The sequence below is a fragment of the Rhodococcus gannanensis genome (assembly GCF_042681175.1).
Classification (GTDB): Bacteria; Actinomycetota; Actinomycetes; order Mycobacteriales; family Mycobacteriaceae; genus Rhodococcus_G; species Rhodococcus_G gannanensis.
Map to the genome: position 1 here is coordinate 118,256 of NZ_JBHUFB010000022.1, position 56,098 is coordinate 174,353.

General features: G+C 68.4%; 58 protein-coding genes (1 of these 58 only partly in view). 37 read left to right on the plus strand and 21 right to left on the minus strand.

Features of this window, described 5'->3' with window-relative positions; translation table 11 throughout:
- A partial coding sequence (locus tag ACFSJG_RS25925; protein WP_378488125.1) for an NAD(P)H-dependent flavin oxidoreductase occupies positions 1-1,071 on the minus strand: 1,071 nt, incomplete at its 3' end.
- On the minus strand, positions 1,071-2,732 hold the full coding sequence (locus ACFSJG_RS25930; RefSeq protein WP_378488126.1) for an acyl-CoA synthetase: 1,662 nt from the start codon (positions 2,730-2,732) through the stop codon (positions 1,071-1,073). The genes ACFSJG_RS25930 and ACFSJG_RS25925, both read right to left, overlap by 1 nt.
- A gap of 80 nt (positions 2,733-2,812) precedes the next feature.
- Here ACFSJG_RS25930 and ACFSJG_RS25935 point away from each other — a divergent pair, with 80 nt between their 5' ends.
- Both ACFSJG_RS25935 and ACFSJG_RS25940 read left to right on the plus strand, forming a co-directional pair.
- Positions 2,813-3,637: a crotonase/enoyl-CoA hydratase family protein gene (locus tag ACFSJG_RS25935; RefSeq protein WP_378488127.1), complete on the plus strand. Its 825-nt coding sequence runs from the start codon at positions 2,813-2,815 to the stop codon at positions 3,635-3,637.
- A gap of 98 nt (positions 3,638-3,735) precedes the next feature.
- Positions 3,736-4,188 carry a PPOX class F420-dependent oxidoreductase gene (locus tag ACFSJG_RS25940; protein ID WP_378488128.1) on the plus strand — a complete coding sequence of 151 codons (453 nt, stop codon included), beginning with the start codon at positions 3,736-3,738 and terminating at the stop codon, positions 4,186-4,188.
- Positions 4,189-4,204: 16 nt separating this feature from the next.
- Here the strand turns inward: ACFSJG_RS25940 and ACFSJG_RS25945 are convergent, their stop codons facing one another.
- Complete coding sequence (locus ACFSJG_RS25945; protein ID WP_378488129.1) at positions 4,205-4,852, minus strand: superoxide dismutase family protein; 648 nt, start codon at positions 4,850-4,852, stop codon at positions 4,205-4,207.
- A 65-nt stretch (positions 4,853-4,917) separates the two neighbouring features.
- The gene (locus ACFSJG_RS25950; protein ID WP_378488351.1) at positions 4,918-5,958 is read right to left on the minus strand and encodes an LLM class F420-dependent oxidoreductase; all 1,041 of its coding nucleotides are present in this window, start codon (positions 5,956-5,958) and stop codon (positions 4,918-4,920) included.
- Between the two features lie 63 nt (positions 5,959-6,021).
- On the opposite strand from ACFSJG_RS25950, the gene ACFSJG_RS25955 reads away from it, so the two are divergent.
- Genes ACFSJG_RS25955 through ACFSJG_RS25975 form a run of 5 tightly spaced genes read left to right on the plus strand, consistent with a single transcriptional unit; the run spans position 6,022 to position 10,583 of the window.
- The gene (locus ACFSJG_RS25955) at positions 6,022-6,993 is read left to right on the plus strand and encodes a Zn-ribbon domain-containing OB-fold protein (protein WP_378488130.1); all 972 of its coding nucleotides are present in this window, start codon (positions 6,022-6,024) and stop codon (positions 6,991-6,993) included.
- A gap of 15 nt (positions 6,994-7,008) precedes the next feature.
- Positions 7,009-8,076, plus strand: coding sequence for a thiolase domain-containing protein (locus ACFSJG_RS25960; RefSeq protein WP_378488131.1), 1,068 nt, complete (start codon positions 7,009-7,011; stop codon positions 8,074-8,076).
- Positions 8,076-9,251 carry a thiolase domain-containing protein gene (locus ACFSJG_RS25965; protein WP_378488132.1) on the plus strand — a complete coding sequence of 392 codons (1,176 nt, stop codon included), beginning with the start codon at positions 8,076-8,078 and terminating at the stop codon, positions 9,249-9,251. Before ACFSJG_RS25960 ends, ACFSJG_RS25965 begins: the two co-directional genes overlap by 1 nt.
- A 14-nt stretch (positions 9,252-9,265) precedes the next feature.
- Positions 9,266-10,129: a TIGR03619 family F420-dependent LLM class oxidoreductase gene (locus ACFSJG_RS25970; protein ID WP_378488133.1), complete on the plus strand. Its 864-nt coding sequence runs from the start codon at positions 9,266-9,268 to the stop codon at positions 10,127-10,129.
- A 7-nt stretch (positions 10,130-10,136) separates the two neighbouring features.
- Entirely contained in the window at positions 10,137-10,583 is a 447-nt protein-coding gene (locus tag ACFSJG_RS25975; protein ID WP_378488134.1) for a nuclear transport factor 2 family protein, read from the plus strand.
- A 186-nt stretch (positions 10,584-10,769) separates the two neighbouring features.
- Here ACFSJG_RS25975 and ACFSJG_RS25980 read toward each other — a convergent pair whose 3' ends face one another.
- Positions 10,770-12,032 carry a cytochrome P450 gene (locus ACFSJG_RS25980; protein ID WP_378488135.1) on the minus strand — a complete coding sequence of 421 codons (1,263 nt, stop codon included), beginning with the start codon at positions 12,030-12,032 and terminating at the stop codon, positions 10,770-10,772.
- Between the two features lie 163 nt (positions 12,033-12,195).
- On the opposite strand from ACFSJG_RS25980, the gene ACFSJG_RS25985 reads away from it, so the two are divergent.
- The 3 genes from ACFSJG_RS25985 (at position 12,196) to ACFSJG_RS25995 (ending at position 14,618) form a co-directional block, all read left to right on the plus strand.
- Positions 12,196-13,359: a steroid 3-ketoacyl-CoA thiolase gene (locus tag ACFSJG_RS25985; RefSeq protein ID WP_378488136.1), complete on the plus strand. Its 1,164-nt coding sequence runs from the start codon at positions 12,196-12,198 to the stop codon at positions 13,357-13,359.
- A 7-nt stretch (positions 13,360-13,366) separates the two neighbouring features.
- Complete coding sequence (locus tag ACFSJG_RS25990; RefSeq protein WP_378488137.1) at positions 13,367-13,831, plus strand: nitroreductase family deazaflavin-dependent oxidoreductase; 465 nt, start codon at positions 13,367-13,369, stop codon at positions 13,829-13,831.
- A 109-nt stretch (positions 13,832-13,940) separates the two neighbouring features.
- Positions 13,941-14,618: a GNAT family N-acetyltransferase gene (locus tag ACFSJG_RS25995; RefSeq protein ID WP_378488138.1), complete on the plus strand. Its 678-nt coding sequence runs from the start codon at positions 13,941-13,943 to the stop codon at positions 14,616-14,618.
- Positions 14,619-14,678: 60 nt separating this feature from the next.
- On the opposite strand, the gene ACFSJG_RS26000 is transcribed toward ACFSJG_RS25995, so the two are convergent.
- On the minus strand, positions 14,679-15,593 hold the full coding sequence (locus tag ACFSJG_RS26000; protein ID WP_378488139.1) for an SDR family oxidoreductase: 915 nt from the start codon (positions 15,591-15,593) through the stop codon (positions 14,679-14,681).
- A gap of 25 nt (positions 15,594-15,618) precedes the next feature.
- Positions 15,619-16,395: an SDR family oxidoreductase gene (locus ACFSJG_RS26005; RefSeq protein ID WP_378488140.1), complete on the minus strand. Its 777-nt coding sequence runs from the start codon at positions 16,393-16,395 to the stop codon at positions 15,619-15,621.
- Positions 16,396-16,576: 181 nt separating this feature from the next.
- Between ACFSJG_RS26005 and echA20 the strand changes: the two genes are divergently transcribed.
- Genes echA20 through ACFSJG_RS26025 form a run of 4 tightly spaced genes read left to right on the plus strand, consistent with a single transcriptional unit; the run spans position 16,577 to position 20,053 of the window.
- Positions 16,577-17,338, plus strand: a complete 762-nt coding sequence (gene echA20 / locus ACFSJG_RS26010; RefSeq protein WP_378488141.1) for a (7aS)-7a-methyl-1,5-dioxo-2,3,5,6,7,7a-hexahydro-1H-indene-carboxyl-CoA hydrolase — start codon at positions 16,577-16,579, stop codon at positions 17,336-17,338.
- A 14-nt stretch (positions 17,339-17,352) separates the two neighbouring features.
- The gene (locus ACFSJG_RS26015; protein WP_378488142.1) at positions 17,353-18,234 is read left to right on the plus strand and encodes a CoA transferase subunit A; all 882 of its coding nucleotides are present in this window, start codon (positions 17,353-17,355) and stop codon (positions 18,232-18,234) included.
- Positions 18,231-18,989 carry a CoA-transferase subunit beta gene (locus ACFSJG_RS26020; protein ID WP_378488143.1) on the plus strand — a complete coding sequence of 253 codons (759 nt, stop codon included), beginning with the start codon at positions 18,231-18,233 and terminating at the stop codon, positions 18,987-18,989. Before ACFSJG_RS26015 ends, ACFSJG_RS26020 begins: the two co-directional genes overlap by 4 nt.
- Positions 18,986-20,053: an NAD(P)H-dependent flavin oxidoreductase gene (locus ACFSJG_RS26025; RefSeq protein WP_378488144.1), complete on the plus strand. Its 1,068-nt coding sequence runs from the start codon at positions 18,986-18,988 to the stop codon at positions 20,051-20,053. The genes ACFSJG_RS26020 and ACFSJG_RS26025 overlap by 4 nt, the downstream gene beginning before the upstream one ends.
- A 169-nt stretch (positions 20,054-20,222) precedes the next feature.
- On the opposite strand, the gene ACFSJG_RS26030 is transcribed toward ACFSJG_RS26025, so the two are convergent.
- Complete coding sequence (locus tag ACFSJG_RS26030) at positions 20,223-20,513, minus strand: DUF2277 domain-containing protein (RefSeq protein WP_378488145.1); 291 nt, start codon at positions 20,511-20,513, stop codon at positions 20,223-20,225.
- Positions 20,514-20,599: 86 nt separating this feature from the next.
- Between ACFSJG_RS26030 and ACFSJG_RS26035 the strand changes: the two genes are divergently transcribed.
- Together ACFSJG_RS26035 and ACFSJG_RS26040 are read left to right on the plus strand one after the other, a co-directional pair.
- Positions 20,600-21,985, plus strand: a complete 1,386-nt coding sequence (locus tag ACFSJG_RS26035; RefSeq protein WP_378488146.1) for a cytochrome P450 — start codon at positions 20,600-20,602, stop codon at positions 21,983-21,985.
- Positions 21,986-22,060: 75 nt separating this feature from the next.
- Complete coding sequence (locus ACFSJG_RS26040) at positions 22,061-22,678, plus strand: TetR/AcrR family transcriptional regulator (protein ID WP_378488147.1); 618 nt, start codon at positions 22,061-22,063, stop codon at positions 22,676-22,678.
- Between the two features lie 64 nt (positions 22,679-22,742).
- On the opposite strand, the gene ACFSJG_RS26045 is transcribed toward ACFSJG_RS26040, so the two are convergent.
- Positions 22,743-23,897: an acetyl-CoA C-acetyltransferase gene (locus tag ACFSJG_RS26045; RefSeq protein ID WP_378488148.1), complete on the minus strand. Its 1,155-nt coding sequence runs from the start codon at positions 23,895-23,897 to the stop codon at positions 22,743-22,745.
- A gap of 16 nt (positions 23,898-23,913) precedes the next feature.
- Positions 23,914-24,537, minus strand: a complete 624-nt coding sequence (locus tag ACFSJG_RS26050) for a TetR/AcrR family transcriptional regulator (protein WP_378488149.1) — start codon at positions 24,535-24,537, stop codon at positions 23,914-23,916.
- A 40-nt stretch (positions 24,538-24,577) separates the two neighbouring features.
- Here ACFSJG_RS26050 and ACFSJG_RS26055 point away from each other — a divergent pair, with 40 nt between their 5' ends.
- On the plus strand, positions 24,578-25,339 hold the full coding sequence (locus ACFSJG_RS26055) for an SDR family NAD(P)-dependent oxidoreductase (RefSeq protein WP_378488150.1): 762 nt from the start codon (positions 24,578-24,580) through the stop codon (positions 25,337-25,339).
- Positions 25,340-25,427: 88 nt separating this feature from the next.
- Here ACFSJG_RS26055 and ACFSJG_RS26060 read toward each other — a convergent pair whose 3' ends face one another.
- Both ACFSJG_RS26060 and ACFSJG_RS26065 read right to left on the minus strand, forming a co-directional pair.
- Positions 25,428-26,237, minus strand: a complete 810-nt coding sequence (locus ACFSJG_RS26060) for an SDR family oxidoreductase (protein WP_378488151.1) — start codon at positions 26,235-26,237, stop codon at positions 25,428-25,430.
- Positions 26,234-27,439, minus strand: a complete 1,206-nt coding sequence (locus ACFSJG_RS26065) for an acyl-CoA dehydrogenase family protein (protein WP_378488152.1) — start codon at positions 27,437-27,439, stop codon at positions 26,234-26,236. The genes ACFSJG_RS26060 and ACFSJG_RS26065 overlap by 4 nt, the downstream gene beginning before the upstream one ends.
- 45 nt (positions 27,440-27,484) lie before the next feature.
- On the opposite strand from ACFSJG_RS26065, the gene ACFSJG_RS26070 reads away from it, so the two are divergent.
- The 13 genes from ACFSJG_RS26070 to ACFSJG_RS26130 all read left to right on the plus strand — a co-directional run bounded on the left by ACFSJG_RS26070 (position 27,485) and on the right by ACFSJG_RS26130 (position 41,643).
- Entirely contained in the window at positions 27,485-29,038 is a 1,554-nt protein-coding gene (locus ACFSJG_RS26070) for a FadD3 family acyl-CoA ligase (protein WP_378488153.1), read from the plus strand.
- A complete protein-coding gene (locus ACFSJG_RS26075) occupies positions 29,035-29,961 on the plus strand; it encodes an enoyl-CoA hydratase (RefSeq protein ID WP_378488154.1) in 927 nt (308 codons plus the stop codon). Before ACFSJG_RS26070 ends, ACFSJG_RS26075 begins: the two co-directional genes overlap by 4 nt.
- Positions 29,961-31,124 (plus strand): acyl-CoA dehydrogenase family protein, encoded by a 1,164-nt coding sequence (locus ACFSJG_RS26080; protein ID WP_378488155.1) that lies wholly within the window; start codon positions 29,961-29,963, stop codon positions 31,122-31,124. The genes ACFSJG_RS26075 and ACFSJG_RS26080 overlap by 1 nt, the downstream gene beginning before the upstream one ends.
- Positions 31,121-32,077, plus strand: coding sequence for an acyl-CoA dehydrogenase family protein (locus tag ACFSJG_RS26085; protein WP_378488156.1), 957 nt, complete (start codon positions 31,121-31,123; stop codon positions 32,075-32,077). Before ACFSJG_RS26080 ends, ACFSJG_RS26085 begins: the two co-directional genes overlap by 4 nt.
- Complete coding sequence (locus tag ACFSJG_RS26090; protein ID WP_378488157.1) at positions 32,074-33,186, plus strand: acyl-CoA dehydrogenase family protein; 1,113 nt, start codon at positions 32,074-32,076, stop codon at positions 33,184-33,186. The genes ACFSJG_RS26085 and ACFSJG_RS26090 overlap by 4 nt, the downstream gene beginning before the upstream one ends.
- Positions 33,187-33,306: 120 nt before the next feature.
- Positions 33,307-34,047: an SDR family NAD(P)-dependent oxidoreductase gene (locus tag ACFSJG_RS26095; protein ID WP_378488158.1), complete on the plus strand. Its 741-nt coding sequence runs from the start codon at positions 33,307-33,309 to the stop codon at positions 34,045-34,047.
- On the plus strand, positions 33,989-34,960 hold the full coding sequence (locus ACFSJG_RS26100; protein WP_378488159.1) for an IclR family transcriptional regulator: 972 nt from the start codon (positions 33,989-33,991) through the stop codon (positions 34,958-34,960). The genes ACFSJG_RS26095 and ACFSJG_RS26100 overlap by 59 nt, the downstream gene beginning before the upstream one ends.
- A 160-nt stretch (positions 34,961-35,120) precedes the next feature.
- A complete protein-coding gene (locus ACFSJG_RS26105; RefSeq protein ID WP_378488160.1) occupies positions 35,121-36,842 on the plus strand; it encodes a thiamine pyrophosphate-binding protein in 1,722 nt (573 codons plus the stop codon).
- A 1-nt stretch (position 36,843) separates the two neighbouring features.
- Positions 36,844-37,713, plus strand: a complete 870-nt coding sequence (locus ACFSJG_RS26110) for an alpha/beta fold hydrolase (RefSeq protein ID WP_378488161.1) — start codon at positions 36,844-36,846, stop codon at positions 37,711-37,713.
- Positions 37,710-39,494, plus strand: coding sequence for a class I adenylate-forming enzyme family protein (locus ACFSJG_RS26115; protein ID WP_378488162.1), 1,785 nt, complete (start codon positions 37,710-37,712; stop codon positions 39,492-39,494). Before ACFSJG_RS26110 ends, ACFSJG_RS26115 begins: the two co-directional genes overlap by 4 nt.
- On the plus strand, positions 39,491-40,519 hold the full coding sequence (locus ACFSJG_RS26120) for a zinc-dependent alcohol dehydrogenase (protein ID WP_378488163.1): 1,029 nt from the start codon (positions 39,491-39,493) through the stop codon (positions 40,517-40,519). Before ACFSJG_RS26115 ends, ACFSJG_RS26120 begins: the two co-directional genes overlap by 4 nt.
- 101 nt (positions 40,520-40,620) lie before the next feature.
- Positions 40,621-41,106 carry a nuclear transport factor 2 family protein gene (locus tag ACFSJG_RS26125; RefSeq protein ID WP_378488164.1) on the plus strand — a complete coding sequence of 162 codons (486 nt, stop codon included), beginning with the start codon at positions 40,621-40,623 and terminating at the stop codon, positions 41,104-41,106.
- 42 nt (positions 41,107-41,148) lie between these two features.
- Entirely contained in the window at positions 41,149-41,643 is a 495-nt protein-coding gene (locus ACFSJG_RS26130) for an OsmC family protein (protein WP_378488165.1), read from the plus strand.
- A gap of 38 nt (positions 41,644-41,681) precedes the next feature.
- Here ACFSJG_RS26130 and ACFSJG_RS26135 read toward each other — a convergent pair whose 3' ends face one another.
- On the minus strand, positions 41,682-42,014 hold the full coding sequence (locus ACFSJG_RS26135; RefSeq protein ID WP_378488166.1) for a winged helix-turn-helix transcriptional regulator: 333 nt from the start codon (positions 42,012-42,014) through the stop codon (positions 41,682-41,684).
- Positions 42,015-42,169: 155 nt separating this feature from the next.
- Here ACFSJG_RS26135 and ACFSJG_RS26140 point away from each other — a divergent pair, with 155 nt between their 5' ends.
- Positions 42,170-42,517, plus strand: a complete 348-nt coding sequence (locus tag ACFSJG_RS26140; RefSeq protein WP_378488167.1) for a DoxX family protein — start codon at positions 42,170-42,172, stop codon at positions 42,515-42,517.
- 16 nt (positions 42,518-42,533) lie between these two features.
- Here the strand turns inward: ACFSJG_RS26140 and ACFSJG_RS26145 are convergent, their stop codons facing one another.
- The gene (locus ACFSJG_RS26145; RefSeq protein ID WP_378488168.1) at positions 42,534-42,800 is read right to left on the minus strand and encodes a hypothetical protein; all 267 of its coding nucleotides are present in this window, start codon (positions 42,798-42,800) and stop codon (positions 42,534-42,536) included.
- A gap of 70 nt (positions 42,801-42,870) precedes the next feature.
- The gene (locus tag ACFSJG_RS26150) at positions 42,871-44,043 is read right to left on the minus strand and encodes a cytochrome P450 (RefSeq protein WP_378488169.1); all 1,173 of its coding nucleotides are present in this window, start codon (positions 44,041-44,043) and stop codon (positions 42,871-42,873) included.
- Between the two features lie 164 nt (positions 44,044-44,207).
- Here ACFSJG_RS26150 and ACFSJG_RS26155 point away from each other — a divergent pair, with 164 nt between their 5' ends.
- Together ACFSJG_RS26155 and ACFSJG_RS26160 are read left to right on the plus strand one after the other, a co-directional pair.
- Positions 44,208-45,065, plus strand: a complete 858-nt coding sequence (locus ACFSJG_RS26155) for an SDR family oxidoreductase (RefSeq protein ID WP_378488170.1) — start codon at positions 44,208-44,210, stop codon at positions 45,063-45,065.
- Entirely contained in the window at positions 45,062-45,790 is a 729-nt protein-coding gene (locus tag ACFSJG_RS26160; RefSeq protein WP_378488171.1) for an acetoacetate decarboxylase family protein, read from the plus strand. Before ACFSJG_RS26155 ends, ACFSJG_RS26160 begins: the two co-directional genes overlap by 4 nt.
- A 3-nt stretch (positions 45,791-45,793) precedes the next feature.
- On the opposite strand, the gene ACFSJG_RS26165 is transcribed toward ACFSJG_RS26160, so the two are convergent.
- Positions 45,794-46,234: an SRPBCC family protein gene (locus ACFSJG_RS26165; protein WP_378488172.1), complete on the minus strand. Its 441-nt coding sequence runs from the start codon at positions 46,232-46,234 to the stop codon at positions 45,794-45,796.
- Positions 46,235-46,540: 306 nt separating this feature from the next.
- On the opposite strand from ACFSJG_RS26165, the gene ACFSJG_RS26170 reads away from it, so the two are divergent.
- Entirely contained in the window at positions 46,541-48,574 is a 2,034-nt protein-coding gene (locus ACFSJG_RS26170; protein WP_378488173.1) for a neutral/alkaline ceramidase, read from the plus strand.
- Positions 48,575-48,634: 60 nt separating this feature from the next.
- On the opposite strand, the gene ACFSJG_RS26175 is transcribed toward ACFSJG_RS26170, so the two are convergent.
- Positions 48,635-49,510: an SDR family NAD(P)-dependent oxidoreductase gene (locus ACFSJG_RS26175; RefSeq protein ID WP_378488174.1), complete on the minus strand. Its 876-nt coding sequence runs from the start codon at positions 49,508-49,510 to the stop codon at positions 48,635-48,637.
- A 168-nt stretch (positions 49,511-49,678) separates the two neighbouring features.
- Here ACFSJG_RS26175 and ACFSJG_RS26180 point away from each other — a divergent pair, with 168 nt between their 5' ends.
- The gene (locus tag ACFSJG_RS26180; protein WP_378488175.1) at positions 49,679-50,713 is read left to right on the plus strand and encodes a 2Fe-2S iron-sulfur cluster-binding protein; all 1,035 of its coding nucleotides are present in this window, start codon (positions 49,679-49,681) and stop codon (positions 50,711-50,713) included.
- Between the two features lie 109 nt (positions 50,714-50,822).
- On the opposite strand, the gene hsaB is transcribed toward ACFSJG_RS26180, so the two are convergent.
- Genes hsaB through hsaA form a run of 4 tightly spaced genes read right to left on the minus strand, consistent with a single transcriptional unit; the run spans position 50,823 to position 54,354 of the window.
- On the minus strand, positions 50,823-51,398 hold the full coding sequence (gene hsaB / locus ACFSJG_RS26185) for a 3-hydroxy-9,10-secoandrosta-1,3,5(10)-triene-9,17-dione monooxygenase reductase subunit (protein ID WP_378488176.1): 576 nt from the start codon (positions 51,396-51,398) through the stop codon (positions 50,823-50,825).
- 23 nt (positions 51,399-51,421) lie between these two features.
- Complete coding sequence (hsaC, locus tag ACFSJG_RS26190) at positions 51,422-52,321, minus strand: iron-dependent extradiol dioxygenase HsaC (protein ID WP_378488177.1); 900 nt, start codon at positions 52,319-52,321, stop codon at positions 51,422-51,424.
- A gap of 1 nt (position 52,322) precedes the next feature.
- Positions 52,323-53,198 (minus strand): 4,5:9,10-diseco-3-hydroxy-5,9,17-trioxoandrosta-1(10),2-diene-4-oate hydrolase, encoded by an 876-nt coding sequence (gene hsaD, locus ACFSJG_RS26195; protein ID WP_378488178.1) that lies wholly within the window; start codon positions 53,196-53,198, stop codon positions 52,323-52,325.
- A 7-nt stretch (positions 53,199-53,205) separates the two neighbouring features.
- On the minus strand, positions 53,206-54,354 hold the full coding sequence (gene hsaA, locus ACFSJG_RS26200; RefSeq protein ID WP_378488352.1) for a 3-hydroxy-9,10-secoandrosta-1,3,5(10)-triene-9,17-dione monooxygenase oxygenase subunit: 1,149 nt from the start codon (positions 54,352-54,354) through the stop codon (positions 53,206-53,208).
- A 279-nt stretch (positions 54,355-54,633) separates the two neighbouring features.
- On the opposite strand from hsaA, the gene ACFSJG_RS26205 reads away from it, so the two are divergent.
- Positions 54,634-55,818, plus strand: a complete 1,185-nt coding sequence (locus tag ACFSJG_RS26205; RefSeq protein ID WP_378488179.1) for a Rieske 2Fe-2S domain-containing protein — start codon at positions 54,634-54,636, stop codon at positions 55,816-55,818.
- A gap of 1 nt (position 55,819) precedes the next feature.
- Positions 55,820-56,098, plus strand: partial view of a hypothetical protein gene (locus ACFSJG_RS26210; RefSeq protein WP_378488180.1) — the 5' portion only. Its footprint extends 45 nt past the window's final position; 279 of the gene's 324 nt are visible here — the first part of the coding sequence; it begins with the start codon at positions 55,820-55,822; its stop codon lies beyond the right edge, outside the window.

Below are 56,098 nucleotides of genomic sequence, written 5' to 3' on the forward strand. Positions count from 1 at the left end.
CGCGACGAGGTCGGCCATCGAGTCCGCGACTGGGCGGATCTCGTTCATCCGTCCGACGATCTGGCCGGCCGGCATCGCCACCACCTCGGGATTCTCGGCGGCGACGATCCGCTGGTGCGCCTCCGCGACGAGGATGTTCTGCAGCGGCATCGGCAGCGCATCCGGAGCACCGGGCTTCGACCACGCCTCTGTCCACTTCGTCTTCAGCAGACGCGCGGGCTTGCCCGAGTAGATCCGCGAGCGGACAGTGTCGCTCGACGTCGCCGCGAGGAGCGCCCGCTGCGTCGCCGACGTGCCCTTCTCGGCGCTGCCGAGACGGTACTCGGCGGCGGTCAGCCAGTACGACCCCATCCACACACCCTGTGCACCGAGCGCCATCGCGGCCGCGACCTGACGTCCACTGCCGATGCCGCCGGCAGCGAGCACCGACGCGGAATCGCCTACGGCATCGACGATCTCGGGAACGAGAACCATCGAGGCGATCTCGCCGGTGTGGCCGCCCGCCTCGTAGCCCTGGGCGATGACGATGTCGACACCGTTCTCGACGTGGCTCAACGCGTGCGGGACGGCCCCGGCGAGTGCCGCGACCGGGACGCCGTGCTGATGTGCCTCGTCGATGACGTCCTTCGGCGGGGAGCCGAGGGCGTTCGCGATCAGGGCCGGGCGGTGCTTGAACGCGACGTCGAGCTGCGCCCGGGCGACCGAGTGCAGCCAGCCGAGGACGCCGGTGTTGTGCTCGACGTCGTCGGACAGCGGCGGCACCCCCAGCTCGTCGAGGGTTCGGTTCACGAACGCCCGATGCTCGGCGGGGATCAGCTTGTCGAGGTCGACGGCGCTGCCCTCGGTGGGGATCTTCGCCGGCATCACCACGTCGACACCGTACGGCTTGCCGTCGGTGTTCTCGTCCATCCAGTTCAGGACGGCGTCGAGTTCCTCGGCGTCGTTGAACCGGACGCACCCCAGCACGCCGAGGCCGCCGGCCCGTGAGACGGCCGCCGCGACATGCTCCGACGGGGTGAACGCGAAGATCGGGTACCGAATGCCGAACTTCTCGGCAAGATCGTTGTGCATCAGGACTTTCCGTTGCCGTTCGAGTAGTGACCGTCGGCGTCGCGCTCTTCGGTCTGCTGCTTCGCCCACTTGTAGTCGGGCTTGCCCGCCGGAGACCGCTTGATCTCGTCGACGAACCAGACGCTGCGCGGCACCTTGTAGCCGGCGACCTCGCCGCGGGCCACGGTCACGATGTCGTCGATGCTGGGGCGAGCGCCGTTCCGGGTGGAGACGACCGCTGCGACCCGCTGACCGAAGCGCTCGTCCGGGACGCCGACGACGAGGACGTCGAACACGTCAGGGTGCATCTTGATGGCACCCTCGACCTCTTCGGGGTAGATCTTCTCGCCGCCGCTGTTGATGGACACCGAGCCACGGCCCAGCATCGTGACCGTGCCGTCCGCCTCGACGGTGGCGTAGTCGCCGGGGATCGAGTAGCGAACGCCGTTGTACGTCTTGAACGTTGCGGCGGTCTTGACCTCGTCCTTGTAGTAGCCGAGCGGGATGTGTCCGTGGCGGGCGAGGACGCCGACCTTGCCGGAGCCGGGCTCGATCTCGTTGCCGTCGTCGTCCAGGACGACCGTGGCGGCGTCGATCTTCACGCGCGGGCCACCGGTGTGGGTCTCACCCTTGGTGACGGTGCTCAGGCCACCGAAGCCGGTCTCGGACGAGCCGATCGAGTCGGTGATGTAGCGGTTCGGCAGCAGGTCCAGGAACTCGTCCTTGAGCGCGGGCGAGAACAGGGCCGCACTCGAGGCCATGACGTACAGGCTGGCGAGGTCGTAGGGCTCACCCGTCTCCGGGTTGCCGGCGCGCAGGGCGTCGAGCATCGGCCGGGCCATCGCGTCACCGGTGATGAAGATGAGGTTGACCTTGTGCCGGTCGATGACCTGCCACACCGTGTGGGCGTCGAACTCGGGGTTCATCACGAGGGTTCCGCCGCCGAAGAGGCTGTGGAACACCGCGGACTGGGAGCCACCGTGGATCATCGGCGGGATCGGGAACCGCACCATCGCAGGGCTCTCGGCACCGACCTTCGCGAGCTGCCACTCGTCCTCGACGCGTTCGCCGGTGACGAAGTTGACGCCGCCGCCGAGCACGCGCCACCAGTCCTCGTGACGCCACATGACGCCCTTCGGCATGCCGGTGGTGCCGCCGGTGTAGATCATGAATATGTCGTCGGGGCTGCGCTCACCGAAGTCGCGGTCGGGCGAGCCCTTGGCCAGCGCCGCCTCGTACTCGATCCACTCCACGCCGTCCGTCGACGGGTACTCGAGATCGGTGCCGTCCTCGACCACGACGACCGTCTTCACGAGCGGCGTGTTCGGCAGCACCGCGGCCACCCGGTCGACGTAGCGACGCTCGACGAGGAGCGCGGCCATGTCCGAGTTCTCGAAGATGTACTGCAACTCGTTCTCGACGTAGCGGTAGTTGACGTTCACCATCACCGCGCGCGCCTTGACGATCGCGACCATGGTCTCGATCGCCTCGATGGTGTTGCGCGAGTAGATACCCACCTTGTCGTCCGGCTGGAGCCCACGATCCTGCAGGTAGTGGGCGAGTCGGTTGGCCCGCTCCTCCAACTGCGCGAAGGTGATCTCGCGGGTGCTGTCCACCAGCGCCACACGCTCGGGGTTCAGGTCGATGGAGTGCTCGACAAAGTCTGCGATATGTAGGGCCACGTCGATCAAAGTAGAACGTGTTACCGTTTCTGGCAAGAGCCAGTTTGAGATCCAGTTCACACTGCAACCGGGAGCAACAAGTGTCCTCCACCACAGCCGAAATTTCAGACGTTTCGGACAAGTCCGCGCACTGCCTCGTCGAGAAGCGCGGCCACGTCCTCATCATCACGATGAACCGCCCGGAGGCCCGCAACGCCCTCTCCAGCGAGATGATGGCGATCATGGTCGACGCCTGGGACCAGGTCGACAACGATCCCGACATCCGGGTGGCGATCCTGACGGGCGCCGGCGGCACGTTCTGCGCGGGCATGGACCTGAAGGCGATGAACAAGAACGCCCCCGGCGACGCGTTCTCCGCAGGCAGCCTCGACCCGACCAACCTCCCCGCCCTGCTCAAGGGCCGCCGCCTCAAGAAGCCGCTGATCGCGGCGGTCGAGGGCGCGGCGATCGCCGGCGGCACCGAGATCCTGCAGGGCACCGACATCCGCGTCGCCGCGGAGAACGCCCGCTTCGGCGTCTCCGAGGCCAAACTGGGCCTGTTCCCGCTCGGCGGCTCCGCGGTCCGGCTCGTCCGGCAGATCCCCTACACCGTCGCCGCCGACATCCTGCTCACCGGTCGCACCGTGCCGGCGCCCGAGGCCAAGGAACTCGGCCTCATCGGCTACGTCGTCCCCGAGGGCGAGGCACTGACCAAGGCCCTCGAGATCGCCGAGCGGATCGCCGCCAACGGTCCGGTCGCCGTCCAGGCCATCCTCGAGACCATCCGCGTCACCGAGGGCATGCACGAGGAAGAGGCGTTCAAGCTCGAGGCGAAGATCGGCGCCGAGGTGTTCAAGAGCGACGACGCCAAGGAAGGCCCCCGCTCGTTCGCCGAGAAGCGCCAGCCGAAGTTCCAGGGCAAGTAGCCCTCGACGAGTTCGCCCGTGTGCCCTGCCGTCCTCGTGACGGCAGGGCACGCGTGTGTCGGTGGAACAATCCCCACCGGAACGAGGTTGTGGCGCACATGAACCCCGACGCCGACGCCCGCCTGCTCGACATCCTCGCCGCGCACACGCGGGGAGTCCTGACGACCGTCAAGCGCGACGGCCGCCCCCAGCTGTCGAATGTCCTCTATGCCTGGGATCCCGCCACCCGGGTCGCGCGGGTGTCGGTCACCGCCGATCGCGCGAAGACGCGCAACGCGGCCAGGGACCCGCGGGTCTCGCTGCACGTGAGCGCCGACGACTTCTGGTCGTACGCGGTGGTCGAGGGCGACGCCGAGCTGAGTTCCGTCGCCACGGATCCGCACGACGCGGCCACCGACGAGCTCGTCGAGGTGTTCCGCGCCGCGTCCGGGTCCGAGCACCCCGACTGGGAGGAGTTCCGGCGCGCGATGGTTGCCGAGCGCCGCGTCGTGCTCCGCATCCGCGCCACCCGCGTCTACGGGATGGCCGAACTTCCCCGGCCGACCAGCTGAACTGCGCGGGTGGACGTCAGAAGTCCTCGTCCACGCACGCGAGCCGGTCGCCGGCCATGCCTGCCGTTCCAGGTTCGGTCATCGTGCGCTGGGCGTGCAACACCAGCGAGTGGGCGGAATCGTCCCGGAACTCCCAGTCGACGGTCGTCGCGGCCTCGGCGTTGCCGGTCGCATCCGTGGTGACGTCGAGCCAGATCTCGTTCTGGGGATTGGCGTAAGCGGGATCTGTCGACGGGGACTCCGGGGTTGCCGCCGGGTCGATCCGATCCTGGTAGTGCGGACCCGAGTCCGACGGCTGCGGTCCGCATCGCTTCGTGTGCACGTGGACACCGAAGTCGCGGTTCGGGGCGAGACCCTTCGCGCTGAACGTCACGGTGGTGCGTCCCGATTCCTCGTCGCTGTCGATGTTCACCGACGAACCCACCGGGACTGCGCCCTCGTCGTAGGTGAAGGCCGCATCGTCCCCTTCGAAGTTGTCGGGTAGGCCGAAAACGTAGCCCCCTGCTCCCGGTGCAATCGGTGGGATGCCGGTCGTCGTCTGGTCCGAGGTGCGGGGCGGCTCAACCGTCTGCGGTCCCTCGTCCGAGCCGCCGTCACCGCATCCGGCGACGACCAGTGCCGACGCCGACGCGGCCGCGATCATCGTTGTGCGTCGAATCTTCATGGACACCGCATGCCCATCCGTCGGCGCGCCGAAACCCGGCGCGCCGACGGACTCGAGAGGAAGCGTCAGGCAGGGTTGACGACGGATGCAAGCTGACGCATCTGCTCGACGTCGCGGGCGTGGACCAGGAGCATCGTGACGCCGGCGTCCTCCCACACCTTCAGCTGCTGCCGCACCTCGTCGCCGTTTCCGATGATCATCGTGTCGGTGACCATCTCGTCGGGCACGATCGACATGGCCTCCTCCTTGCGGCCCGACAGGAACAGCCGCTGGATCTCGGTGACGACGTCGCCGTAGCCCATCCGGGTGTACACCTGGGCGTGGAAGTTCATCTCGGCCGCACCCATCCCACCGACGTAGAGGGCCGTGATCGGCTTCATCCGGGCGATCTCGCCTGCCCGGTCGTCGGTCACCACCACCTGGCACGTCGCGGCGATCTCGAAGTCCTCGCGGCTGCGTCGCGCACCCGGGCGGGCGAAGCCCTCGTCGAGCCACTCGTTGTACATGTCCGCGAGTCGCGGGGTGTAGTAGATGGCGAGCCAGCCGTCGGCGATCTCCGCGGTCAGGGCGACGTTCTTGGGCCCTTCGGCGCCGAGCCAGATCGGCAGGTCCGCACGCAGCGGGTGGGTGATCGGCTTGAGCGGCTTGCCGAGGCCGAGAGCACCGGGACCGGAGTACGGCAGCGGGTGGTGCGGGCCGTCGTTCGTGACGGGCGCCTCGCGGGCGAGGACCTTGCGGATGATCGAGACGTACTCGCGGGTGCGTGCGAGCGGCTTCTCGAACGGCTCGCCGTACCAGCCCTCGACGACCTGCGGCCCGGACACACCGAGGCCGAGGATCGCGCGGCCACCGGACAGGTGGTCGAGCGTCAGGGCGTGCATCGCCGCGGCCGTGGGGGTGCGGGCGGACAGCTGGGCGACCGAGGTGCCCAGGCGGATCCGCTCAGTGGACGACCCCCACCAGGCGAGCGGTGTGAAGGCGTCGTTACCCCACGATTCCGCGGAGAACACGGCGTCGAATCCGCTCCGGTCCGCTTCTGTAACAAGTTCCTGCGCATTCGCCGGCGGCTGGGCCGCCCAGTACCCAAGTTGCAACCCGAGCTTCACCGATTTCCTCCAGTTCACGACAACCTATTGCAGCTCACTTTAGAACCTGTTCTACTCGATTCTGTGACCCCTGGAAAGAGCGGAGTGGCCGAGCAGCCACTGAGAGCACCTCTAAATCTGAAATTCGACTACACCCGATCGGTGGGGCCGACCATCGGCGCATTCGTGACCGGACTTCGCGACCGGAAGGTCGTCGGCGCCCGCGGCTCCGACGGTCGCGTGCACGTGCCGCCGCCGGAGTTCGATCCGACGACCCACGAGCCGATGACCGACTTCGTCGACGTGTCCGACACCGGCACCGTCGTCAGCTGGTCGTGGATGTCCGAGCCCATCGAAGGACAGCCGCTCCCCCATCCCTTCGCGTGGGCGCTGATCAAGCTCGACGGTGCGGACACCTCCATCCTGCACGCGGTCGACGCCGGATCCTCCGACGCGATGAGCACGGGCATGCGCGTCCGTGTCCGCTGGGCGGACGAGCGCACCGGGCACATCCGCGACATCGCGTGCTTCGAACCCGGAGAGAGCGAGTCGACCCCGGCACCGGCCGGCGGCGAGCCCGTCACGGACATCGTCACCCCCGTCGACCTGCACTACACGCACACCGCGTCGTTCGAGGAGACCTACTACCTCAAGGGTCTGATGGAGGGCAAGGTCATCGGCGGCCGCACCGGCCCCGGCGGCAAGGTCTACGTGCCGCCGCGCGGCGCGAACCCCACCGACGGCCAGCCGACGAAGGAGCAGGTCGAGGTGTCCGACAAGGGCACCATCACCACCTTTTGCATCGTCAACGTCCCGTTCCTGGGTCAGTCGATCAAGCCACCGTACGTCGCGGCGTACGTGCTCCTCGACGGCTCCGACATCCCCTTCCTGCACCTGATCCTGGACGTCGACCCGTCCGAGGTCCGGATGGGCATGCGCGTCGAGGCCGTCTGGCGGCCGAAGGAGGAGTGGGTGTACTCGCTCCGCAACATCTCCCACTTCCGTCCGAGCGGTGAGCCCGATGCCGACTACGACACCTACAAGCACCACCTCTAGGAGCCGGTAAAGACCATGACAGACATTGCAGTCGTCGGCTTCGCACACGCCCCCCATGTGCGCGAGACCACCGGCACCACCAACGGTGTCGAGATGCTCGTCCCCTGCTTCCAGCAGCTCTACTCGGAACTCGGAATCACCAAGTCCGACATCGACTTCTGGTGCTCCGGCTCGTCCGACTACCTGGCCGGTCGCTCCTTCTCGTTCATCTCCGCGATCGACTCGATCGGCGCCGTTCCGCCGATCAACGAGTCGCACGTCGAGATGGACGCCGCCTGGGCGCTCTACGAGGCCTGGGTCAAGATCATGACCGGTGAGGTCGAGACCGCACTGGTGTACGGCTTCGGCAAGTCCTCCGCGGGCAACCTTCGTCAGATCCTCGCGATGCAGACGGACCCGTACCTGGTGGCACCGCTCTGGCCTGACTCCGTCTCGATGGCGGGTCTGCAGGCGCGCCTCGGTCTCGAGGCAGGCAAGTGGACCGCCGAGGAGATGGCCTCGATCGCCCAGCGCAGCCGGGCCTCGGCGAAGTCCAACCCCCTCGCCCAGTTCTCCGGTGACGTCGACATCGAGTCGCTGCTTGCCACGGAGTACGTCGCGGATCCGCTGCGCGCGCACGACTGCGCGCCGATCACCGACGGTGCGGCCGCGATCATCCTGGCCCGTGGCGACCGCGCGCGTGAACTGTGCGAGCGACCGGCGTGGATCACCGGCATCGAGCACCGGATCGACTCCCCCGTCCTCGGGTCGCGCGACCTGACGGTCTCCCCGTCGACCGCGGCGGCGGCTCGGGCGGCGACCGGTGGCGACGTCTCGAACATCGACGTCGCCGAGCTGCACGCACCGTTCACGCATCAGGAGATCATCCTGCGCGAGGCGATCGGACTGACGGACGCCACCACGATCAACCCGTCGGGCGGCCCGCTCACCGGCAACCCGATGTTCTCGGGCGGCCTCGAGCGAATCGGCTACGCGGCCAGCAAGATCATGAGCGGTGACGCACAGCGCACCCTCGCCCACGCCACCAGTGGCCCTGTGCTGCAGCAGAACCTGGTCGCAGTCATGGAAGGACGCAACAACTGATGGCGAAGCAACTTGCAGCCGTCCTCGGGACCGGCCAGACCTACTACGTCGCCAAGCGTCACGACGTCACGATGGCAGGCATGATCCGCGAGGCCGTCGACCGCGCCATGGCCGACGCCCACGTCGGCTGGGACGACATCGACGCCATCATCATCGGCAAGGCTCCCGACCTGTTCGAGGGGTCGATGATGCCGGAGCTCGCGATGTCGGATGCGCTGGGCGCCAACGGAAAGCCCCTGCTCCGCGTGCACACGGCCGGATCGGTCGGCGCGTCGACCGGCAACGTCGCCGCCAGCATGGTGCAGTCGGGCATCCACAAGCGGGTGCTCGCGGTGTCGTGGGAGAAGCAGTCCGAGTCCAACGCGATGTGGGCGCTGTCCACCCCGGTGCCTTTCACGATGCCGGTCGGCGCGGGTGCGGGCGGGTTCTTCGCCCCGCACGTCCGTTCCTACATCCGCCGCTCGGGCGCACCCGACCACATCGGCGCGATGGTGGCCGTCAAGGACCGCCGCAACGGTGCACTGAACCCGTACGCGCACCTCAAGCAGCCCGACATCACCGTCGAGTCGGTACAGGCGTCCCAGATGCTGTGGGACCCGATCCGGTACGACGAGACGTGCCCGTCGTCGGACGGCGCCTGTGCGATCGTCATCGGCAACGAGGACGCCGCCAAGGACGTCCTGTCCGAGGGCCGCAAGGTGGCGTGGATCCACGCGACGTCGATGCGCACCGAGCCGCTGTCGTACGCCGAGCGCAACGTCGCGAACCCGCAGGCCGGCCGTGACGCCTCGGCCGCGCTGTGGAAGGCCGCGGGCATCACCGACCCGCTCAAGGAGATCGACGAGGCCGAGATCTACGTGCCGTTCTCGTGGTTCGAGCCGATGTGGCTGGAGAACCTCGGTTTCGTGCCGGAGGGCCAGGGCTGGAAGTACACCGAGTCAGGCGAGACCGCGATCGGCGGGCAGCTGCCCGTCAACGCGTCGGGTGGCGTGTTGTCGTCCAACCCGATCGGCGCGTCCGGCATGATCCGCTACGCCGAGTCGGCGATGCAGGTGATGGAGCGGGCCGGTGACCACCAGGTCGACGGCGCCCGCAAGGCGTTCGGTCACGCCTACGGCGGTGGCTCGCAGTACTTCGCAATGTGGGTGGTCGGCTCCGACCGCCCGACCAACTAGAAGGGGAACGCGCCGTGAAGTTCAGCGTCGGAATCGCCATGAGTCCGCTCGAGCAGCTGGTGCCGCTCGCGCAGACGGCCGAGGAGTGCGGGTTCGCGAACATCGCGCTGCCGGACTCCCTGTTCTTCATGGAAACCGCTGCGGCGGACTATCCGTACACCCCGGACGGCTCCCGGATGTGGAACGCCGAGACCCCGTGGGTGGACCCGCTCATCGCCGCTGCGGCGATGGGCGCGGCCACCTCCACGATCGGCTTCTACACCAACGTTCTCAAGCTGGGCTCCCGCAACCCCCTGCTGCTCGCGCGGCAGGTGGGTTCGGTGGCCAACCTCACGCAGGGCCGTTTCGGGTTCGGCGTCGGAATCGGCTGGGCGCCGGAGGAGTTCGAGTGGTGTGGTGTCCCGTATGCGAAGCGGGGTGCCCGGGTCGACGAGATGATCGAGGTCATCAAGCTGGTCCTCGGCGGCGGCATGGTCGAGTACCACGGGAAGTTCTACGACTTCGACCGCCTGCAGATGAGTCCGGCGCCGAGCTCACCGGTGCCGTTCTACGTCGGTGGGCACACCGAGGTCGCACTGAAGCGCGCCGCCCGCGTCGGTGACGGCTGGACGTCGGCGATGATGAAGTTCAAGGATCTCGCGGCGACCAAGCTCCGCCTGGACGAGCTGCGCGCCGAATACGGCAGGGAGAACGAACCGTTCGAGATCCAGGCGGTGTGCATCGACCGGTTCGGTAAGGACGGCTACGCCGAGCTCGCCGAGGCCGGCATCACCGACACGATCGTGGTCCCGTGGCTGTTCGACGGGGTCGCGTTCGACGGACCGCTCGAAGCCAAGCAGGACTCGCTACGCAAGTTCGCCGCCGAGAACATCGGATAGGAGCGTCATGAGCGACACCACGACCACGACACCGGTCGGCACCGCCAACGAGGAGCATCCCGCACTGACCGCATCGAAGGCGTCGCAGTCGGCGGCGAGCGGGAAGCGCAAGGAAGAGTGGCTGAACCTGTTCGCCGAGGACGGCTGGGTCGAGGACCCGGTCGGCCCTTCGGGTTTCGACCCCGAGGGCAAGGGACACCACGGCCGTGAGGCGATCTCGAAGTTCTACGACATGACCATCGCCAACACGGATTCGCTGACGTTCATCATCGACGACCAGCTGCTGTGCGGAAACGAGGTCGTCAACATCGGGCGCATCCGCACCGTGATGGCAGGTGCGCAGATCGACGCCGAGGGCGTGTTCGTCTACCGCGTCAACGAGGAGGGCAAGCTGCAGTCGCTGCGGGCCTTCTGGGAGGTCGAGCGGGCGATGAAGACTCTCGTCAAACTCTGACAGAACACCGAAACGAGAAGGGCTGCACCGAAAGATCGGTGCAGCCCTTCTCGTTTCGTCGTGTTCGCTTCCGGAACCGGCGACGCCCTCACGCCGCGGCCCGGAAATCCGACAGCGCCGGCGGGAACCTCACGATCCCGCCGGCGCCGCCTCGCACACTGCTCGGTGCTCTCCCTCAGTGAGCCGTCAGTGCGCGACGGGGCAACCCCCACCGGTGCCCTGGGTCTTGTAGTCCACCTGGTACTCCTTCAGGCCGTTCAGCCAGCCGGAGCGCAGGCGGCGCGGGGTCGCAACCTCGACGATGTCGGGAACGAAATCCGCGATCGCGTTGAAGATCAGGTCGATCTCCATGCGGGCGAGGTTCGCACCGAGGCAGTAGTGCGCACCGGTGCCACCGAACGAGAGGTGCGGGTTCGGGTCACGGGTGATGTCGAAGGTGTGCGGGTTCTCGAAGACCTCTTCGTCGAAGTTCGCCGACACGTAGTTCATCACCACGCGCTGCCCCTTCTTGATCTGTACGCCACCGATCTCGGTGTCCTCGAGCGCGGTGCGCTGGAAGGCCGCCACCGGGGTGGCCCAGCGGATGATCTCGTCCGCAGTGGTCTTCGGGCGCTCCTTCTTGTACAGCTCCCACTGTTCGGGATTGTCCATGAAGGCCTTCATGCCGTGCGTGGTTGCATTGCGCGTGGTTTCGTTGCCCGCGACCGCGAGGACGATCACGAAGAAGCCGAACTCCTCCGCGGAGAGCGTCTCTCCGTCGACGTCGGCCTCGATCAGAGTGGTCACGATGTCGTCCGCCGGCGTCGCCTTGCGGGCCTCGGCGAGCTGGTACGCGTAGCCGAGGATCTCCATGGAGGCGGCAGCGGGATCGTCCGTGGACTCGGGATCGTCGTAGGAGGTCATCTGGTTGGACCAGTCGAACAGCTTGCCGCGATCCTCCTGCGGGACACCGATGAGCTCGGCGATCGCCTGCAGCGGGAGCTCCGCGGAGATCTGGGTGACGAAGTCACCACTGCCCTCCGCGGCGGCGGCCTTGACGATCTTCTCGGCGCGATCGGCGAGCTCGTCCTTGAGGCTGTTGATGGCGCGCGGGGTGAAGCCACGAGAGACGAGCTTGCGCAGCTTCGTGTGCTCGGGGGCGTCCTTGTTCAGGAGGACGAAGCGCTGCAGTTCGATGTTCTCGCGCGGGATGTCGTCCTGGAAGCGCGGGATCGCGGTGTTCTCCCAGGTGGAGAACACCTCGCTGCGCATCGACACGTCACGGATGTCCTCGTGACGGGTGACCAGCCAGTAGCCACCGTCGTTGAATCCACCGACGCCGTCCGGCTGCTCGACCCAGTACACGGGCTCGGTCCGGCGGACCTCCGCCAGCTCCTCGACCGGAAGTCGGTGTGCGTAGATGTCGGGGTCCGTAAAGTCGAAACCCGCGGGAATGTTGGGCTGCGCCACTGCTGTCTCCTGCCCTTGCGAACCATGTCGCTCAGTGATCTGTAACACGTTCTACTCGTATTGAATCACAGCCCTCTCCTCTAGGAAAGATCTGCGGCCACAGTCCTTGCCGCCATACGGAACCTGTTCTACTTTTTTGAGAGAATCGTGAAAGGAGCCCACCGTGGGCACACCAGTAATCGTCGAAGCCGCCCGCACCCCGATCGGGAAGCGCGGAGGCTGGCTCTCCGGGCTGCACGCCGCCGAGATCCTCGGCGCCGCGCAGGTCGGTGTCCTCGAGCGGGCCGGGGTCGACCCCGCCCTCGTCGAGCAGGTCATCGGCGGCTGCGTCACGCAGGCCGGCGCGCAGTCCAACAACGTCACCCGCACCTCCTGGCTCGCCGCCGGGCTGCCGTGGCAGGTCGGCGCCACCACCATCGACGCCCAGTGCGGATCCGCACAGCAGGCCAACCATCTGATCGCCGGCCTGATCGCCGCCGGCGCCATCGAGGTCGGCATCGCCTGCGGTGTCGAGGCGATGAGCCAGGTTCCGCTGGGCGCCAACGTCGGCACCGAGGCCGGCCCGCGTCGCCCCGAGTCGTGGAACATCGACATGCCGAACCAGTTCGAGGCGGCCGAGCGGATCGCCAAGCGCCGCGGACTCACCCGCGACGACGTCGAAGCGCTCGGTGTCCGGTCCCAGGCCCTCGCCAAGCAGGCGTGGGAAGAGGGACGGTTCGACCGCGAGGTGCTGCACGTCGCGGCACCCGTCGTCGACAAGGAGGGCAACAAGTCCGGCGAGACGCAGATCGTCAGCCGCGACCAGGGCCTACGCGACACCACCGCCGAGTCGCTCGCGAAGCTCAAGCCCGTCCTCGAGGGCGGCATCCACACCGCGGGCACCTCCTCGCAGATCTCCGACGGCGCCGCGGCCGTCCTGCTCATGGACTCCGACCGCGCGCTGGCGCTCGGCCTGAAGCCGCGGGCGCGGATCGTCTCGCAGGTCCTCGTCGGCGCCGAGCCCGAGTTCCACCTCGACGGACCGGTCCAGGCGACCGCCCGGGTGCTGGAGAAGGCAGGCATGAAGATCGGCGACCTGGACCTGTTCGAGGTCAACGAGGCGTTCGCGTCCGTCGCGCTGTCGTGGGCGCAGGTCCACGGCCCGGACATGGACAAGGTGAACGTCAACGGCGGCGCCCTCGCCATCGGCCACCCGGTCGGCAGCACCGGCTCGCGGCTGATCACCACCGCGTTGCACGAACTCGAGCGCCGCGACGGCTCGACCGCGCTGATCACGATGTGCGCGGGCGGCGCCCTCGCCACCGGCACGATCATCGAGCGGATCTGAGCGTCCGATGAAGCGTCCCCCGCTGCTCGACACCGGGTTCACCCGGACGATCATCAAGTGGATGTCGAAGTGGAACGTCACGGCGTACCGCGCGACCGGCGGGCGACTCGGAGGCACGTGGCGGGTCGGCAGTGCCGCGAAGAACGGGCTGCCGATCTGCCTGCTCACCACCACCGGCCGCAAGTCCGGGGAGCCGCGGGTCAGCCCGCTGCTGTTCCTGGAGGACGGTGACCGGGTGGTGCTGGTCGCCTCGCAGGGCGGCCAGCCGAAGCACCCCATGTGGTACCTGAACCTGAAGGCGGACCCGAACGTCACCGTTCAGATCCGCTCGCAGGTGCGCACGCTCACCGCGACCGTCGCCGAAGACGACGAGCGCGCCGAACTGTGGCCGAAGCTGGTCGCGATGTATCCGGAGTTCGACGACTACCAGTCGTGGACCGATCGGAAGATCCCGGTCGTGGTCTGCGCGTAGCGGATGCGCCGCGGGTGGTCGAGAATGCGAACAGGACCGCCCGCGTGCGCGCCCTCATCCGGGCGGCACGGGGTCCGACCGTGCACCTCAACGGATAGGGAGATTCGTCATGACGGCTGGCCCGCAGGATCAGATCCTGAACCGACGTGAACTGGCGTCCGCACTGCTCGCGGCGCTGGAGAAGCGGCACGAGGTTCTCGACGCGATCGTCGACAGCGACGACCACGAGGCCGCGGTTGCCGCCGTCAGCGGGCTGCTCGCAACCAGTCCCGCGAACGCGGAGGTCGTGCTCGCACTCCAGCTCGGCCGGTTGACCCGTCTGGAACGGGACCGGCTCAGCGACGAGATCGCGAATCTGGACGCCACCCTCAAGTGGCTCCCCGAACAGCGTCCTGCTGCCACCGGGGAGGGTTTCCGGTTGCGCCCCTTCAGCACCAGCGACGCCGACACCGCACTGTTCGCGAAGCGGTCGACCGAGCAGTTCGACGAGAGCGGCGCACCGTGGTCGGCGGATCGCGTCGAAACCGAACGTGCCGAGGGGCTGCGCCGCGTGGACGACGAGTCCGCGGCGTGGTTCGTGTGCGAGGACGTCTCGCGCGGCGAGCCCGCCAGCGTCGGCCTCGTGTTCGGCGAGCTCACCGGCCACGAGGTGAACATCGCGGTCTGGGTGGCACCCGAGTCCCGCAAGAAGGGCTACGGCCTGGCCGCGCTCAAGGAGTCGCGTACGGAGCTCGCCGCCTACTTCCCCGGCACGACCGTCGTCGTCCGCGCCCCCGCAGGCCGCTGACACCTGTGCGCGTTTTTGGTAGTGGGAACTACCAAAAACGCGCACAGGCGGCGGAGCCGCTTACGCCCCGTAGACGGGGGTCGGAACCTCGGCCTTGGCGAGCAGGTCGGCGACGACCGGCCCGATCTCCTTCGGATCCCAGCGGTCACCCTTGTCCTGGGCCGGGCCGTGGCGCCAGCCCTCGGCGACCGTGATCTTGCCGCCCTCGACCTCGAACACCCGGCCGGTGACGTCCTTGGACTCGGTGGAGCCCAGCCACACCACGAGCGGCGAGATGTTCTCGGGCGCCATCGCGTCGAAGCCGTTCTCCGGCGCCGCCATCATCTCGGCCATCGCGCCGCCGGCACCGAGCGTCATCCGGGTGCGCGCGGACGGGGCGATCGCGTTGACGGAGACCCCGTAGTTCTTGAGCTCCGCGGCGGCCTGGATCGTCATCTCCGCGATGCCCGCCTTCGCGGCCGCGTAGTTGCCCTGACCGATGGAGCCCTGCAGTCCTGCACCCGAGCTGGTGTTGATGATGCGGGCATCGACCGGGCGGCCGGCCTTGGACTCGGCGCGCCAGAAGGCGGCCGCGTGCCGCAGCGGCGCGAAGTGGCCCTTGAGGTGGACGCGGATGACGGAATCCCACTCCTCCTCGCTCATGCCGACGAGCATGCGGTCGCGCAGGAAGCCCGCGTTGTTGACCAGCACGTCGAGGCCGCCGAAGTTGTCGAGGGCGGTCTGCACGAGATTCTGCGCACCCTCCCACGAGGCGACGTCGTCGCCGTTGACGACGGCTGTGCCGCCTGCGGCGACGATCTCCGCGACGACCAGCTCGCCGGGGCTCTCACCGGTCGCGGTGCCGTCGCCGCCGACGCCGATGTCGTTGACGACGACCTTCGCGCCCTCCGCTGCGAAGGCCAGCGCGTGCGCCCGTCCGATTCCGCGGCCCGCGCCCGTCACGATGACGACGCGGCCGTCCACCAATCCGCTCACTTCTTCTCCACTCACTTGTCGTAGCTCACTTGTTTGATTCGGCATTGCCCGCCGCCAGGAAGGCGGGACGTTCGCCGCCACCGTGGACAGTCAGGGTCGATCCGCTGACGTAGGCCGCCAGCGGGGATGCCAGGAACACTGCGCAGTTCCCGATGTCGTCGGGCCGGGCGAGCCGTCCCAGCGGAACGGTCTCGCCGACCGCCGCGATGCCGTCCTCGTCGCCGTAGAACAGGTGCGACTGCTCGGTCTCGACCATTCCGACGACGACCGAGTTGATCCGCACCTTCGGCGCCCACTCCACCGCGAGCGACCGCGACAGGCTGTCGACGCCCGCCTTCGCGGCGCCGTACGCGGCGGTGCCGGGCGACGGGCGCACGCCGCTGACGCTGGAGATGTTGACGATCGCACCGCCGGTGTCCTGCTTCTGCATCACTGCGTTCGCGGCCTGCGCGACGAGCAGCGGCGACAGCAGGTTCAGCTCGACGATCTTCGCGTGGAACCGCGGGCTGGCGTCGGCTGCCATCGCGGACGGCGACCCTCCTGCGTTGTTGACCAGCGCGTCGAGCCGGCCGTGCGTGTCGACGATCCGCTCGATCATCGCCTGCACCTGCTCCGGGTCACGCACGTCGCACTCGAGGAACTCGACGGTCCGCCCGTCGACCTCGATCGGTTCGTCACCGGGCCGTCGCGCACACGTCACCACGGTCGCGCCTGCCCGCAGGAAGGCGCGGCTGATGCCGGCACCCACCCCTCGCACGCCGCCGGTGACGAGCACGACGCTGCCGTCCAGACCCAGATCCACCACACACCTCCGCTGTTCGTCTCCGGAACGGTTCGAGTTCCCGCCCCCGGGACGGGGTTCGAGTTTCCCTGTGGGCCGAGGGTTCCCTCCGTTGCCGCATGCAACGGGCTCCAGCCCGGCCCACAGGTGTGATAACTTACCAAGCAATCGCTTGGTTTGGCGACCTACCTAAGGAAACACGATGGGAATCACCTCCACTTCCGACGGGGCCGGCATCACCACGGTCACCGTCGACTACCCGCCCGTGAACGCGATCCCCTCCCAGGGATGGTTCGAACTGGCCGACGCCATCCGTGAGGCCGGCAAGGACATGAGCACCCACGTGGTGATCCTGCGAGCCGAGGGCCGGGGCTTCAACGCCGGCGTCGACATCAAGGAGATGCAGGCCACCGAGGGGCACGGCGCTCTGATCGCCGCGAATCACGGTTGCGCCGCAGCCTTTTCCGCCGTCTACGACTGCGAGGTTCCGGTCGTGGTGGCGGTCAACGGCTTCTGCGTCGGTGGCGGCATCGGACTCGTCGGCAACGCGGACGTCATCGTCGCGTCCGACGACGCAATCTTCGGCCTGCCCGAGGTCGATCGCGGTGCACTCGGTGCGGCCACGCACCTCGCCCGCCTGGTCCCGCAGCACATGATGCGCACGCTGTACTACACGGCGAAGAACGTCGACGCCCAGACGCTCAAGCACTTCGGCTCCGTGTACGACGTCGTCCCGCGCGCCGAGCTCGATGCCTGCGCGCTGAAGATCGCCGGCGAGATCGCCGCCAAGGACACCCGGGTGATCCGTCGCGCCAAGGAAGCCATCAACCGCATCGACGTGATGGACGTGCACACCAGCTACCGGATCGAGCAGGGCTTCACGTTCGAACTGAACCTCGCCGGCGTCGCCGACGAGCACCGCGACGAGTTCGTCGCCACCGGCAAGCCGCGCGCGAACAAGTAGGAGTGAACAGAGAAATGGCTGACAAGAGGAAGTCGCTCGACGAGGTCGTCGGCGAACTGCGTAGCGGCATGACCATCGGCCTCGGCGGCTGGGGATCGCGCCGCAAGCCGATGGCGTTCGTCCGCGCGATCCTGCGCTCGGACATCAAGGACCTGACCGTCGTCACCTACGGCGGACCCGACCTCGGCCTGCTGTGCTCGGCAGGCAAGGTGAAGAAGGCGTACTACGGCTTCGTGTCGCTGGACTCGGCGCCGTTCTACGACCCGTGGTTCGCGAAGGCCCGCACGTCCGGCGATCTCGTCGCCCGCGAGATGGACGAGGGCATGGTCAAGTGCGGCCTCGAAGCCGCCGCCGCGCGCCTTCCGTTCCTGCCGATCCGCGCCGGCCTCGGCTCGGACGTGCAGAACTTCTGGGGCGACGAGCTCAAGACCGTCACCTCCCCCTACGCCGACGAGTCCGGCAAGCCCGAGACCCTGATCGCGATGCCCGCACTGAACCTCGACGCCGCCTTCGTTCACCTGAACATCGGCGACGCCCGTGGCAACGCCGGCTACCTGGGCGTCGATCCCTACTTCGACGACCTGTACCTGATGGCCGCCGAGAAGCGGTACCTCTCCGTCGAGAAGGTCGTCGAGACCGAGCAGCTGGTCAAGGAGGTGCCGCTGCAGCAGCTGATCGTCAACCGGATGATGGTCGACGCCGTCGTCGAGGCCCCGAACGGCGCGCACTTCACCCTCGCCGGCGAGTCCTACGGCCGCGACGAGAAGTTCCAGAAGCACTACGCCGAGGCCGCCAAGACCCCCGAGTCGTGGCAGGCCTTCGTGGACCGCTTCCTGTCCGGTTCCGAGGACGACTACCAGGCCGCCGTCAAGAAGTTCGCAGAGGAGCAGGCATGACCGCCACCGAGACCGTTACTCGCGCCGAGTACTGCGCGATCGCCTGCGCCGACCTCTTCGCCGGCGCCGGCGAGATCATGGCCAGCCCGATGTCGACGATGTCGCAGCTCGGCGCCCGCCTGGCCCGCCTCACCACCGAGCCGGACCTGCTGATCACCGACGGTGAGGCGCTGATTCTCGCCGACACCCCCGCAGTCGGCAAGACCGGCCCGGTCGAGGGCTGGATGCCGTTCCGCAAGGTGTTCGACGTCGTCGCCTCCGGTCGTCGCCACGTCGTCATGGGCGCCAACCAGATCGACAAGTACGGCAACCAGAACCTGTCCGCGTTCGGCCCGCTGCAGCAGCCGAGCCGGCAGATGTTCGGTGTCCGCGGCGCCCCGGGCAACACCATCAACCACGCGACCAGCTACTGGGTCGGCAAGCACACCTCGCGGGTGTTCTGCGACCAGGTCGACGTCGTCTCCGGCGTCGGCTACGACAAGGTCGATCCGGAGAACCCGGCGTACAAGTACCTCGGTGTGTACCGCGTCGTCACCAACCTCGGCGTCTTCGACTTCGGTGGTCCGGGCCGCACGTTCCGCGCCCTGACGCTGCACCCCGGCGTCACCGCCGACGAGGTCGCCGAGAACACCTCCTTCGAGGTCGCCGGGCTCGCCGAGGCGGGCGTCACCCGCGAGCCGACCGACGAGGAACTGCGGATCATCCGAGAGGTCCTGGACCCGAAGAACTTCCGTGACCGCGAGGTCCCGGCGTGACACGCCAGGTGCTGCGCACCCCGCTGACCGAGCTGGTCGGCATCGAGCACCCGATCGTGCAGACCGGCATGGGCTGGGTGTCCGGCCCGCGTCTGACGGCGGCCACCTGCAACGCCGGCGGCCTCGGCATCCTCGCCTCGGCGACGATGACGTACGACGAGCTCGAAGCCGCGATCAAGAAGACCAAGCAGCTCACCGACAAGCCGTTCGGCGTCAACATGCGTGCCGACGCGTCGGACGCCGGACAGCGGTGTGACCTGCTGATCCGCGAGGGCGTGAAGGTCGCGTCGTTCGCGCTCGCCCCGAAAAAGGACCTGATCGCGAAGCTCAAGGACAACGGCATCGTCGTCGTCCCGTCGATCGGTGCCGCCAAGCACGCCGTCAAGGTGGCGTCCTGGGGCGCGGACGCGGTCGTGGTGCAGGGCGGCGAGGGCGGCGGGCACACCGGTGGCGTCGCGACGACGCTGCTGCTGCCGTCGGTCCTCGACGCCGTCGACATCCCGGTGATCGCGGGTGGCGGGTTCTTCGACGGTCGCGGCCTGGCGGCCGCGCTGTCGTACGGTGCAGCCGGTGTCGCGATGGGCACCCGGTTCCTGCTCACCAGCGACTCGGCGGTGCCGGACTCGGTCAAGCAGCAGTACCTTCAGCGCGGCCTGACCGACACCACCGTGTCGGTGAAGGTCGACGGCATGCCGCACCGCGTCCTCAACACGGACCTGGTGAACAGCCTGGAGAAGTCAAGCTACGCGAAGGGACTCGTCGCCGCGACCCGCAACGCGATGAAGTTCAAGTCGATGACCGGCATGAAGTGGTCGACGCTCGCCAAGGACGGCCTGGCGATGAAGAAGTCCGGCGACCGGACGTGGCAGCAGATCATCATGGCCGCCAACACCCCGATGCTGCTCAAGGCCGGCCTGGTCGAGGGCAACACCGAGGCGGGCGTGCTGGCGTCGGGACAGGTGGTCGGCATGATCGACGACCTGCCCAGCTGCCAGGAGTTGATCGACCGCATCATCGCGGACGCCGTCAAGCGCATCGACGCCCTGGGCGCCCTCCGCGCCTGACGCGCTCCCCCACGTCTGGCTGAACGTGGCTTTCGCTCGCATCAACAAGACGAAAGCCACGTTCAGCCGTTCGTGGGCGTCCCCATGGTTCTGGCTGAAGGTGGCGTTCGTTCGGCTGAACGAGATGAAAGCCACGTTCAGCCATTGACGAGGAGCGCGCGGGTGGGTGTCAGGCGCCGGCAGCGGCTGCGGCCTCGCGGGCCGCGATGCGGGCCTGCACCTCGGGGCGACGCAGCGGCGGGACCGACTGCGGTGGCTGGCGACGCTCCGGCAGCTCGGCGAGCATCCGGTGCGTCGCGGCGGTGACCTCGGCGACCGCGCGCTCGAACGGTTCACGGGTGTTGTCGGACAGTTTGTGGATTCCGCTGACCTTCCGGACGTACTGGACCGCGGCGGCCTCGATCTCCTCCGCGGTCGCAGCCGGCTCGAGGCCGCGCAACTCGGTGATGTTTCGGCACATGTATCGACGGTAGCCCCGAAAGCGCGGCCCGACGACCCGACCACGGGCGTACGGTGACTGCCGATGACGCTTTCAGGGGGTTCCGCTTGACCGTCGAACTGTCACCGCCCGGCCTCACGATTCCTCGCCCGAAGTGGCGCGTCCCGCTTCTCGGTGACGTGCTCGGGGTCAGTCCCCGTACCCCGGTTCAGGATTCGATGCGGTTCGCATCCGAACTCGGGCCGATCTACGAGCGGGAGGTGCTCGGAACTCGGTTCGTGATCGTGTCCGACCCGGACGTCGTGGCCGAATTGTCGGACGAGACCCGCTTCCGCAAGCATCTCACTCCCGCGGTCGCCGCCCTGCGGGGAATCGCGGGCGACGGGCTGTTCACCGCCTACACCCAGGAACCCAACTGGCGGAAGGCACACACGCTGCTCGCGCCTGCGTTCACGCAGTCGGCGATGCGCGGCTATCACGAGACGATGGTCGACGTCGCCGCCGAGCTGACCGACCACTGGGACCGCTCCCCCGGCATGCCGATCGATGTCGCGACGGACATGACCAAGCTGACCCTCGAGACGATCGGCCGGACCGGGTTCAGCTTCCCGTTCGACTCGTTCCGCCGCCGGGACACGCACCCGTTCGTCGCGGCGATGGTCCGCGCGCTGACCGATGCCCAGCGCAAGACGACCCCGCTCGGCATGTTCACGACGAGGCGACGGCGGGCGCGGCATGCCGCCGACGTTGCCCACCTGGCGCACGTCGTGGACGAGGTGATCCGCTCACGCCGGGACACGAGCGACGACGCACCCGACGACCTGCTCGACTTGATGCTGCGGGCCGAGCGGGACGGCGACCCGGACCGGGTGGACGAGCTGAACATCCGGCACCAGGTGATCACGTTCCTCGTCGCCGGGCACGAAACCACTTCGGGGGCGCTGTCGTTCGCCCTGTTCCACCTGACCCGTCGTCCGGATCTGCTCGCCCGCGCTCAGGAGGAGGTGGACCGGGTCTGGGGCACCGACCCGAGCGTCCGCCCCAGCTACGAACAGGTCGCGAAACTCCGGTACATGCGGCGAATCCTCGACGAGACGTTGCGTCTGTGGCCGACTGCGCCGGCCTATGCGCGGGAGGCGATCGCGGACACCACGCTGCAGTCAGGTCACCGGATGGCAGCGGGTGACTGGATGCTCGTGTTGATTCCCGCGCTGCACCGGAACTCCGTGTGGGGCCCGGACGCCGACGAGTTCGATCCCGACCGATTCCTGCCCGACCGGATGCGCGGCAGGCCGCCGCACGCGTACAAGCCGTTCGGTACCGGTGAACGTGCCTGCATCGGGCGTCAGTTCGCGATCCACGAGGCTGTCCTCGTGCTCGGCATCCTTCTGCAACGCTACGAAGTGGCGAGCGACCCGGGCTATCGGCTCCGGATCGAGGAGCGCCTGACCATGATGCCGACCGGTTTCACCGTGACGGCGACCCGCCGCTGAAATGCCGAATCGCCGCCGAACGTACTCGCCGGTCTGCGGCTGTCGCGCGCCTCACCTCAGGTAATGTCCGCATTCGTGAACCTGACTCGCGATCGACGACCGGACGCCGCCGGGCCTGGCCGCCCGCGCGATCCCCAGGTCGATCGTGCCGTTCTCGCGGCAACGGTAGCTCTCCTCGTCGAGTCGGGCTACCAGAAGACGACCATCCAGGCGATCGCCCGGCGTGCCCAGGTGAGCGCCCCGGCCATCTATCGGCGCTGGGCCACCCGCGAGATGATCATCGAGGATGCGATCTTCGGCCTGCAGGAGGGCCAGAGTCCGGCGCTCCCCCCGGCCACGGACGACCTGCGCGCCGACCTGCTGACCTGGACCCGCATGTTCCTGGATCAGATCGCGCATCCCGCCGCCCGGTCGGCGATTCCCGGACTGCTGTCGGCGTACCACCATCACGACGGCGTCCACGAACGGCTCGTCGAACGGGCCGAGGCGCCCGCCCGTGCGGCCCTGGCCGAACGCATCACCGATGCCGTCCCGAGCGCGGGTCCGCAGGCCGAGGCGACGGCGGGCATCGTGTTCGACATGCTGGTGTCGGCCACCATGATTCGTGGTGTCGCGCACGGTCACGACGGTGCCGACGACTGGTGCGAGCAACTCGCGGACGCTCTGTTCGCCGTCATCGACTCGCTGCGATAGCGCACGGAAACGCGAGCGCCTCGACGGCCGATGACCGTCGAGGCGCTGTCCGAACAACCGTGCGTTACTGCTCGATGCGCTCGATGATCGTCACGTTCGCGGTGCCGCCACCCTCGCAGATGGTGAGCAGACCGTAGCGGCCGCCCGTGCGCTCGAGCTCGTTGAGCAGCGTCGCCATCAGCTTGGTGCCGGTCGCGCCGAGCGGGTGGCCGAGAGCGATCGCGCCGCCGTTGACGTTGACCTTCGCCGGGTCGGCGCCGATCTCCTTGATCCACGCGAGGACGACCGGGGCGAACGCCTCGTTGATCTCGACCACGTCGATGTCGTCGATCGTCAGGCCGGTCTTCTCGAGCGCGTGCTGGGTGGCCGGGATCGGCGCGGACAGCATGAAGATCGGGTCGTCACCGCGGGCGCTCATGTGGTGGATGCGGGCGCGCGGCTTGAGTCCATGCTTGGCGACCGCTTCCTCGGACGCGAGCAGCAGCGCGCTGGCACCGTCGGAGATCTGGCTGGCGACGGCCGCGGTCATCTTGCCGCCCTCGGTGAGGACGTTCAGGCCCGCCATCTTCTCCAGGCTGGTCTCACGCGGGCCCTCGTCGACGGTTGCGTCGCCGAGCGGGACGATCTCGTTGTCGAAGCGGCCTGCGGCGATCGCGGCCTTCGCGCGCTCGTGGCTCTGCAGCGCCCACTTCTCGAGGTCCTCGCGGCTGATGTCCCACTTGTCGGCGATCATCTCGGCGCCCTTGAACTGCGACACCTCCTGGTCGCCGTAGCGCTCGGTCCAGCCCACCGACTCCGCGGACGGGGTGGTGAAGCCGTACTCCTTGCCGACGATCATCGCGGCGGAGATCGGGATCTGGCTCATGTTCTGGACGCCGCCGGCGATGATCAGGTCGGCGGTGCCGGAGAGGATCGCCTGCGCACCGAACTGGATGGCCTGCTGGCTCGACCCGCACTGACGGTCGACGGTGACACCCGGGACGTGCTGCGGCAGGCCCGCCGCGAGCCACGACATGCGGGCGATGTTGCCGGCCTGGCCGCCGATCGCGTCGACGCAACCGAACACGACGTCGTCGACGTCGGAGGCGTCGATGCCGGTGCGGTCGACGAGCGACTTGAGGATGTGCGCTCCGAGATCGATCGGGTGGACGCCGGCCAGGGCGCCGTTCTTCTTCCCGATCGGGGTGCGGATCGCGTCGACGATGTATGCCTCGGGCATGGGTGCTCCTACGGTGTCAGTGCTGTGCGTCGGGGCTCGACAGCCCGTCAAGCACGATGGCGAGGTACTGCTTGGCTACGGTCTCTGCGGTCATCGGACCGCCGGGCCGGTACCACCGGACCGCGACCCACACGGTGTCCCGCATGAATCGGTAGACGAGTTCGATGTCGATGTCGGGCCGGAAACTGCCGTCGGCGACACCGGATTCGAGAACGGACACCCAGAGCGTCCGGAACTCCCGATTGCGTTCGGTGATGTAGGCGAAACGCTCGTTCCCGACGAGATGTTTCGCCTCGTCCTGGTAGATGGCGACGGCGGCGTGCGAGCTGTCGATCGCCTCGAACGAGGTGACAACCAGCGCCTCGAGGGTGGCCCGCGCGCCGAGACCGGCTTCCGTGATGACGCGGTACCGGCCGAACAGGTCGTCGAGGAATCCGCGGAGGATCTCGTCGACCATCGACTCCTTCGAGTCGAAGTGGTGGTACAGGCTGCCCGAGAGGATGCCTGCCGCATCGGCGATGTCGCGAACGGTGGTCGCGCGGGTGCCGCGGTCCGCGAACAGCGTGGCCGCCAGGTCGAGCAGTTCGGCGCGGCGGCCCGACTTGGCGGCGGATTCTTCGGCGCGGGACGATGGACTCACCCCCTCACCATACCAACCAAGCAATTGTTAGGGTGAGTGGATGGTCGAGTCGTCACACTGCGCCGTCGTCACCGGTGGAACCGGCGGAATCGGAATCGAGATCGTCCGGCACCTGGCCTCGGAGGGTCGTCCGGTCGCGCTCACCTACCGCAGCAACTCCGAACGCGCCGACGCCGTCGTCGCCGAGGTCGCCGCCGCAGGCGGGAAGGCCCGAGCGGACCGCGTCGATCTCACGGACACCGCGGCGGTCGCCGCATGGGCGGATCGGGTGCGCGGCGAGTTCGGCGAGCCGTCGGTGCTCGTGCACGCCGCGGGGCCACACATTCCGATGGTCCACCTGTCGTCGGTGACTCCGGACGTCTACGCGCGCCACCTCGACGCCGAGGCCACCGCGTTCTTCGCGGTCGTGCACGCACTGCTGCCTGCCCTGCGCGCGGCGCAGGGATCCGTCGTCGCGGTGACGACCGCCGCCACCGATCGCTACCCCGTCCGCGACGGCCTGTCGTCGGGAACCAAGGGCGCCGTCGAGGCGCTCGTCCGGGCGTTCGCAGTCGAGGAGGGCCGGTACGGCGTCCGCTTCAACTCCGTCGGCCCCGGCATGCTCACCGACGGTATGGCCGAACGCCTCATCGGCAGCGACGACCTCGACGAGCGCGCGCTCGCCGTCGCGAAGAGCCGAATCCCGTTGAACCGCTTCGGCCGTGCATCGGACGTCGCGGCGGCCGTGGCGTTCCTCGCGAGCGAGCGCGCAGGCTTCGTCACCGGCCAGAAACTGAACATCGACGGCGGCTACTCCGCCTGACACCTCCCCCTTACTCACCCGAATGGCCCATTCGATCGCCTGAAGCGATCGAATGGGCCATTCGGGAACGAGGTGCGGGGGCGAGAACCTAGGCCCGCTGGCTGGAGATGGAGACGATCTCGCCGGTGAGGTAGGTGGTGTAGTCGCTGGCGAGCATGGCGATGGTCGCGGCGATCTCCCACACCTCGGCGGCACGACCGTACGCCTCGCGGGAGGCCAGCGTGTCGAGCAGTTCGTCGCTGGTGACCTTCGCGAGGAACGGGTGCTTCGCGATGGACGGGGCGACCGCGTTGATGCGGACACCGAACTCGGCCGCCTCGATCGCCGAGCAGCGGGTCAGCGCCATGACTCCGGCCTTCGCCGCCGCGTAGTGCGACTGCGAGTGCTGTGCGCGCCAGCCGAGGACCGACGCGTTGTTGACGAGGACGCCGCCGTGGTCGACCGACTCGAAGTAGCGCAGCGCGGCGCGGGTCGCGCGGAACGTGCTGTTCAGCGTGATGTCGAGGACGCGGTCCCACTGGTCGTCGGTCATGTCGACGATCGGGGTCTCGCCGCCGAGTCCGGCGTTGTTGACGAGGACGTCGATGCGACCGAGCTTCTCGGCGGCGCCCGCGATCAGAGCGTCGACCTGTTCGGTGCTCGAGACGTCGCAGACGAACGACTCGATCTGCTGCGTACCGAACTCGGCGGCCAGCTTCTCGACGGTCTCGCCGAGACGCCGCTCGTGGAAGTCGGAGACGAGGACGTCGGCGCCCTCGAGCAGGGCGCGGCGCGCGGTCGCGAAGCCGATGCCGGTGCCCGCCGCGGCGGTGACGACGACCTTCTTGCCCTTGAGCAGGTTGTGGCCCTCGATCTCCTCGGGGGCGACGGAGAGCGGGGACTTGACGGTGGCGGTCACGGGCGTGCCTCTCGGGGAAGGCCGAGCACCCGCTCGGCGATGATGTTGCGCTGGATCTCGTTGGATCCGCCGTAGATGGTGTCGGCGCGGCTGAACAGGAACAGACGCTGCTCGTCGCTGAGGTCGGCGTCGGCGCCGAACGGGCCGTCGCCGGCGAGCAGGCTCTCGGCTCCAGCGACCTCCATCGCGAGCTCGCCGAGACCGCGATGCCAGTTGGCCCACAGCAGCTTCGCGACGGACGCCTCGCCGCCGTTTCCGGTGGCGTCGACGGAGGACAGGGTCCGCATCGCATGGGCGCGCATCACCTGCAGGCCCATCCACGCGCGGGTGAGCTTGTCCTTGATGACGGGGTCCTGTGCGGCGCCGTTGCGTTCGGCCTGCAGGGCAATGGCGGCGAGTTCCTTCGCGAACCCGACCTGCTGGCCGAGGGTGGAGATGCCACGTTCGAACGTGAGGGTGCCCATCGCGACCGCCCAGCCCTGGCCGGGCTCGCCGACGACGAGGTCGGCGTCGGTGCGGGCGTCGTCGAAGAACACCTCGTTGAACTCGGAGGTGCCGGTGAGCTGCAGGATCGGCCGGACCTCGATGCCGGGCTGGTCCATCGGGACGAGCAGGTAGGACAGGCCCTTGTGACGCTGCGAGCCCGGCTCGGTGCGGGCGACGACGAAGCACCACTGCGCGACGTGCGCGAGCGACGTCCACACCTTCTGGCCGTTGATGCGCCACTGGTCGCCGTCGAGGCGGGCGGAGGTGGTGACGCCGGCGAGGTCGGAGCCCGCGTTCGGCTCCGAGTAACCCTGGCACCACAGTTCGCTGACGGTGTTGATGCCGGGAAGGAAGCGACGCTTCTGCTCCTCGGTACCGAATGCGATGAGCGTCGGTCCGAGCAGTTCCTCGCCGAGGTGACTGACCCGCGCGGGCGCACCCGAACGGGCGTACTCCTCGTGGAAGATCACCTGCTGGCTGATCGTGGCGTCCTTGCCGCCGTACTCCTTGGGCCAGCCGAGGCAGGTCCATCCGGCCGCGGCGAGGTGGCGGTCCCAGGCGAGGCGTTCGTCGAACGCCTCGTGTTCACGTCCGGGCCCGCCGAGGCCTTTCAGCCCGGCGAATTCGCCGGTCAGGTTGTCGGCCAGCCACTCACGGACGGTGGCGGCGAACTTCTCGTCTTCTACTGCTGTTCCCAGCCCCTGGCTTGCATCCACATCGGTAGAGTAACCTACCAAGCACTTGCTAGGTAGAGGAGTCCAGTGACCACTGATGTGAAGACAACCCCCGCGGCGCTCACGCGGGCCGCTCGTGAATTCGGTGACGCCGTGGCGATCGCGGACGGTGACGTCCGGATCACCTGGTCGGACCTTCTCGACCAGGTCCGGACCACCGCACGCGCCCTGATCGCCCGGGGCGTCGATGCCGGCGACCGTATCGCGATCTGGGCGCCGAACACCCACCACTGGGTGGTCGCGGCCCTCGCCTCGCACTACGCCGGGGCCGTGATCGTGCCGATCAACACGCGCTACACGGGTAGCGAGGCCCTCGACCTGGTGGTCCGCACCGGTGCGAAGGCACTGTTCGTGGTCGGCCCGTTCCTCAAGACCGACCGCTGGACCGAACTGCAGAAGGCCGCGGACGACGGCGACCTCGACGCCGTGCACACCGTCGTCCGCATCCCGTTCGACCCGGCCGAGCGCAGCGACAGCGTCGTCGAGTGGGACGACCTCACGACCCTCGCGGAGTCGGTCCCCGCCGAGCAGGCCGACGCGCGGGCCGATGCCGTCGGACCCGACGACCTCGCCGACATCCTGTTCACCTCCGGGACCACCGGCAAGAGCAAGGGTGTGATGACCGCGCACCGGCAGACCGTCGGCATCGCCGACGCCTGGGCCACCTGCGCCGAGGTCACCGAGGCGGACAGCGAACTGCTCATCAATCCGTTCTTCCACACCTTCGGCTACAAGGCCGGAATCATGGTGTGCGTGCTGCGCGGCGCCACCATCGTGCCGATGGCGGTGTTCGACGTTCCGGCCGTGACCGCGCGGATCGCCGAGGCGCGGGTGAGCATCCTGCCCGGCGCCCCCACCATCCACCAGTCGATCCTGGACTTCCCGACCCGCGACGACTACGACCTGTCGAGCCTGCGGATCGCGGTGACCGGCGCGGCAGCGGTCCCGGTGACGCTCGTCGAGCGACTGCAGTCCGAGCTCGGATACGACGCGGTGCTGACCGCGTACGGGCAGACCGAGGCCGTCGTGGTCACCATGTGCCGCACCGACGACGATCCGGTCACGGTGTCGACGACGTCCGGACGCGCGATCCCGGGCATGGAGGTCCGCATCGGCGATCACGGCGAGATCCTCGTCCGCGGCGAGAACGTGATGCTCGGCTACCTCGACGACCCGGAGGCCACGGCGAAGACCATCGACACCGACGGCTGGCTGCACACGGGCGACGTCGGAGTGCTCGACGACCGCGGCTACCTCGACATCACCGACCGGCTCAAGGACATGTACATCTCCAACGGGTTCAACGTCTATCCCGCGGAGATCGAGAACACCCTCGCCCGGCTCGATTCGGTGGCCGAGTCCGCCGTCATCGGAGTCCCGGACGAGCGGGCCGGCGAGGTCGGCCGCGCATACGTGGTGGCCAAACCCGGACGTACCGTCGACGAGCAGGAGGTGCTCGCATTCTGCAAGGAGCACCTGGCCAACTTCAAGATCCCCCGCTCGGTCCGCGTCGTCGACTCCCTGCCGCGCAACCCCTCCGGCAAGGTGCTCAAGAACGAACTGCGAGAGGACAAGTCGTGACCGCCTCCACCGATCACGTTCCTGCGGACGCCGTCCCCGACGAGGGCGACGTCGTCACCTACGAGGTGCGCGGCCGCGTCGCCGTGGTGACGATGAACCGTCCCACCTACCGCAACGCGCAGAACTCGGTGATGACGTACGCGCTCGACGCCGCGTTCCAGCGTGCGGTCGAGGACCCGGACGTGGGCGCGATCGTGCTCGCAGGCAACGGCGCGCACTTCAGCGCGGGGCACGACATCGGAACCGTCGGACGCGACCACCACGTCTCGTACGAGAACAAGGCCGTCATGTGGTGGGACCACGTCGACCGCCCGGGCGGCGATCAGCGGTTCGCCCGCGAGATGGAGGTCTACCTCGGCATGTGCCGCCGCTGGCGGGACCTGCCGAAGCCGATGATCGCGATGGTTCAGGGCGCCTGCATCGCGGGCGGGCTGATGCTGTCGTGGGTGTGCGACCTGATCGTCGCCTCCGACGACGCGTTCTTCGCCGATCCCGTTGTCCGGATGGGTATTCCGGGTGTCGAGTACTTCGCACATCCGTGGGTCCTCGGAACCCGCGCCGCGAAGGAGATCCTGTACACCGGTGACCGGTTCTCGGCTCAGCGGGCCTACGAGTGGGGCATGGTGAGCCGGGTGGTCCCGCGCGCCGACCTGGAGTCGACGGCGATGGACCTCGCCGACCGCATCGCGACAATGCCGCAGTTCGGACTGGCGCTGACCAAGAAGGCCGTCAACCAGTGCGAGGACCTCATGGGGATCCGCGCGGGCATGGACTCGGTGTTCGGTCTGCACCACTTCGCGCACGCGCACAACGCCGAGGTCGGGTCCGGCCCACTCGGCGGCATGGACGTCACAGCAATGAAGCGCGGCAACGCCGCAACAACAGAGCACGGCTCGGCCGTGGTGAAGGCTGGAGAAGAGTAGTGGACCTCGAATTCGACGACGCCACAGTCGCATTCCGCGACGAAGTGCGCGCGTTCCTCAAGGAGAACGTCCCGGCGGAACCGTTGCCGCACATGGACACGGCCGAGGGCTTCGAGGCGCACCGGCAGTGGGAGCGCACCCTCTCGGACGCCCGCCTGTCGGTGGTGTCCTGGCCCGCCGAGTACGGCGGCCGCGACGCCACCCTCGAACAGTGGGTGATCTTCGAGGAGGAGTACTACCGCTCGGGCGCACCGGGACGGGTGAGCCAGAACGGCATCTTCCTGCTGGCGCCGACCCTGTTCGAGCACGCCACCAAGGAGCAGCTCGACCGGATCATGCCGCGGATGGCCCGTGCCGACGACATCTGGGCGCAGGCGTGGTCCGAACCCGAGTCGGGGTCCGACCTCGCGAGCCTGCGGGCCACCGCCACCAAGGTCGACGGTGGCTGGCTGCTCAACGGGCAGAAGACCTGGAGCTCGCGGGCCGCGTACGCGGACTGGGGATTCGGCCTGTTCCGGTCGGATCCGGAGGCGCAACGCCACAAGGGCATCACCTACTACATGTTCGACCTGCGGTCGAAGGGCGTCACCGTGCGCCCGATCGACCAGCTCGACGGCCTGCCCGGCTTCGCCGAGGTGTTCCTCGAGGACGTCTTCGTCCCCGACGACCCGGCGAACCCCGGTGAGTCCGGCGTCATCGGCGCCGTCAACGAGGGATGGCGGGTCGCGATGAGCACCGCCAGCAACGAGCGTGGCCTGTCGCTGCGCTCCCCCGGCCGCTTCCTCGCCGCCACCGACCGCCTCGTGCAGCTGTGGAAGGACCGCGGCGACGCCTCCGACACTGCGCTCCGGGACCGCGTCGTCGACGCGTGGATCGGTTCGCGGGCATACGAACTGAGCACCTGGGGCACGGTGACGCGACTGAACGACGGCGGCCAGCTGGGTGCCGAGTCGTCCATCAACAAGGTGTTCTGGTCGGAGTGGGACGTGGCCACCCACGAAACGGCTCTCGACCTGCTCGGCCCCGAAGCGGAACTCGCCGACACCGCGTGGATGCACGGCTACCTGTTCTCCCTTTCCGGTCCGATCTACGCCGGCACCAACGAGATCCAGAAGAACGTCATCGCCGAGCGCCTGCTCGGCCTACCGAAGGCTGACCGATGAGATTCGCGCTCGACTCCTCGCACACCGACTTCGCGGACAGCATCGACGCGTTGCTCTCCAAGTCCGACATGCCTGCCGTCGTCCGGGCCTGGAACGCGGGCGACACCGCACCCGGCCTCAAGGTCTGGCAGCGGCTCGCCGAGACCGGCGTGAACGGACTGATCATCGACGAGGCCCACGACGGCCTCGGCGCGGACGCGATCGACCTGGTCGTCGCGGCCGAACAGCTGGGCAGGCACGCCGTCCCGGGTCCCGTCGCCGAGACCGTCGCCGTCGCGCCGGTGCTGCTGGCCGGTGCCGCACCGGACCGCCTGTCCGCCCTCGCCGAGGGCTCGCTGGCCACTGTCGCCGCGCCGCCGCTGGTCCCGTTCGCGGTCGACGCCGACGTCGCCGACCTGACCCTGCTCGTCGACGGCACCACCGTCACGACCGCCACCGCCGGCGAACGCCGCGGATCGGTGGACCGTTCCCGTGGGCTGTTCTCCGTCACCGCCGCCGAAACCCTCGGTGACGCGGACGCCTCGCGCGCCTTCGATCTCGGCGCGCTCGCGACCAGCGCGCAGCTGCTCGGACTCGGGCGCCGCATGCTCGAGATCAGCACCGAGTACGCCACGCAGCGCAAGCAGTTCGGCAAGGCAATCGGCAGCCAGCAGTCCATCAAGCACCACCTTGCCGGCGTCGCCGTCGGTCTCGAGATGGCGCGACCGCTGCTGCTCGGCGCCGCGATGGCGGTTCGGGACGATTCCCCGACCGCTCGCCGCGACGTCTCCGCCGCGAAGGTCGCCTGCGGCGATGCCGCGTACCGGGCGTCGCGGATCGCACTGCAGGTGCACGGTGCCATCGGCTACACGATGGAGCACGACCTGTCACTGTGGCTGACCAAGACCCGCGCGCTGCTCACCGCCTGGGGCACCCCGGCCGAGCACCGCGCCCGAGTGATGGAGGCGCTGTGAGCGTCGCGGCGGTCGGTGCGTTCACCGACGAACAGCTCGAACTGCGCAAGACCGTCCGTGCGCTGCTGACCAAGCACGCCGACCAGGCCGCGGTCCGCAAGGCCACCGAGTCCGAGCACGGATTCGACGCGACCCTGTGGGACCTGCTGTGCCAACAGGTCGGTGTCGCGGCGCTCGCGATTCCGGAGGAGTTCGGCGGGATCGGTGCGTCGGCCGTCGAAACCCATCTGGTGATGGAGGAACTCGGCCGGACGCTCGCCCCGACGCCGATGCTCGGTTCGGTCGTCCTCGCGGCGCAGGCCGTCCTGGCATCCGGCGACTCCGAGGCGTGTGAGCGACTGCTCCCGGCCATCGCGGAAGGCACGTCGATCGCGGCGCTGTGCTGGACCGGCGCGGACGGGTCGTGGGACACCGGGCGGGTGGGCGTCGTCGCCGACGGCGACACCCTCACCGGCAGCAGCCATTTCGTACTCGACGGCTCGTACGCTGACGTCCTGGTCGTGGCGGCGACCGTGGACGGCCGGGTCGCGCTGTTCGAGGTGGATCCCGAACAGGACGCGGTTACGCGGCGTCGGGTCCCGACGATGGATCCGACGCGCAGTGTCGCGGTCTTCGAGTTCGCCGGCGCGTCCGGACGGCTGCTCACCACCGACGGCAGCGCCGCGCTGGAGCGCGTGCGCACGCTCGCCTGCGTCGCACTGTCGGGCGAGCAGGTCGGCGCGGCGGAGCAGATCCTCGCGAGCACCGTCGAGTACAGCAAGTCGCGCGTGCAGTTCGGTCGGGCGATCGGCAGTTTCCAGGCGCTCAAGCACCGGATGGCGGATCTCTACTTCCTGGTGGAGACGGCGCGGTCCGCGTCGTATGCCGCGGTCGCGTCGGTGTCCGAGGGCAGCGGAACGGCGGCCACGGACGCCACCGTCGCGAAGGTGTACTGCTCGGAGGCGCTGCAGGCGGTGACGGGCGACGCGATCCAGCTGCACGGCGGCATCGCGATCACCTGGGAGCACGACGCCCAGTTGTTCTTCAAGCGCGCACACGGGAGCGCGCAGTTGTTCGGTCAGCCGCGGGCTCACCTCCACGCACTCGCGGTGGACTCAGGACTGTTCTGAGATCGGTCTCGCTCGTGCCACCGGTCGGGTCACGAGCGAGGCCTGGTCCTGGTCCCTGCCCGACCGGTTCGGCAGGGTCATCGACGAACACCGCGCGCAACCGAGGAGGACTCGAGTCGTATGGTCGACATGCAGGACAAGATCGCCGTCGTCACCGGAGCGTCGTCCGGGCTCGGCGCGGCCACGGCACGACTGCTCTCCGATGCCGGGGCGACGGTGTTCGGGATAGCGAGAGACACCACACGGCTGGCGGAGGTGTTCTCCGCCGTGCCACAGGGTGCCTACACACGTGCCGACATCGGCGATCCCGACGCCTGCCGTGCGGCGATCGCGGAGGCGATCGACACGTTCGGCGCAATCGATGCGCTGATCAATGTCGCCGGCGATCACCGGATGCGCAGAACCGAGTCGATGACGGATCAGGACTGGGCCGACGACCTGTCGGTCAACCTGAACGGACCCTTCTTCCTCGCCCGCGCCGCACTCCCCCACCTCCTCGAACGGGGCGGGAGCATCGTCAACGTGGCATCCATCGCGGGCATGGAGGGCCAGGCCTACTCCGCCGGGTACTGCGCCGCGAAACACGGATTGATCGGTTTGACTCGCGCTCTCGCTGTCGAGTACACGGCGGATCGACTGAGGGTGAACGCGGTCTGCCCGGGGGGAATGACGACCCCCCAGGTCGCGCGCTTCACGGCTCCGGACGACGCCAACTTCGAACTCATCATGCGATCCGCCGCACCGCGCGGGCTGATGGATCCGCTCGACGTCGCCCGCCTCATAGTGTTCTTGGCCAGCGACGATGCGGCAGCCGTTCACGGTGCCGTCTATCGCGTCGACAACGGCAAGGGGGCAGGTTGACCACCGTGGTCGCGCATTGACTCGAAGGTCTCCGCAAACCGAGCGTCTCGTCGAGATGATCGAAATCCTCGCCGAGATGCCCCAGCGCGACTACCACCTGACCGAGCTGGCGCGGCTGGTCGGCCTCGACAAGTCGACCTGTCACCCCATGCTCACCGAACTCACCCGGGTGGGATGGCTGGTCAAGGACCACACGAAGAAGACGTACCGCCTCGGTCCGCGACTGATCGCGATCGGCTCGGCGGCCCGCGAGTCGGTCGGGGTGACCGATCTCGCGCGTCCCACATTGGAGCGGCTCGGCGCGGACACCGGCGGAATGGTCTGCCTCGTCGTCGCGTCCGGTGACGCGCTCACCATCGCCGAGATCGTCAGGTCCACGCGGCCCGATGCACTGAACCTGCCACTGCAGGCGGGCGATCGGATCGAGTTCGCTCCCCCGCTGGGATCCGTGTTCGCCGCCTTCGCCGGACCGTTCGCGTTCGGCGAGTGGGTACGCCGCACCGGCGGTACGACGGCGGAGCACGACTCGGTCCGGGACATCCTTCGCACGGTGCGGCGACGCCGGTTCGCCGTCGAACTGCTCCCGGTCCCACCGAACACATTGCGGGAGCGCGCCTCCGAGACCCTCGACCGGTTCCACGGTGCACGCCGCGCGGAGCGCATGTCCTCCGAACAGCGGCCGAACCTCCCCCATTCACTGCTCCTGGGTGACATCGAGGACTCCCGGACCTATGCGCCGATGTCGGTGAACGCCGCGTGCTTCGACGCCGCCGGTCGGACCGTCTGCGCGGTGTCCGTGCTGGACCTGCCCGGTGATGGTCTGCGCGGGCTCGAACTGGGTCGGCTCGGAGAGCTCGTGGTCGCTGCGGCGGACGAGATCACCGAACGCCTGGGCGGCGCCGCCCCCGTCTGACCGGGTCACGCGACCGAGGCGTTTGCACTATGCCAATCGTTGCGTGGTCCGACACCCCGTCGCTAGCGTGACCGCACTCACAGTCGAGCACGTGTCATGGCGCGCCTCACAGTCCTGACTGCTGCTCGACCCGACGGCTTTCACGATTGGGGCAGCGATCATGGCATCGGTGACCGGCGGACAACTGGCCGCTCGCACTCTCGCATCGTTCGGCGTCGACACCGTCTTCGGCGTCCACGGCGGACATCTCGACTCATTCCTCGTCGAATCGGAACGACTGGGCATCCGGATCGTCGACCATCGCCACGAGGCGGCCGCGGGCAATGCCGGCGAGGGTTATGCGCGCACGACCGGAGGGCTGGGTGTCGTGTTCGCGACCTCCGGGCCGGGATACGCCAACGTCTTCTCCTCGGTGTGCAACGCCGCCGCAGATCGGGTTCCGCTTCTCGTCGTCACGAGTTCCCCACCGCTGCGGGAGACCGAACTCAACGCCCTCCAGGACGGACTGGACCAGGTGGGGACGGCGACCCTGGTCGCCAAGTGGGCGCACCGCGTCACCACGGTCACCCGGGTTCCCGACCTGGTGGCGCTCGCCGTGCGTCACGCGACCACAGGCGTTCCGGGGCCGGTGGTTCTCGACATTCCGATCGACGTGATGTTCCGATCGATCGAGGAGGACCTGGCCGCCACGCCCTCGGTCACTCTGCCCGCGCCGGCAGCGCCGTCCGCCGCCACGGTCGAGTGGATCATCGAGATCCTCGGCGCCGCAGAGCGTCCCGTGATCTTCGTCGGCGGCGGAGCCTCGATGAGCGAGGGCTTCCGGCCCGCGCTCGAGACCCTGCTGGCCGACCTCCGCATCCCGGTGTACGGGGTCTCCTGGGGGTTGGGGCTGCTCGATCCGGACCACCTGTGCTGGTGCGGCAACAGCGCGGATGCCGCCGCCCTCCAGTTCATGGCCTCGCCACCCGACGTCGTCGTCCTGGTGGGTGCTCGTCGCGGACCGATGACGGGGTCCCGGAACGCGACGATGATTCCTGCCGACGCCCGGGTGATCCACGTCGACCTCGATCCGACCCAGCCGGGACGGATCGACGACGTGGCGCTGTCGGTCAATGCCGATGCTGCCGAGACCGTTTCCGCGCTGACTCACCACGTCCACCGACTCCCCGGCTGGCCGGACTGGACCGCGACGGCACGCGGAACCGCCGATGCCCACGCCCTGCTGTACGCGCAGGAACCGGCAGAGTCCGACAGCGGACTGCATCCGTACTGGGCGTCGAAGGCGATCGTGGACGCCCTCGCCCCCGAGACGATCGTGGTCTACGACGGCGGCGAGTCCGCGGCATGGACCAGCTTCTTCGCCCGCGCCGAGCAACCCCGATCGTGGTTCGGCCTCGGCGCACTCGGCGGGCTCGGCATCGGTCCCGGAATGGCGATCGGTGCGCAGGTTGCCGAGCCGACCCGTCCGGTCGTCCTCATCACCGGCGACGGCGGAGTCGGTTTCCATTTGCAGGAGTTCGACACGATGGTCCGGCACCGACTCCCGATCACCACGATCGTCATGAACAACGCGGGGTGGGCGATGTCGCTGCACGGGCAGTCGGCGCTCTACGGACCGGGCACTGCGGTCGCGGTCGACCTGCCCGACACCAGGTACGACGCCGTCGCCCGGGCGTTCGGCTGCGACGGCGAGCACGTCGAGTCGATCGACGATCTCGTCCTGGCCGTGAAGAAGGCGCAGAAGTCCGGGCGCCCGACGGTTGTCGACGTCACGGTCTCCCCTGCCCCCGTCCACCCGATCATGGCCGGCCTCTCGGCCGAGTTGGGTGCCGGTGCCACGCGCGTGCCCTACTACGAGCCGATTCCCGAAGGCGAGGTCTGAGATGCGTCCGGAGTTCCGTTCCGTTCCCGTGGATGTCGAGAGTTTCCGTTTCGACGCCTGGGCGACCAGCACTGTCCCCGAGTCCGGTTCGAGTGCACCGGTTGTCCTTCTGCACGGCTTCCCACAGAGCAAGGCGTCGTGGGTTCCTGTTCTCGAGGTGCTGGAGTCGGAGAACGTCCCCGCCGTGGCCTTCGACCAGCGTGGCTACTCGGAGGGCGCCCGGCCGGCCGATGTCGCCGACTACACGATCGAGAAGCTGGTGGCCGACGTACTCGGTGTCTGCGACGAATTCGGCTTCGACCGTGTCCATCTCGTCGGACACGACTGGGGTGCCCTCGTGGCGTGGAACGTCGCCGCACGCCGGCCCGACCGGGTGGCGTCACTCGTTGCCCTGTCGGTGCCCCATCCCGCGGCGTTCGGGTGGGCGATCGAACACGACCCGGAACAGCGTGAGCACTCCGCGTACATGCAGTTCTTCCGGGAGGACCCGAACGCGGCGGCGTTGATGACCGCGGACGGCGGCGCGGCCGTGCGGGTGGGTTTCGGGGACGTGGTTCCGCCGGCCTTCGTCGCCGAGCACCTGCGGGTCCTCCTGCAGGACGGCGCCATGGACGCGGCCTTGAACTGGTACCGGGCCATGGACGGCATGGATGACGTTCCGCCCGTGGACGTCCCGACCACGTTCGTGTGGGGCACCGAGGACATGGCGATCTGCCGCGCCGGTGTCGACCGCTGCCGCGACTTCGTCACCGGCGACTACACACTGCACGAACTTCCGCGGGCATCGCACTGGATACCCGAGGAACATCCGGAGACGGTTCTCGACGCCATTCGGAAGCACCGGTCCATCGAGGGAGGACACAGGTCATGACCGACTCACCCGCGCTGCGCCTGCCGGAATCCGCACAGTCCGACGCCCGCCGTGAGGTGATGGCGCGATACCGGGAGATCGAGGCGGCCCTCACGGCGCCCGGCGCGGACTTCGAGGTCGTCGACGTCGCGGACCGGCATCACACCGTGAGGACCTACCGGCACGTGTCGGCGTCGTTGCACGACATGATCGCCGAACTCGTGGAGCGCAACCCGGACGCGGTGCTCGCTCGGGACGCGGACGGAACGTCCCGGACGTATCGGGAGGTCTTCGACGACTCCGCGCACCTGGCGGCCGCACTCGAGGCACGTCACGGTGTCGGACCGGGCGATCGGGTCGGCATCGCGATGGCGAACCATCCCGACTGTCTCGTGGTGCTGTTCGCGATCACGCGGCTCGCCGCGACCGCCGTCCTCTACAACAGCCGCGGTAGCGCCACCGACTTCGAGGCGGCTCTGGAGGACGTTCCGTGTCGAGTCGTGCTCGCTGACGGCCGCCGGGCGGCGATGCTGCACGCGATCGCACCCGCGCTCGACGTCGTCGCCACTGCGAGAGTGCCCGAGCTGCCCGAGGTTCAGTCCGTGGCACAACTGATCGCGGACTCATCGGGGCCGACCGACCCCAAGCCGGCGGGAACCGCCGACATCTGCCTGATCCTGTTCACCTCCGGCACGTCGGGACGGGCGAAGGGGGTGATGCTCAGCAACCGCAACCTGGTCAACGTCCTGATGAACATGCGCTTCGTCGCCGAGACCAATCTCGAGTTCGCGGCCCGCACCTACGGCATGTCGGTGGCCGACCTGCGAGCGTTCATGCCGACCATGTCGGCGCTCTTGATCTACCCACTGTTCCACGTGTCCGGGATCGCGGCGTTGCTGAGCGCGATGAACTCCGGTGGCTTCGTCGCGACGATGCCGCGATGGGACGCGGAGCGGGCGGCCGAGCTCATCGCCTCGCACAAGATCACACTCATGGCCGGCCCCCCGATGACCATCGACGATCTGCTGTCCCTGCCGGGCGCGGCGGATTCTCTCGCGACGCTGGTGAACATCGCGCCCGGCGGGCAGGCGACGCCACCGAACGTGGCGCACCGGATCGCCGACCGGCTGCCGAGCGCCCGCCGCAGCGCGGGATGGGGCATGACCGAGGTCGGCGGAAGCGTGTGCACCGCGGGAGGTGACATCCTCGCGCTGTTCCCGGAGACGTCGGGGCCACCGAGCCCGACCATGGACGTGCGGGTCGTCGACGCCGACGGTCGCGTGTTGTCCGTGGACGAGGTCGGCGAGCTCCAGCTGTCCGGGGGGCTCGTGATGGCGGGCTACTTCGGCGCCGACGCCCCGGAGGACGACGCCGACACGGTCGAATCATGGTTTCCCACCGGCGATCTCGGATACCTCGACGAGTTCGGTCTGGTCTACGTCGTGGACAGGATGAAGGATCTCGTCATCTCGGCCGGCGAGAACATCTCGTGCGTGGAGGTCGAATCCGCACTGGCAACCTCCGACCGGTTCGCCGAGATCGCGGCGTTCGGCGTACCCGACGACCGACTGGGCGAGCGCCTGGTCGTGGCGGTGGTGCCACGTCCCGGCACCGGCAGTCTCACCGAGTCGGCGGTGCAGCAGATCGCGGCCGACCGGCTGCCGAAACACAAGATCCCGCAGGAGGTTCTGATCGAGGCCGGGCCACTTCCGAGGAACGCCACCGGCAAGCTGCTCAAGCGTGAGCTCCGTCGCCGATACCTGGACGCCGCGGCGGAAGCCACGAAGGGGGGCGTCCGATGATCGCCCTCGCGGTCATCGATCCCGATCGACGTCTCACCGTGACGACGTCGACGGTTCCCGAGCCAGGCCACGGCGAGGTCACCGTCGACGTGGCGTACAACGGGGTCTGCGGGTCGGACCTGCACCTGCTGTTCGACCCACCGGACCCGCTGGTCGGGCACGTCCTCGGCCACGAGTTCTCCGGCGTCGTCCGCGCGACCGGCGAGGGGGTGACCGGCTGGGCGCCGGGCGACCGCGTGGTAATCCTGCCGATCGACGCCTGCGGAACCTGTCAGGCGTGCACCAGCGGGGGCGACTCGGCGGTCTGCGTGACCGGGCTGGCCGGTGGGCCAGGCATCGGGCGGCCCGGCGGCCTGGCCGCGACCGTGGCGGTGCCCACCGCCATGCTGCACCGTGTGCCCGACGACCTGGGGCTGCGCGACGCCGCGCTCACCGAGCCACTCGCGGTCGCGATGCGCGGAGTCGCGCACGCCGGGGTGCAGGCCGGGGACACCGTCGTGGTCGCCGGTGCCGGGCCGATCGGACTGCTGACGGTGGAGGCACTCCACGCCCGCGGAATCGATCGGATCCTCGTCGTCGAACCGAATCCGGAACGCCGCGACCGCGGCGCCCGGTTCGGAGTCGACGTGTGCTCGCCGGAAGATGCGCCGGCCGCCGCCGCGGGTCTGGACGATCCGAACGTGCGCGCCGTCATCGAGTGCACCGGCCATCCGAGCGTCGTCGACCTGGGCGTGAACCTCCTCGGCTACGGCGGTCGGCTGGTCGTCGTGGGCGTGCACTCGGCGCCGGCGCCGGTGCACCTGCTGGCGATGTCACTGAAGGAGGTGATCGTCGTGGGGTCCACTGCCTACAGCACCGCGGACTTCGCGGCCGCGCTCGACGCCCTGGCCGCGGGGCTCGTCGACACCGACGCCCTGATCACCTCGGTGGTCGGTCTGCCGGACGCGAATGCGAAGGTGGCCGAGTTGCACGGCGGTTCGAGCAGCGACGTCAAGGTGCTGATCTCGCACGGCCTCGCCGAGTGACCGCGGCGGTCACGTCCGCGACGACCACGAACCACGCTGCACGGGAGAAGAATTCGATGGAATCGCGCACACCCGAGCCGACTCGGTGCCACACTCCGTCAATGGACCTGGCAGCGCTCGAAGAGATCCGTCAGCTCAAATACCGGTACTTCCGGACACTGGACCTGAAGCGGTGGGACGAGTTCGCGGACACCCTCGCGGTTGACGTGGTCGCCGAGTACGGCACCCACGCCCTCAACGATCCACTCGTCTTCGACGGGCGAGAGGCGTTGGCCGGGTTCATGAGCCAGACCCTCGGCACGTCGATCACGACTGTCCACGTCGCGACGCATCCGGAGATCGCGGTCGAGGGCGACACCGCGACCGGGTCGTGGTGCTTCGAGGACACGGTGATCGTGCCCGACGCCAAGAGCCTGATCCGCGGTGCGGGCTACTACACGGACCGCTACCGCCGCGACGAGGACGGCCGCTGGCGCATCACCCACACCTCCTACCAGCGGATCTACGAGTCGCTGGTGTCGCTCGACGACATCCCGAGCCACCAGTTCCTGTCCCACATGTGGGCGGGCGGCCAGACCACGTCCTAGTCCTGGTTTCGGGTGGCGCAGCATTCAGGGGAGGATCGGCGCGTGCGCGAACACCACTACGCCCTCACCGTCGCCTGGACCGGGAACCGGGGCGTCGGCACGGCCGATCACCGCGCCTACGGGCGCGAGCACCTGGTCTCGGCCCCGGCGAAGCCCGACCTGCTCGGCAGCTCCGATCCCTCCTTCCGGGGTGACCCTGCGCTATGGAACCCCGAGGAGCTGCTGGTCGCATCGTTGGCCCAGTGCCACATGCTCTGGTTCCTGAGCCTGGCCTCGTCGGCCGGGATCGTGGTCACCGAGTACACCGACGGTCCCACCGGGACGATGGTCGAGGAACCCGGCGGCGCAGGACAGTTCACCGAGGTCACACTCAACCCCGACGTCACCGTGCGAGCCCTGGATCCACGTGACACCCTCGCCGGGGACCTGCCGGCCACGATCGAGTCCCTGCACGAGAAGGCGAACGAGATGTGCTTCATCGCCCGGTCGGTGAACTTCGAGGTCCGGCACCGGCCCACCACCCGGGTCGAGCGCTGACGCGGAGCAACCTCTACCAGGTCCCGTCCGAGCGCAAGCTAGTCGAGGTTGTCCCGTGCCCAGACCGCGATCGCGTCGAGCGCGGGGATCAGCGCTTCGCTCGCGGGTGTGGCGCGGTAGACGACGGTCACGGGCGGTCCCTCGTCGACCGTGCGCTGCACAAGTCCGGCGGCGGTCAGCTCGGTCAGCCGCTCGGACAGCACCGAGTCGCTGATTCCCGCGACAGCCCGTTTGAGCTCGGAGAATCCGGCCGGCCCCTGCACCAGGGTGCCGATGATGACGCCGTTCCAGCGCTTCCCCAGGAAGGCGAACGCCCGACTCAGGCCCGCGTCGCATGCGCGCGGTTCGTGGTGTTCGGCGTCCTTCGGCATTGCCCTAGCCTACCCGTCGGCTCGCACACCCCTAGTTGCTAGTTTTTCCGAAGTGAGCTAGCTTCTCCGATGTTGCTAGTTTTTTAGAAGCGTGCCGGGTGTGCCGGCAATCTCCGCCGCCGAATCGGCGGCACCAATCCCCCCAGGAGTCACCCGTGTTCATCGCCGCAGCCATCGTGTCCGTCCTGCTCGCCCTCGCCCTCCTCGCCTCGGCCGCCGGAAAGCTGAGCAAGAACCCCCAGCAGGTCGAGAACATGACCAAGCTGAACTTTCCGGTCGACAAGATCTGGCTGCTCGCCGTCGCGGAGATCGCGGGCGCGATCGGTCTGGTCGCCGGCCTGTTCTGGTGGCCGATCGGCGTCGCCGCCGCGATCGGTGTCGTCGCCTACTTCGTCGGCGCGGTGATCGTCCACCTGCGCGCGAACGACAAGGCGATCGCACCCGCAGGCGTGCTCATGCTCGTCGCCGCCGCAGCGGCAGTGCTCGCCCCGCTCGCGGCCTGAGCAGCCGACCGACGGGTCACAGGCGCTCGACGGCGCACACGTACCGGTGCCGCCACTCCCCGCGGCGCCGCCACCCGGCGAGTACGAGGGCGTTGTCGAGCACGTCGGGCGACCAGTCCGGCGACCAGTCGTGCAGGACGTCGTCGGCGTCGGCTCCGGTCGATTCCTGAACGACCCGAATGTGTCCGAACGCGCGCGCACCGAAGAGTTCCGCGTCGTCCCAGACGACCTGCGGGGTGTCGTGCTTCTCGAAATAGGCGGTGAAAACCGTTGCGGTGTCCATGCTGCGCGCTCCTTTCGGTGTTGGCAGAGTAAGGCCGGTCGGCCCGGTCCGCATCACCAGCGGACCGGCCTCACCAGCGAACCGGCATCTCCTCGATCCCGGTGACGAAGTTGGCCGGCCGGCGGGGCAGCGGCGCGTCGGTCCCCAACTCCATCGCCGGAATCCGGTCGAGCAGTCGTTCGAACATCAGCCGGCCCTCGAGCCGGGCCAACTGGTTGCCGAGGCAGAAGTGGGAGCCGAAGCCGAAGGCGATGTGCGGGTTCGGATTTCGGTCGATGTCGAAGGTCTCGGGGTCCTCGAACACTGCCTCGTCGAAGTTCGCCGCCTCGAACAGCAGCATCATCTTCTCGCCCGCCCGAAGCTGCGTCCCGTGGAACTCGACGTCGCGGGTGACGGTGCGGCACATGTTCTTCACCGGGGACACCCAGCGCAGCATCTCCTCGAGCGCCGACGGCAGCAGTGACCGATCGGACACCACCTTGTCCCGCTGTTCCGGGTTGCGGAGCAGCTGCTCCATCCCGCCACTGAGGACGTGCCGGGTGGTCTCGTCTCCGCCGATCAGGATGAGCAGCGTCTCGGCGACGATCTCCTCGTCCGTCAGCCGGTCACCGTCGATCTCGGCGTGCACCAGCGTGCTGATCAGATCGTCGGTGGGTTCCGAGCGCCGCGCCGCGATCGTCCGCATCGTGAAGTCGACGTAGGACACGTAGGCGGACATCATCTTCGCGATCATCTCGTCGGAGGCGTTGGTGCCCTGCGCCTTCACGAGGTCGTCGCTCCACTCCAGGAACATCGCCCGCTCGTGTGGACGCACACCGAGCATGTCCCCGATCACCGCCATCGGCAGCGGCGCCGCCAGATCGCGGACGAAGTCGCACTCCCCCTTGTCCACGACGGCGTCGATCAGCTCGTCACAGATCCGGCCGATGTCGTCGATCTTCGCCTCGACCTGTTTGCGGGTGAAACCGGTGTTGACGAGCTTGCGACGGTTCAGGTGCTCGGGGTCGTCCATGTCGATCATGTGGGGCATCGCCGGCACGTCGGGACGGATACCGCCCGCGTTGGAGAACAGGCCCGCGTCGCGCTCGGCGTCGATCACCGCCGCGTGGCTCGTCGCACCCGCCAGTCCGTTCCGGTCGCGGAACACCGGCTCGTTCGCGCGCATCCAGGCGTAGTCGCGTCGCGGATCACCCAGCTTGCCCGCATGGAATCGTCCGTCGGCCAGATCGATGTCGGGTCGCATCGCGTCAGTCCCCTCGGTCCGTTCACGCTCGTGACAGGTGTCGACGGAGCGTACGTCCTTCCGATGCAATGCATATCAAAAATCGGGCCGCACTGGTAGAACAGGTTCCACCACGTGCCGGATGGCCGCACCGATCACACGAGCCGAGGGGAGCCTCACGGAACATGAACGTCCCAGTGAACACCGGCAGCGCCGACGGCCTGCGGGGTAAGTCGATCCTGGTCACGGGAGGCGGGAGCGGCATCGGACTCGGGGTCGCCGACCTGCTCGCCCGGTCCGGCGCCCACGTCACCATCGTCGGCCGCACCGAGGAGAAGCTCGCCGCCGCCGCAGCGTCGATCACCGCCGAACACGGCGGCTCGGTCACCTGCCACGCCGCCGACGTCACCGTCGAGGAGCAGGTCGAGCAGGCCGTCGCCGCCGCGACGGCGATCACCGGCCGGCTCGACGGCGCGGTGGCCTGTGCAGGCGGAAACGAGACCATCGCGCCGGTCACCCAGATCGACGTCGACGCCTGGCGCCGGACCGTCGAACTGAACGTCACCGGAACAATGCTCACCCTCAAGCACTCCGCGCGCGAACTGGTACGCGGTGGCGGCGGGTCGTTCGTCGCGATCTCCTCGATCGCCAGCAGCAACACGCACCGGTGGTTCGGCGCCTACGGGGTGTCAAAGTCCGGTGTCGATCACCTCGTCCAGCTGGCCGCCGACGAGCTCGGGGCTAGCAACGTGCGCGCCAACTGCATCCGACCGGGCCTCACGCGCACCGACCTCGTCACCGTCATCACCGACGGCGGTCCGCTGCTCGAGGACTACCAGGAGTGCACGCCGCTGCCCCGCATCGGTGAACCCGAGGACATCGCCCGGCTCGCCCGCTTCCTGCTCGGTGACGAGTCGACGTGGATCACGGGCCAGGTCATCAACGTCGACGGCGGCCAGATGCTGCGCCGCGGTCCCGATTTCACCTCGCTGCTCGAGCAGGTGTACGGCGCCGACGGCCTGCGCGGGGTGGTGGCGCCGTGACCGCGCACGAGATCCTCGGCCGGACGGTCGAGATGCCCGTGCAGATCCGGCGGGCGACGGCGTTCATGGCGATGTACTCGGTCCCCACCGCGGCGGCACAACAACTGATCGACCCGACCGGCCTGGAGATCCTGCAGTTCCGGCCCGGTCGCGGCCTGTGCGGGCTGGTGTTCGTCGACTACGTGGACGGCGATCTCGGCCCGTACAACGAGTTCGGTGTCGTGTTCATGGTGCGCGACCACCGGACTCGCGGCGGATCGGTCGCCGGCGATCTCCGCGCGCTGGCCACCGGCGGTGCCGGGGCGCTGATCCACCAGCTCCCCGTCGACGGCGACTTCACCCTCGCCGCCGGGCGTGGCATCTGGGGTTTCCCGAAGGTGCTCGCGGACTTCACCGCCGACCACGCGTCGGACGTGAAGCGCGCGTCTGTCAGCCAGGACGGTCAGCTCATCGCGGACCTCACGGTCAACCGGGGCTACCGGCTGCCCGGCGGAACCACCAGCACGACGATGCAGGCGTACTCGCACATCGACGGCATCACGCGCTGCACGTCCTGGGAGATGAACCCGAGCGGCGTCCGAACCCGCCTCGGCGGCGCGGAGGTGACGCTCGGATCGCATCCGATCGCGGACGAGCTGCGGTCCATCGGGCTGCCGCGACGCGCACTGATGACCACCGCCATCCCCGATCTGAAGATGACGTTCGGAGACGCGACAGCGGTGTGACGGTCAGGCTTCCAGGATCGTCTTGACGTTCTCGAGGTTTCCGCGCACGTCCCGGGCGTACAGCTTCTGCACGATGGAATCGGCGAACTTGAACAGACCGGTGCCCGCCTCGGCCTCCTGCCGCCAGGTCACCCGCGTGTGCACGCCGTCGACGGCGAACTCGAGCGTGCGTTCGTAGCCGATCTTCGAGTCCTTGGAGCGATAGGTCCGAGACTTGTCCTTCTCGTAGCCGGTGAGTTCCTCGGTCCCCTGCAGCCGGAGACCGGCAACCTTGACCACGTAGGACGTCACGGTCCCGAGCTCGTCGGGTTCGCCGTCCACGCTGTACTCGACGAGATTGTTGGTCCAGGACGCCGCGTTGTCGGGGTCGGACATGTACTCGAACACGTCGTCGATCGGACGCGCGATCATGATCGATTCCTCGACCTTGAGGGTGTCAGCCATGACAGTTCCTGCCTGTCGATGCGTGTACGCCGGGTGCGGTGGACACGCGAGGATGTGACCTCGGTCGGGCACACGGGGCATCACAGTGGAGGGCGGCACGGCACTGTCGGTCACCGCGGGCCCGCGTACTCGCGCATGCCCGCTCGAATCCCCGACGTCGATCCTTCTGGCGTTCTCATGGTAGTCCCGGCGCCGGTCACGACAGAAGGGTCGCGCGGGCCTTGCCAATTGGCCGGTTCTCGTGTGAGGTGTCTTCTGGACACTTGACCAACTTGGATTTCGGCAGGCTTGCAAAGGATTTCCGCAGTGAAGATCAGTCGACGCAGTGTGCTCGCCGGCGCCGCCGCCGCTCCGGCACTCGCCGCCCTGGGTACCGGTTCCGCTCAGGCCGGACCACTCCGCACGGCCCCGTCCGGCTCGGGCCTCCGGGTCGGTGTCGGCATCGCCGACGTGACCGGGCCGGTCGCGGAGAACGGCATGATGGGGTACTCCAGCTTCGACCAGGTCGCGGAAGGTCTGCACCAGCGGACACGGGCCCGCGCCTACGTCTTCGCCGACGCCGCCGACTCGCGCGTGGTGTACGTCTGCGTCGACACCTGCATGGTCTTCCAGTCGGTCCACGACGAGGTGCTCCGCCGACTGCACAACGCGTTCGGCGGGGCGTACACCGAACGCAACGTCATGCTCAGCGCCGTGCACTCGCACGCCGCGTGCGGCGGCGCGTCACACGACTACGCCTACACCCTCGCCAACCTCGGCTTCCAGCCGTTGACGTTCCAGGCAGAGGTCGACGGCATCGTCGAAGCGATCACCGCCGCGCACGACAACCTCGCCCCCGGCACCGTCGCGTACGGCCGCAGCGAACTGACCGATGCCAGCGTCAACCGGTCCCGCCTCGCCTTCGACCGGAACCCGCAGCGCGACAAGGACTACTACCCGCTCGGGATCGACACGTCGATGCGGACGTTGCGCATCGCCCAGAACGGCGCCGACGTCGGCGCGATCAACTGGTTCGCCACGCACTGCGCGTCGCTGACCAACGAGAACCATCTGATCTCCGGGGACAACAAGGGCGCGGCCGCGTACTTCTGGGAGCACGACGGCGAGGGCGTCCGCTATCTCGACGGCCCACCGAGTTTCGTGGCCTGCTTTCCGCAGACGAACTCCGGGGACATGTCCCCGAACCTGCACCTCGAACCGGGCAAGGGACCGACCGACGACGAGTTCGAGAACACCCGCATCATCGGTGAGCGCCAGGTTCGTGCGGCGCGAACGGCTTTCGCCGGTGCCGAGCCGATGTCCGCGACGACGGTCGACAGTCGCGTGATGTACCTCGACATGGCCAACCAGGTGGTCGACGGGCGGTTCACCCCGGACGGACAGCAGCGACGTACGGCGCCGGCGTGTGTCGGCGCGGCGATGGCCGCGGGCAGCACCGAGGACGGGCCGGCGATCCCGATCTTCCCGGAGGGCACCCGCAACCCGCTCGTCGACGCACTCGGCGGCATGAACGCGCCCGTGCCCAACTGGCTGGCGGATGCACAGGCACCGAAACTCGTGCTGATCGCCGTCGGACTGCTCCCGCCCGACGGCTGGGTTCCGCACGTGCTGAAGATCCAGATCCTCCGGATCGGCGACGTCTACGTGGTCGGCGGGCCCGCCGAGTTCACCATCGTGTCGGGCCTGCGCATCCGCCGGACCGTCGCGGAGGAACTCGGTGTGCCGCTGGAGAACGTGATCTTCCAGGGCTACGCGAATTCGTACTCGAGCTACTGCACGACGCCGGAGGAGTACGAGGCGCAGCAGTACGAGGGCGGCTCGACGCTGTTCGGCCGCAACACCCTTCCCGCCTACCAGCAGGGCTACGCGACGATCGCCGCCGCGATGCGGTCCGGCGGCGACGTCGCCCGCGGCCCGGCGCCCCGCGACCTGTCCGGGTTCCAGCCGTACTTCGGACCGCAGGTCCCGGCGGACGCACCGCTCGCGGGCCGTCGGTTCGGCGACGTCCTGGTCCAGCCGGCCGCGGCGTCGGCAGGCGGTCGGGTGGTGGCCGAGTTCGTGACCGGCCATCCACAGAACAACCTGCACCGAGGCGGCACGTTCTTCGAGGTCCAGCGCCTCGACGGCGCGAACTGGACCCGGCACGCGGACGACGGTGACTGGTCGACGAAGTACCGGTGGCGCCGGGAAGGCGCGAACGCCTCCGTCGCGCGAATCACCTGGGACGTGCCGGACGGAACACCACCCGGCACCTATCGGATCCAGCACTTCGGCGACAGCCGGGGCGGCGACGGCTCGATCACCCCGTTCACGGGCACCTCCGCCACCTTCACGGTCTAGGACCTGTGCGCACTTTTGGTAGCTCCGCCTACCAAAAGTGCGCACAGGTGGCGAAGCCGCCTACAGCTTCGCGGCGAGGTTGTCGAGGGACCACGGCGGCTCGGAGTTGTGGTCGCGGTATGCGAGCACGGTCGGTGCGGCGCGGTCGAAACGACCGACGAATCCACCCGACCCGACGAAGATCTGACCGGTGATCGACTTCGCGAGATCGCTCGCGAGGAACGCGTACAGCTGCGCGACGTACTCCGGTGGGGCCGGGTTGAGCGAACCGTAGCGGGACGCGTCGTCGAGCATTCCGCGGCGATGCAGCTCCTCGATGTGCGCGGTGTACTCGTCCCCCTCCGACAGCCGGGTCTTCGCGCCGGGGCACACGACGTTGGCGCGCACTCCGGACTCGGCCAGTTCGGCTGCGATCGCGAGTGTGAGGCTGTTGACCGCGCCCTTGCCCGCCGGATAGCCGGTGCCGCCGTAGTCGCCGAGGAAGGCGAACGAGCTGGTGTTGACGATCGCCCCGACGCCGCGCTCGGCCATCAACGGTGCGACGAGCCGGCACGTGCGGAAGGTCGCCGTCAGGTGCGCGTCGATGAGGTCGTCCCACTCCTCGTCGGTGACGGTGAGGATGGTCGACCCGGCCGGTTCCGCGACACCGGCGCAGTTGACGAGGACGTCGACGGCTCCGAACTCGTCGCGGGCGGCATCCACCAGCGCCTGCGCGACCGGCCGGGACGCCGCCGAGCCCGCGACCGCGACCGCACGTCCACCGGACGCCCGGATCTCGTCGGCCACGGCCTGCGCGACCGCGCCGTCACGGCCGTTGACCACCACCGCGGCGCCCTGCGCGGCGAGCGCGTGGGCGACGCTGCGCCCGATTCCACGACTCGACCCCGTCACGATCGCCGCGCGTCCGAGCAGGTGACGCTCCACGTCGGTATCCATTCGGTCCACTCCCGTCCTCGTCTCCGGCGCCTGGCCGTTGCGCCCGTACATCGGTACAGACTACAGTCCAGACACCTGTCCATTTGAGGTGAACGGCACATTGGGTCGATCCGATCGATCGAACGGTTTCCGTTCATGCCAACCAGCCGACGCACGGGAGCGCACCGCATGCCCGCACCGACGATCCACCGCCTCCGGGTGAGCGACGTGATCGAGGAGACCGCCGATGCCCGGTCGGTGGTGTTCGAGATCGACGCCACCATCCGCGACCGTTTCGCCTACCGCCCCGGGCAGTTCCTCACGCTGAGGATCCCCGGCACGACGCACGCCCGCTGTTACTCCCTGGCCAGCGCGCCGGGACTGGACGACGACCTCAAGATCACCATCAAGCGGGTCGATCAGGGCCTCGGCTCGAACTGGCTGTGCGACAACGCGCGCCGCGGCGTCGAGATCGAGGTCCTCGAACCGTCCGGCGTGTTCACACCGAAGGGACTGGACGCGCGCTACCTGCTCGTCGCGGGCGGGAGCGGTGTCACGCCGATCATGTCGATCCTCAAGTCCGTGCTCGGCGCAGGCAACGGTGAGGTGGTGCTGTTCTACGCCAACCGTGACGAGCAGTCGGTCATCTTCGAGGAAGAACTGCGCTCCCTGTGCGCGCAGCACCCCGACCGACTGTGGGTCGAGCACTGGATCGAAACCATCCAGGGTCGGCCGACCGCCGACGGTCTCACCGACCTGTTCCGGAGCTGGGACTTCGACGAGGTCTTCGTGTGCGGACCGCAACCGTTCATGGACTGCACCCGGAAGGCGCTGTCCGCGATGGATTTTCCTCGCGAACGTCTGCACATCGAACGCTTCACGTCACTCGGATCGGACCCGTTCGCCGACACCGACGAGTCCGAACCCGCCCCGACGTCCGAGCCCGTCGCGGTCTCGACGGTGACCGTGCGCAAGGGCGGCGAGGAACACACCGTGCAGTGGCCCGCCAACCAGCGACTGCTGCAGGCGCTCGACGCGAACGGCATCGTCGTGCCGTCCTCCTGCGCGGAGGGCGTCTGCGCGTCGTGCGAGTGCCGCCTGACCGCGGGTTCGGTGGAGATGGTGAACAACCAGGTTCTCGAGGAGGACGACATCGCGGACGGCTACATCCTGGCGTGCCAGGCGCTGCCGCGCGCCGACGTCCTCGAGGTCGAATTCGAGTAATCCCCAGGCACTGTGGACAAGTCCGAAAACTGTGGACAACTCCCGGCCGGAACGACGAAGCCCGCCACGGATTTCCGTGGCGGGCTTCGTCGTGTGGAGTGGGCAGGCCCTACAGCCAGGTGTCCTCGGTGGTCGCGGTGAGGAACGCCTCGAGGTCGTCCCGCCACGGAGCCGGCACCGTCTTGTCGGGCTCGATCGCGGTGTACTGGCCGCGGTAGAACAGCAGCGGCCGTTCGGTTTTCACTTCACTGAGCGAGGAGACCCGACCGAACACGACGAAGTGGTCGCCGCCGTCGTGCACCGTCTCGACTGTGCAGTCGATGTGCGCGAGCGAGCCGTCGATGATCGGCGACCCGAGGGGCGACGGCGTCCACCCGATCCCCGCGAACTTGTCCGGTTCACGGGAGCCGAAGCGGGCGCAGACAGTCTGTTGCTCCTCGGCAAGCACGTTGACGCAGAACTTCCCGGTCCGCTCGATCGCGGCCCAGGACCGCGACCCCTTCGTCGGGCAGAACAGCACCAGCGGCGGTTCCAGTGACAGCGCCGCGAAGGACTGGCACGCGAACCCGACCGGCTCACCGTCGTCCACCGTCGTGATGATGGTGACGCCGGTGCAGAACTGCCCGAGCACCGTTCGGAACTGGCGCGGATCGATCGCCGCCTCCGACACCGCCGTTTCGGACATCACCGCCTCCTCGTTGGAGCTCACTACTTGAATCCCACCGTGAAGTCGTGGCCCCACAGGCTGACCGCCGTGCTCTCCCGGGCGATCCAGCTGTCGTCCTCGACTTCGAGTCCTTCGCAACCGAATTCGACGTCGAACCCGCCCGGCGTCTTCATGTAGAACGACAGCATCTGGTCGTTGACGTGCCTGCCGAGTGACGCCGACATCTTGACGTTCTTGCGCAGTGCACGGTCGAGGCAGAGTCCGACGTCGTCGGAGTTCTCGACCTCGATCATCAGGTGCACGATGCCCGTCGGGTTCGGCAGCGGCAGGAACGCGAGGCTGTGGTGCCGCGGGTTGCACCCGAGGAATCGCAGCCACGCCGGCTCACCGTCCGCGGGCCGTCCGACCATCTGCGGGGGAAGGCGCATCGAGTCTCGCAGCGAGAAGCCGAGCACGTCCCGATAGAACCGCAGCGACGCCTCGTCGTCGTTGGTGGTGAGCACCACGTGGCCGAGGCCCTGCTCGCCGGTGACGAACTTGTGGCCGTACGGACTGACCACCCGACGGTGCTCCAGCGCCACCCCGTGGAACACCTCGAGCGTGTTGCCGGAAACGTCCTCGAAGGTGATCAGCTCGACCACGCGGCGGTCCGCCAACTGCTCGGCGGTGCCCTCCTTGAACGGCACGCCGGCCGCGGCGAGGCTGTCCCGGACCTCCTGCAGCTCAGCGGCGTTGGCGGTCTCCCAGCCGGACACCTGCAGGCGGTCGTGCTCGCCGGGCACAATCACGAGCCGGGCGGGGAAGTCGTCCATCCGCAGGTACAAGGCGTCGGGGTTGGTGCCCTTGCCCTCGACCATGCCGAGGACCTTGAGACCGTAGTCGCGCCAGGCCGCCATGTCGGTGGCCTCGATGCGCATGTATCCCAGCGAACGGATACCCATCTCAGTTGCCCCCTTCCTGGAGGAAGTCGGTGGCGAGCCTGTTGAACTCGTCGAACTTCTCCAGCTGCGCCCAGTGGCCGCAGCCGCCGAACACGTGCAGCTGTGCGCGCGGGATCATCTTCAGCGCGACGAGCGCACCGTCGAGCGGGTTGACGCGGTCCTCACGGCCCCAGATGAGCAGCACCCGCTGGCGCAGCTTGTAGGCGTCGCGCCAGAGCATGCCCTTCTCGAACTCTCCGCTCGAGAACGACTTGCCCATCGCCTTCGCGGCGGCGAGCGACTCGGGGGTGCTGGCGGAGGCGAAGCGCTCCTCGACCAGTTCCGGGGTGATCAGCGACTGGTCGAACACCATGATCCGCAGGAACGCCTCGAGGTTCTCGCGGGTCGGCTGGTAGCTGAACTTGCCGAGGTTCTTGACGCCCTCGGTCGGGTCGGGCGCGAACAGGTTGACGCTGAGGCCACCCGGACCCATGAGGACGAGTCGGCCCGCGCGATCCGGGTAGTCGAGCGCGAACCGCACCGCCGCGCCGCCGCCGAGCGAATTGCCCAGCAGGTGAACGCGATCGGTGACCCCGATGGTGTCGAGCAGATCCTTCAGTGCCGACGAGCTGTGCACGAAGTACTGCGGGTGCTCGGTCGGCTTGTCGGACTTGCCGTAACCGGGCTGGTCGACGGCGAGCACGTGGAAGTGCTCGGCGAGGACCGGGATGTTCTTCGAGAAGTTCGACCACGAGGACGCGCCGGGTCCGCCACCGTGCAGCAGCACGATCGTCGGGCCGTTGCCGACGCCCGCCTCGTGGTAGTGGAGCTTGAGGTCCGGGCGGACCTGCGCGAAGCGCGAGGTCGACTCGTAGGTCAGTTCTTCGGTCGTGGTCATCGGTACCTCAGACCATCGTGTCGGCGAGCGGCAGGCCGAACTCGGCACCACCGAACATGACGTAGGCGCGCTCGGGATCGTTCGCGGCGTGCACGCGGCCGGCATGGGCGTCGCGCCAGAACCGCTGGATCGGCGTTCCGTTCTGCAGCGCGGTCGCGCCGGAGTTCTCGAACAGCAGGTCGATCGATGCGATCGCCCGGCCGGTCGCGCGGACCTGGTCGCGGCGGGCGCGCAGACGCAGCTCCATCGGAACGTCCTCGCCCTTGAGGAGGTACGCGTACTCGTCGGCGACGTTGCCGGACAGCTGACGCCACGCGGCGTCGATGTCGCTGGACGCCTGGGCGATACGGATCTTGGCGAACGGATCGTCCTTCGCCTTCTCACCGGCGTAGGCGGCGCGGACGCGCTTGCCCTGGTGCTCGACGTGGGCCTCGTAGGCGCCGTACGCCATGCCGACGATCGGGGTGGAGATGGTGGTGGGATGGATGGTGCCCCACGGCATCTTGTAGACGGGCGCCGTGTTCTGCTGCAGGCCGGGCGCGGTCAGGTCGCTCATCGCCTTGAAACTCAGGAAGCGGTGCCGCGGGACGAAGACGTCCTTGACGACGACCGTGTTCGAGCCGGTGCCCTTGAGTCCGACGACGTTCCAGACGTCGTCGATCTCGTAGTCCTCGCGGGGGATGAGGAAGCTGCCGAAGTCGACCGGGCGGCCGTCCTTGATGACCGGGCCACCGACGACGACCCAGGTGGCGTGCTCGGATCCGGAGGACCAGGCCCACGCGCCGTTGACCTTGTATCCGCCCTCGACTGCCTCACCCGCACCCATCGGCGCGTACGAGGAGGAGATGCGGACGTCGGTGTCCTTGCCCCACACGTCCTCCTGCGCCTGCTGGTCGAACAGGGCGAGGTGCCAGTTGTGGACGCCGATGATGCCGGCGACCCAGCCGGTCGAGCCACAGGCGCTCGCGATGTTGCGGACGGCGGTGTAGAAGGTGACGGGGTCGGCCTCGAGGCCACCCCACTGCTTGGGCTGGAGCAGCCGGAAGAAGCCGGCTTCCTGCAGGGACTTGATCGACGCATCGGGGATCTGCCGCAGATCTTCGGTCTCCTGCGCACGCTCGCGGAGGGTCGGCAACAGCTCGTCCAGCTTCCCCATCACCACGTGACTGTCGTGCTCGCCCACTGGTCGCTCCCTTTGTCAGTCGATCTGCGTTGTGCGATCTGCGTTGTTGTCGTTTCGATCCGTCGGATCGTGCGTGACACGGTGGTTCACCCGTCCCTGAGACTAGAACAGGTTCCCATCCGTGTCGAGAGCCGCAACGATACGCTGGTCAAGCGTTCACGTCAGGTACAACTCGTCAAATTCCCTGGCGGAATTCGCTCAACTTCTATAACGTGTTCTAGCGACAGCACTCAAAGGAATGTGAGGCGACAGATGACGCAGACGAGCGGCGCGTCCGCAAGCCGCAAGGTTCGCGAGATCGACGTGGGAACCACCCCCACGCGCTTCGCGCGTGGATGGCACTGCATCGGCCTCGAGCGGGAGTTCCTCGACGGCAAGCCGCACGGGGTGGAGGCCTTCGGCACCAAGCTCGTCGTCTTCGCCGACAGCGAGGGCCAGCTCAAGGTGCTCGACTCGTACTGCCGGCACATGGGCGGCGACCTCAGCCAGGGCAGCATCAAGGGCGACTCGGTGGCGTGCCCGTTCCACGACTGGCGCTGGGGCGGCAACGGCAAGTGCACCGACATCCCCTACGCCCGACGTGTCCCCCCGCTCGCCCGCACTCGTTCGTGGACGACGCTGCAACGCAACGGGCAGCTGTTCGTCTGGAACGACCCCGAGGGCAACCCGCCCCCGGAGGACGTCACGATCCCGGAGCTCCCCGGCTACGGCACCGACGACTGGACCGACTGGGAGTGGCACCGCCTCGAGGTCAAGGGCTCGAACTGCCGCGAGATCATCGACAATGTCGTGGACATGGCGCACTTCTTCTACGTCCACTTCGGGTTCCCGAAGTACTTCAAGAACGTCTTCGAGGGCCACGTCGCCAGCCAGTACCTGCAGAACCACGGACGGCCCGACGTCGGGAACATGGGCACCCAGTACGGCGAGTCCGTGCTGGACTCGGAGGCGTCGTACTTCGGCCCGTCCTACATGATCAACTGGCTGCACAACGACTACAGCGGTTACAAGGTCGAGAGCGTCCTGATCAACTGCCACTACCCCATCACCCACGACTCCTTCATGCTCATGTACGGCGTGAGCGTCGAGAAGCCGAAGGGGCTGGACGAGAAGACCACCAACAAGCTCGCCCGCAAGTTCACCGAGGGCGTCGCGATGGGCTTCGAGCAGGACGTCGAGATCTGGAAGAACAAGACCAAGATCGAGAACCCGCTGCTCTGCGAGGAGGACGGCCCGGTCTACCAACTGCGCCGCTGGTACGAGCAGTTCTACGTCGACGTCGCGGACATCGACCCGAAGATGACGCAGCGTTTCGAGTTCGAGATCGACACCACCAAGGCCGTCGAGGCGTGGGAGCGCGAGGTCGCGGAGAACCTGGCCCGCAGGGAATCCGAGAAGGCTGCCGCCGACGAGGCCGAGAACAAGACGGGCGTGTGACATGACCTCCTCGACCTGGTCCAAGGCCCCGGACTTCGCCGACAGCCCGGACCGGGTCGAGGCGGTCCGCGCCCAGACCGTGACCGACCTGCAGACCTACCTCGAGGACGGACTGCAGCAGGTCGAATGCCGCGCCTGCCACACCTGTGTGCTGGTGCGGAAGAACAGCTTCAACCACACGAGCATCCAGTGGCAGACCGATCCGGCGTCGGTCTGCCCGGAGTTCACCGGCGCCGAACGCGGCACCGCGCGAAGCTGCTCGCGCTTGACGGCCTCGATC

Bases quoted from the DNA above. Each gene is read 5' to 3' on its own strand.
- ACFSJG_RS26150 (WP_378488169.1), bottom strand. From the start codon at position 44,043: ATGCGACCCGACATCGATCTGGCCGACGGACGATTCCATGCGGGCAAG.
- ACFSJG_RS26030 (WP_378488145.1), bottom strand. From the start codon at position 20,513: ATGTGCCGAAACATCACCGAGTTGCGCGGCCTCGAGCCGGCTGCGACC.
- ACFSJG_RS26180 (WP_378488175.1), top strand. From the start codon at position 49,679: ATGCCCGCACCGACGATCCACCGCCTCCGGGTGAGCGACGTGATCGAG.
- ACFSJG_RS26145 (WP_378488168.1), bottom strand. From the start codon at position 42,800: ATGGACACCGCAACGGTTTTCACCGCCTATTTCGAGAAGCACGACACC.
- ACFSJG_RS26085 (WP_378488156.1), top strand. From the start codon at position 31,121: ATGAGATTCGCGCTCGACTCCTCGCACACCGACTTCGCGGACAGCATC.
- ACFSJG_RS26165 (WP_378488172.1), bottom strand. From the start codon at position 46,234: ATGGCTGACACCCTCAAGGTCGAGGAATCGATCATGATCGCGCGTCCG.
- ACFSJG_RS26155 (WP_378488170.1), top strand. From the start codon at position 44,208: ATGAACGTCCCAGTGAACACCGGCAGCGCCGACGGCCTGCGGGGTAAG.
- ACFSJG_RS26110 (WP_378488161.1), top strand. From the start codon at position 36,844: ATGCGTCCGGAGTTCCGTTCCGTTCCCGTGGATGTCGAGAGTTTCCGT.
- ACFSJG_RS25995 (WP_378488138.1), top strand. From the start codon at position 13,941: ATGACGGCTGGCCCGCAGGATCAGATCCTGAACCGACGTGAACTGGCG.
- ACFSJG_RS26045 (WP_378488148.1), bottom strand. From the start codon at position 23,897: ATGCCCGAGGCATACATCGTCGACGCGATCCGCACCCCGATCGGGAAG.
- ACFSJG_RS25965 (WP_378488132.1), top strand. From the start codon at position 8,076: ATGGCGAAGCAACTTGCAGCCGTCCTCGGGACCGGCCAGACCTACTAC.
- ACFSJG_RS26055 (WP_378488150.1), top strand. From the start codon at position 24,578: ATGGTCGAGTCGTCACACTGCGCCGTCGTCACCGGTGGAACCGGCGGA.
- ACFSJG_RS26175 (WP_378488174.1), bottom strand. From the start codon at position 49,510: ATGGATACCGACGTGGAGCGTCACCTGCTCGGACGCGCGGCGATCGTG.
- ACFSJG_RS26100 (WP_378488159.1), top strand. From the start codon at position 33,989: ATGCGGCAGCCGTTCACGGTGCCGTCTATCGCGTCGACAACGGCAAGG.
- hsaC (WP_378488177.1), bottom strand. From the start codon at position 52,321: ATGGGTATCCGTTCGCTGGGATACATGCGCATCGAGGCCACCGACATG.
- hsaD (WP_378488178.1), bottom strand. From the start codon at position 53,198: ATGACCACGACCGAAGAACTGACCTACGAGTCGACCTCGCGCTTCGCG.
- hsaB (WP_378488176.1), bottom strand. From the start codon at position 51,398: ATGTCCGAAACGGCGGTGTCGGAGGCGGCGATCGATCCGCGCCAGTTC.
- ACFSJG_RS26205 (WP_378488179.1), top strand. From the start codon at position 54,634: ATGACGCAGACGAGCGGCGCGTCCGCAAGCCGCAAGGTTCGCGAGATC.
- echA20 (WP_378488141.1), top strand. From the start codon at position 16,577: ATGGGAATCACCTCCACTTCCGACGGGGCCGGCATCACCACGGTCACC.
- ACFSJG_RS25940 (WP_378488128.1), top strand. From the start codon at position 3,736: ATGAACCCCGACGCCGACGCCCGCCTGCTCGACATCCTCGCCGCGCAC.
- ACFSJG_RS26115 (WP_378488162.1), top strand. From the start codon at position 37,710: ATGACCGACTCACCCGCGCTGCGCCTGCCGGAATCCGCACAGTCCGAC.
- ACFSJG_RS25975 (WP_378488134.1), top strand. From the start codon at position 10,137: ATGAGCGACACCACGACCACGACACCGGTCGGCACCGCCAACGAGGAG.
- ACFSJG_RS25960 (WP_378488131.1), top strand. From the start codon at position 7,009: ATGACAGACATTGCAGTCGTCGGCTTCGCACACGCCCCCCATGTGCGC.
- hsaA (WP_378488352.1), bottom strand. From the start codon at position 54,354: ATGGGGAAGCTGGACGAGCTGTTGCCGACCCTCCGCGAGCGTGCGCAG.
- ACFSJG_RS26015 (WP_378488142.1), top strand. From the start codon at position 17,353: ATGGCTGACAAGAGGAAGTCGCTCGACGAGGTCGTCGGCGAACTGCGT.
- ACFSJG_RS26125 (WP_378488164.1), top strand. From the start codon at position 40,621: ATGGACCTGGCAGCGCTCGAAGAGATCCGTCAGCTCAAATACCGGTAC.
- ACFSJG_RS25990 (WP_378488137.1), top strand. From the start codon at position 13,367: ATGAAGCGTCCCCCGCTGCTCGACACCGGGTTCACCCGGACGATCATC.
- ACFSJG_RS26095 (WP_378488158.1), top strand. From the start codon at position 33,307: ATGGTCGACATGCAGGACAAGATCGCCGTCGTCACCGGAGCGTCGTCC.
- ACFSJG_RS26135 (WP_378488166.1), bottom strand. From the start codon at position 42,014: ATGCCGAAGGACGCCGAACACCACGAACCGCGCGCATGCGACGCGGGC.
- ACFSJG_RS25945 (WP_378488129.1), bottom strand. From the start codon at position 4,852: ATGAAGATTCGACGCACAACGATGATCGCGGCCGCGTCGGCGTCGGCA.
- ACFSJG_RS26105 (WP_378488160.1), top strand. From the start codon at position 35,121: ATGGCATCGGTGACCGGCGGACAACTGGCCGCTCGCACTCTCGCATCG.
- ACFSJG_RS26120 (WP_378488163.1), top strand. From the start codon at position 39,491: ATGATCGCCCTCGCGGTCATCGATCCCGATCGACGTCTCACCGTGACG.
- ACFSJG_RS26020 (WP_378488143.1), top strand. From the start codon at position 18,231: ATGACCGCCACCGAGACCGTTACTCGCGCCGAGTACTGCGCGATCGCC.